This window comes from Xanthomonas sp. D-99 (assembly GCF_017746145.1).
Taxonomy (GTDB): Bacteria; Pseudomonadota; Gammaproteobacteria; order Xanthomonadales; family Xanthomonadaceae; genus Xanthomonas; species Xanthomonas cissicola.
Window position 1 is genome coordinate 1 of the sequence record NZ_JAGHWU010000002.1, and the last position, 56,634, is coordinate 56,634.

Below are 56,634 nucleotides of genomic sequence, written 5' to 3' on the forward strand. Positions count from 1 at the left end.
GAGTTGATCAGACCTTCCCTAGAGCCTGTTATCGACAGGCCCGGGCGCCGCGCCGCCCATGCAGCCTCCATGCGGTAGGCGATGTCGAACACGGCGATGCCGCGCAATCGCCACTTCCATGCGCTCGCTGCGTCTCGCCCCACCGCCCGCGCTCACTTCCACTGCTTGCGCGCCACGCTCAGCCCCACCCAGCCCAGCGCCGCCGCAGCAAGCACCGCGCCACCGATCACCACACCCCTCCAGCCGGCCTGCGCATATGCCGCCGTGCCCAGGGTCGAGCCCACTGCACCGCCGATGAAATAGCAGGTGATGTAGGCCGAGGTGATGCGATTGCGCGCCGCCGGGTTGCGCTGATAGATCACGCTCTGGTTGGCGATATGCACGCCCTGCACCGCGATATCCAGCAGCAGCACGCCGACGATCAGCGGCACGATCGACTGCGGCGCAAACGCCAGCAACCCCCACGATAGCAGCAACATCGCCAACCCGCCCCAGCTCACGCGGTCGCCATGGCCGTGATCGGACCAATGCCCGGAGCGATTGGCGGCCAGTGCGCCGGCCGCACCGATCAGGCCGAACAAGCCGATCACCGCCGTGCCGTAGCCATAACTGGGCCCGGACAACAGAAACGCCAGCGTGGTCCAGAACATGCTGAAGCCGGCAAAGATCAGCCCGCCCAGCACCGCGCGCGAACGCAGCACCGCATCGTCGCGCAGCAGCGTCAGCACCGAGCCCACCAACTGCGGGTACGCCAGTTGCGCATTGCCGGGATGGCGCGGCAGCCCGCGCCACAACAGCCCGGCGGTGAGCAGCAACGCGACCGAGGCGATCCAGTACACCGTATGCCAGCCGCCGACACCGGCGAGCACGCCGGCCGCGGTGCGCGCCAGCAAGATCCCCAGCAGCAACCCGCTCATCACCGTGCCGATCACCCGGCCACGCTCGTGGGGCGCAGCCAGCGTGGCGGCGAACGGCACCAGGATCTGCGCCGCCACCGAGCTGGCGCCGGTCACGATGGTGCCGGCCAGCAACATCGCAAAACTGTGCGAACTGGCGCTCACCAGCAGCCCAAGCGCGCTCAGTACGAACAGGCCCACGATCAGGCCGCGCCGCTCCAGCCGGTCGCCCAGTGGCACCAGCAACAGCAACCCCGCCGCGTAGGCCAATTGCGCCGCGGTGACCACCGCACCGGCACTGCGCACCTGGATGCCGAATGCCTGCGCCAGCGTTTCCAGCAGCGGCTGGGCGTAGTAATTGCTCGCCACCGCCAACCCGGTGGCGGCGGCCATCAGCAGCACCAAGCGACGGGGCAAGGGCGGGTGGGAGCTGGGCTCGGTCTGCATGGCGGCTGCCTGGTCAAGGAATGCGCACAGTGTGGGCAGCCGTCAGGCATCTTTCCAATGTATTGTTTTCACTATCGTCATCTTGTTTCGAGATTGCATGCTGACCTTGCGCCAACTGGAATTTGCCGTGGCCGTGGCCGAAGAAGGCGGCTTCACCGCCGCTGCGCGCCGCTGCAACACCGTGCAATCGGCGCTCAGCCACCAGGTCGCCAAGATCGAAGAGACCTTCGGTGCACGCCTGTTCGAACGCGGCACCCGCCAGGTGCGGCCCACCGCCGCCGGCGAGGTGTTCCTGCACAACGCCCGCCAGACCCTGCGCGCTGCCGAGCGCCTGCACGAGGAAATGGCGCAGGCGCTGGGCACCGTGCGCGGGCGGCTGGCATTGGGGCAGATTTCCTCGCTCACCACCGTGCAACTGCCGGCCTTGCTGCATCAGTTCCGCAGCGCGCATGCGCGGGTGGACGTGCATCTGCGCACCGCCATGAGCGAGGCGTTGCTGGACGATCTGGGCGAAGGCCGGCTGGATGTCGCCCTGGTCGGCGTCGGCCCGCAGGTCGCGGTGCCGGCGCAGCGCCTGCTGCTGCATGAAGAGGCGCTGGCCTTGATCGTGGCGCCCGGCCATCGCTTTGCCGCGCGCAAGCGGGTGGCGCTGGCCGAGCTGGACGACGAACCGATGGCCGGGCTGGTTCCCGGTGCCGGCGTGCGCGGCATCATCGATGCTGCGTTTGCGCAGGGGGGCCTGCGGCAGCGCCAGCAGTACGAAGTCACCCATGCCGATCTGGTGCGCGAACTGGTCGCTGCCAACCTGGGCGTAGGCATCGTCCCGCAGACCATGGCCGGCGCCATGCGGGGCGTGGTCACGGTGGCCTTGAAGGAGCGCTACCGCTTTCTGACCTATGCGGTGTGGCGGCCCGACCCCAGCCCGGCCGCACGCGCCTTCGTGGCCTTGCTGCGCGCCCAGCTCGCGCAACGCAGGCCACCGGCACGTAGAAGCCGCTGAGCGCAACCGCCACCACACCATGGAAGCCTGCTAGGCTGCGCGCGTTCGCAAAGGAAACTGCATGTCCGGTCACAGTCAGTTCGCCCTGCTCAGGCAGCGCCGCTTCTTGCCGTTCTTCGCCGTCCAGGCGCTGGGCGCGTTCAACGACAACGTCTATCGGCAGGCCATCATCGGCCTGTTGTTCTATCTCGGCATCGATGCCGCCCAGCGCACGCTGTATACGAACCTGGCGCCGGCATTGTTCATCCTGCCGTACTTCCTGTTCTCCGCGCTGGCCGGGCAGATCGCCGAGAAGCTGGAAAAGCAGAAGCTCATCGTGATCACCACCACGATGGAGATTGCGATCATGTCGCTGGCCGCCATCGGCTTCATCACCGAGAACATGGTGATCCTGCTGATTGCGCTGTTCTGCACCGGCCTGCAGTCCACGCTGTTCGGCCCAGTGAAATATTCGATCCTGCCATCGGTGCTGAAGCCGGAAGAACTCACCGGCGGCAATGGCCTGGTCGAAATGGGTACCTCCATTTCGATCCTGTGCGGCATGATCTTCGGCGGGCTGATCTTCCAGATCGCCGGCAGTCATGGGCCGGAGGCTGCCGCCACCGCGGTGATTGCGATTGCGGTGACCGGCAACCTGGTGGCGCGGCTGGTACCGCGCGTGGATGCCGGCGCCCCAGAGCTGAAGATCAACTGGAACCCCATTCCCGAATCGCGCGCCATCATGCGCCTGACCCGACGCACGCTGGCTGTGCGCAACTCGGTGCTGGGCGTGTCGTGGTTCTGGTTCATCGGCACCGTGCTGACCGCGCAGCTGCCCACCTATGCCCAACTCAACCTGGGCGGACAGCAGGATCTGTACGTATTCGCGCTGGCGCTGTTTTCGATCGGCACCGGCGCAGGCTCGCTGCTGTGCGAACGGCTGTCCGGCCGCACCGTGGAAATCGGCCTGGTGCCGCTGGGTGCGTTCGGCATCAGCGCCTTCCTGCTGGACCTGTACTTCGCCCGGCCTGGTGCAGCGCCGGTCACCGGCCTGTCGATCGGCCAGTTCGTGCAGCAGCCCGGCAGCGTGCGGCTGATCATCGATCTGGTCGGCATCGGCCTGTTCACCGGCCTGTTCGTGGTGCCGTTGTTTGCGCTGATCCAGAGCCGCACGCCCAAGGCCGAACTGTCGCGCGTGATCGCCGGGCTCAACATCCAAAACTCGTTATTTATCGTGGCCGCGGCGGTGATCGGTATCGCGCTGCAGTTGCCGCACGTGGTGCTGATCGGGGTACGGATTCCGCTGCCGGGCTTGAGCATTCCGCAGGTGTTCCTGGCACTGGCAATCGCCAACACGCTGGTGGCGCTGTGGATCTTCACCCTGGTGCCCGAATTCCTGATGCGCTTTCTCAGCTGGGTGCTGGTGAGCGTGCTGTACCGCCTGCGCGCGCGCGCTATCGACACGCATGTGCCCGACGAGGGCGCCGCCCTGCTGGTGTGCAACCATGTCAGCTACATGGACGCGCTGATCCTGTCGGCGGTGATTCCGCGCCCGGTGCGCTTTGTCATGTACTACAAGATCTTCCGCATCCCGGTGATGCGCTGGATCTTCCGCACCGCCAAGGCCATCCCGATCGCCGGCGCGCGCGAAGACCCCGCATTGATGCAACAGGCCTTCGACCGCATCGATGCCGCATTGGCCGATGGCGAGCTGGTATGCATCTTCCCCGAGGGCGCATTGACCAAGGATGGCGACATCGCACCCTTCAAGTCCGGCGTGGAGAAGATTCTGCAGCGCCGCAACGTGCCGGTCATTCCGATGGCGCTGCGCGGCATGTGGTCGAGCATGTGGAGCCGGCGCGACACGCGCCTGGGCCGCATGCGGGTGCCGCGGCGGATGCGCGCGCAGATCGAAGTGATGGCAGGGGCGGCAGTCGCCGGCGATCAGGCCAGTGCCGCGCTGCTCGAACAACAGGTGCGCACGCTACGGCAGGATCAGCCCTGAGCCCGGCGGGTGCAGGCTTTGCGTCCATGGCGCGCCGCGAGTAGCCTGTGCGCCATTGCACGCTTTGCCGTCGCAGCCGCCAAGCGGACGCGGCCGGCCGTACCGGGGGACGTCGTTGTGCTCAACATCATCGCGCCTGAGGCGTCTGCCGTGATCGGCGGGTGTCGCGCATTGCAGCGGCTGGCTGTGCCGACAGCGATGGGCATGCCGCTGCGTTCGCTCGCTGCGCAGGCGTGGAGCGCAAGGTCGCTGGCGCGAGCAGATATCCGGCAGCGCGCAGCGCCACTCGCCGCTACCGCTACCGACACGCTGCTCGCCGCTCACGCCCGCGCCAAACCTCGCACGAGGACCATCCGGCCATCGTCAGCGCACACCGGGCGCATCACCGCCGCGCATGGCGCCCGATAATCCACCCCACTCACCCATCAGTTCGCTGTTGTTTACCACCCAAGGAGCTTCACCATGAGTGCCATGCCACCGCCGATCCATCCCTCGTCCAGCGCCGCGCCCGGCCCGGTGCCCAATCACCTGATCTGGGCGATCGTGTCCACCGTGCTGGGCTTTTGCCTGTGCTGCCCGGCCCTGATTTCCGGCATCGTGGCGATCGTGTTTTCCAGCAAGGTCAACGGCCTGCTCAACCAGGGCGACATCGACGGCGCACGTCGTGCCTCCAACACCGCCAAGACCTGGTGCATCGTGACCAGCGTGCTGGCCGCGATCGGCCTGCTGATCAACATCGGCATGGTGGCCACCGGCGGCATGCAGGGCTACATGGACTACATGCAGCAGTTGCAGCACATGCAGTAATGGAACTGCGTCCACGCCATTGGCTTGGACTGGGGGCGGCCACCAGCGTGGCCGCCCTTGGCGTGTCGTTGCTGTATCGCTTCGATCCGAATGCGAGCAACAGCCCGTTCCCGCCCTGCGTGTTCCGTGCCGTGACCGGCTGCTACTGCCCCGGCTGCGGCATGACCCGCGCGCTGTATGCGCTGGTGCACTTCGACCTGCCCGGCGCCTTCGCGATGAATCCGGCAGCGGTGCTCGGCCTGTTCGCACTGCCCGGCCTGATCGCCTGGAAAGCCGGCTGGCGCGCACGCTGGTTTGCACCCGTCGTTGCGGCGATGTCCGAACCGAAGTTCTGGTTGTGGGCCTTGCCGGCGTATTGGGTTGCAAGAAATCTGCCGTGGTACCCGTTTACCTTGCTGGCGCCGGGTTAGACCGCGAACAATCGCGAGGGGCCGACGTTCCCATAGGGCCGGGCGCTACACATCTTCTCGCCCGACGTCACGCGCGGCGCTACCGCACCCAGCCCGCAATCACCAACAACGCCAGCACCACCAACCACAGCAGCAGCACGCGCCAGACCAGGCTCATCGCATCGCGTACTTCCGGCAGGCGGCGCCAGACCGGCACCAGGCCCGAATCGGTGTAGTCGTGCGCTTCCTCGCGCAGCTCGGCGCTGACGCTGACACGCGCAACGGCGCCGAGAAAATGCGGTTCCAGCGACCAGCGGTTGCCATGCGCTTCGCGCCAGGCGCGAAACACGGTGTCGAAGTTACCCACCAGCGCCATCGACATCGTCATCAACTGCGCCACCGGCCACTCCAGCACCGCCAGCAGCCAGCGCGCGCCAGCCAGATTGCGGGGCGGCAGCAACACGGCCAGCGGGCTTTCCACCGCCAGGGCGGTGAGCCGATACAGCACCGCGCCGAACGGCCCCAGCAGCAGAAACCACCACAGCACCGAAAACCAACGCCGCAACCCATTGACCACCACCGCTTCCACCAGCGACGGCGCGTCTTCGTGCACGCTGCCGCCGGCGGCCTGCAGGTGCGAAATCGCTTCGCGCCGCGTGTGCGGCTCGTCGGCGTCGATGACCGCTTCCACATCGCGATCCAGATCGCGCGGGCCCCAGGTCCAGGCCAGCACCGCCACGCCGAACAGCAAGTCCAGAAAACCGTGCCAGACATCGTCCAGCAGCCACTGCACCAGCAACACCAGCAGCGCCGGTAGCACGGCCAGCAGTACGCCATAGCGCCCTTGCCACGCACCGCGCCCGGCCGCGTAACCATCCAGCCGGCGCAGCCATTGGCCGAACCAGGCGAAATTGCGCAGCCTGGCCACCTGCGCCGGTACCAGATGGCCCAGCGTGAGCGCGACGACGACGGCAACCAGGGTGGTGAACATGGGCAGGCCTCCTCAGCCGAGTCTAGCCGAGCGGACGCGAGCGCCGCTGCAACACCGCAAGAGCCGGCCAGACTCAGCCATGCGCACGATGCCAATGCTCGATCAACGCACGCGCGATGGAAATGCGCGGCGGCAACCCGATATCGCCCTCGCCGGCCAGCGCGGCGCTGACCTGCACATGGCTGACCCAGCGCGCGTCTTCCAGCTCACCGGTGACCTGTGGCACCTCGGTCGCAGCGGCACGCGCGGTGAACCCCAACATCAGCGCCCCCGGAAACGGCCAAGGCTGCGCGCCGAGGTAGCGGCAGTCCTGCACATGCACGCGGGTTTCTTCGTACACCTCGCGCGCTACGGTCTGCTCCAGCGACTCACCCGGTTCGACGAACCCGGCAATCACCGAATAACGTCCTGGCGCCCAACTGGCCTGACGACCGAGCAGCAAACGCGCGCCATCGCTGACCGCAACGATGATGGCCGGGTCCACGCGTGGGTAATGCTCGGTCTGGCATTGCGTGCAGTGCGCGATGAAGCCGGCGCGCCGGAACGCGATCGCACCGCCGCACACGCCGCAAAAGCGCGTGCGCGATTGCCAGTGCAACATCGCCCGTGCATAGGCGAAGGCGGTAGCGCTCTCGGCAGGCCAGTCGGCAGCGGCCTGGCGCAGATCGATCCGCTGCGGCGCCTGCACCGCGACGATGTCGGCCGGCAGGCAGAACCAGCCCACCGCATCGCGCAGACCCAGGAAGATCGCTGCCTCCGGCCCGTCGCCCAGTTCGGCGCCATCCAGCAACAGCGGCTGGCCATCGGCATCGGCCAGCGCCGCGCCCTTGGCGTCGATCAACAGCACACGGCCTTGTGGCCACAGATGCGCCAGGGCGTCGGGATCGTCACGCAGCACATCGCCGCGATCGAGCGGCGCGTGGGTGAAGGCAAAACCGGAAGATGAAAAAAGAGACTCTGACATCGGCGCAAGCCTGCCGATAATCGGCAGCGCCTGCAACCATCGTACGCCCTCTATCGAGCGCGCCTGCGGGGCGTGTTCAGACGCGGACGGCGCTCGCGCTGGCCACTGGCTCGGGATGCGGTTCACGCCAAGTGGCACGCTGCCCCCGTCACTGGACAGCGCGCGGGTGCGGCCCTGTCAGGACACGCACGTGAGCCAGTGGTCATGGCAGTGCATTGCATCGGTTGCAGTGAAGCCATTGCAGGGGCGGGCTTCGAGACGCCCGCCCCTGCAAACCCTTCGGCAGCGTCAAGCAACGACCGCAGCGTCAGCGCTGCTTGTCCAACAGCTGATGCCGCACTGCCACGATGCACGGTTCGTTCGTCAACAGATGGACGAAGGCCGAGTTGTCGCTGGAGTTGCCGGTGCCGATATCCACCACCGCCACCTGGTTGCTGCCACGCCGGTTGAAGCTGGCGATGGCGGTCTGCGCGTTCTTGAGCGGAATGGTGGCATCGTTGGACGAACCACACAGCAATGTCGGGGTGTGCGGCGTCCACGCCAGCAGATCGTTGCGCGCCAGATCCTGGCGGAACGGGTTGGCGGGATTGCTGGCAAAGTCGCGGTAGAAGCCAGGCTGGAAATACGCCTTGAGTTGATCGATGCCTGGCAAGGTGTCGCCGAGAAACAGATCGGTCAGGCTTTGCTTGCCCGGGAACAAGGGCTCCACTTTGGCCGCCCACGGGTCTTGAAACACCTGCCCGGGCTCCAGATAGATATTCTTATACGTGTGCTGCATCGCGACGATGGCATAGCTGCCCAGAATGATGCCAAAGCTGCTTTCGCCCACCGCGTTGCTGCCGCTCCAGCTGTCCAAAAACGTCTGCTGCAGCGCGTAAGGCCCGGAGATCGGCGCGCTGGCCACCAGCTGGAATTCCTTGGACAGATGCGCTTCTATCTCACGCTGGGTGGCCATCGCCGTGTGGCCGCCCTGCGAATAACCCGACAGCATCACCTTGCCGGACAGCGGCGTGTTCAAGCGCTGCAACACGCTGCGCGCCGCGCGCATCGCATCGATGGTCGCACTTGCCTCGGTCGCGCTGTGCAAATACGGGTGATAACCGTAGTTGGACTTACCAAGGCCCAGATAATCGCTGCTGACCACGACATACCCCTGGCTGGCCAGGCGCGTGACCAGTGGGTCGTTGCCCTTGGCATCGCGGATGTCCTTGGCCTGCTCCTCGGCGCGAACCGTTCCGGTCGGACGCCCCCAGCCGAGCAACGGATACGGCCCGGCACACCGCTTGCCATCCGGAATCAGCAGCACGCCAGATGCGGTTGCATAGGTGAATTCGGCAACACGGACATTGCATTTGGGCTGCTCGGCCTGCGGCTCGGAGGCCAGCATCGCACCAATCGCATCACGGGTGTAGCTGGTCAGGAAATTGCTGGTGAGCAAGGTGCCGCGCGGGCGCGGCCTGCGCGCTGGGTGCAAGCACTGCGCTGGCGATGCCCAACATGGCCGCCAGGCCAAACGCCGAACGGGAGTTGATCTGCAACATGAAGTGATGCTCTCTTGGGGAAGGACGGAAGACGCGCAGCAATCACCCAACGCCGGTGCGATCGAGGTGCGGAAGGAGAGGGAGTGGTCACTGCGCAACGGCTTGGAATGGGCACAAGGCATGGCAGGCGTGTCAGCACCGTGTCGCACATGACCGCGGTGGATCAGCGTGAACGAGCGGCAATGCCTGGAGAAAACGCGCATATCGTGGCGTCAGCGGTAAGCACGCACGCAGTATGGCCATCTGGATCCATGCACCATCGCGCACGCACGAAGCTGGCGCGCGCGCCGCGAAACCTGCGGCGCAGAAAGCGTCGTAGCGCGTTACGCGCGCGTGCAGGTCGCCCGCCTTGCGGGCGCAACCCACGCAATCAGATGCGTGCCTGGCTATCGACAGCAACGCGCTGTATTCCTGTGGTCGTGCTGAAGATCGTTGCAACGTCGCGCGTGGCACAGGCACTTTCAACGCGGCGCGTGGATCGCTGTTTACATGTCACGAGGTGGCGCGCAGCGCTGTCATCGTACTGAAGGATTGCCGCAGAATCGCTCAGCGTGGACGCACTCACACGCCTGCCTGATCAGTCGCCGCCATGCGCGCACTGCGCGGTTCGCGTTGGCAGCCTCATCGTGATGGCGGTCGGCAATCGCCCGACGAACTGCAGCGGCGAAGCAAGCGATGCGCCTTCCTCATCACAGCGCGCACCGCAAGGTAAGCGAGGCATGCAGACCAGTCCCGTCACCTGCAATGCGCCCACCTCATCGCCAGCTGGTCAACATCGAGCGAGACCAGCATGCCACTCTGCCGCGACCGATCCCACGTTCGACAGTCACCTTATTCATCAATGCAGATGCACTGCAGAAGCACGCGCTCTGCGCCGCAATCCGCGCTTACCCAGATGCGTCACACAATCCGCATCTACCCAGATGCAATCAGACGCTGAAGCTGCTCCCGCAACCGCAGGTGGTTTTCGCGTTGGGATTGCGGATCACGAACTGCGCGCCGGTCAGGCTCTCGGTGTAATCCACCTCGGCGCCCATCAGGTATTGCAGGCTCAGCGGATCCACCAGCAGCGTGACGCCATCGGTGGCCACGGCCAGGTCGTCCTCGGCACGGTTCTCGTCGAACTCGAAGCCGTACTGGAAACCGGAACACCCTCCGCCCTGGATGTACACGCGCAATGCCAGGTCGGCATTACCTTCTTCCTGGATCAGCTCGCGCACCTTGGCGGCAGCGGCCACGGAAAAGTTCAGTGGCCGGTCGATGGACTGGTAGTCCGGCGCCGGGGCGGCAGTAGGAAGCGAAACGAGCGTACTCATGGCGCCAGCATGGGGGCCGGAGCGCGCCACTTCAAGCCATGCCGCCGCATCGGCTGCTGCGGCATTCACCGCGCATGCCGCGCTCAGGCGTCGGCGGTTTCGGCCTGCAACGCCGTGACCGGTTCGGCACGGCTGGGTTCCGGGGCCGGCAGCGCCGCGGTTGCGCCGGCCGTGGTGGCATGGATCAGCCGCCCGGTAAGCTGCGCGCCCGCGCTCATTTCCACCACCTGGTAGTGCACGTTGCCCTGCACGCGCGCATTGGCGGCCAGTTCGACCCGCTCGGCCGCATGCACATCGCCGGTCAGCTGGCCGTTGATGATCACCACCGGCGCACGCACTTCGCCTTCGATGCTGCCCTGCTCGGCCACCGTCAGGGTGGCGCTGGCGCCGTCTTCGGCAATCACCTTGCCCAGGATGCGGCCTTCCACATACAGCCCGCCGCTGAACGTCAGGTCGCCGCGGATGACCACCTGCGGCCCGATCAAGGTATCGACCACGGTCTGCGCACCACGGTTGGACTTGTTTCCGAACATGAGCTACTCCCCCGCGCCACTGCCGGCGACTTTCCAATCGAATGTCTGACTGACCGGCGCCCCATCGCCGCTCAGGGAGATTTTGACACGTTGCGGGGTGAAATCCTTCGGCAGGATCACGCTACCGTCCAGCTGCTGGAAATACCGGAACGAGTACGGTTGCCCGGCGGCATCGGGCTTCTGGTGCAATTCGTTCCAGCTCACCGTCACCAGCTTGCCGGCGCGCACGCCTTCCACCGCAAAGCGCAGCTGGCCCTGACTGATGGCCCCGCGGTTGAGGTTCTGGGTCAGCACCACGCTGTAGTTCCACGTGCCGCCGGCTTCGGCGGTGAACTGCACCGAGTGCGCGTTGAGCCCCTTGCGCTGTGCGGTGGAGCCCACCAACCGCTCGTAGAAGGCCACGTCGGCGCGCAGCGCGGCGATCTGCTCGTCGCGCTCGGCCAGCGAGGCCTGCACTTCGGTATTGGCCGCGCGGCTGATCTTGTCGGACATCGCCAGATTGACCTGGCGCTGCTGCAACTGCTCGATCTGCCGACGTTGCTGGACCTGGCTGCGTTGCGCCTGCTGCAGCGCTGCCTCGGCCTTCACCAGCCGCGGGGCGGCCGTGCGGGTGGCCATCCACCACGCCCCGCCCAGCGAAGCCAGCCATACGATGGCAACCAGCAGCCACAACCAGCGGCCACCGGAACGGCCACCGCCGGAGGCACGTTGGACGATCTGCACGCGTGCGGCTGGTCTCATGGGCATCGGGTCCGGACGGGCCGGCGCAATTATGGGCGGCGTAGTGTGCCAGAGCCCAGACAATCGTCGCGCTGGCGCTGGACCGGCGGTTATCCCAAAGTTCTGCGATAGTTCTGCAATTGTTTGCAGGGAACCACGCCATGAGCGAAGCGCATCTGTTCGTGATCGGCATCCTGCTGGCCTGGCTGGCCGGCATCCGGGTCTATCTCACCGTGTTCGGCGTCGGCCTGGCCGGCCTGCTGGGCTGGATCGACTTGCCGTCGGCGCTGCATCCGGCGCAGTCGTGGTGGGTCCTGGGCACCTCCGGCGCGCTGGCAGTGGCCGAATTCTTCGCCGACAAGATTCCGGGCGTGGATTCGGGCTGGGACCTGCTGCAGACGCTGGCCCGCGTGCCAGCCGGCGCCTTCCTCGCAGCGGCGACGCTCTCGCCCGATGGCGACCTGGGCGCAGGCGCCCTGGCGGCCGGTGCCGGCGTGGCGCTGACCAGCCACACGCTCAAGGCCGGCACCCGCGCACTGCTCAACACCTCGCCCGAACCGGCCAGCAACTGGATCGCCTCGCTGGCCGAAGACACCATCGCCACCACCGCCTTGGCACTGGCACTGGCGCACCCCTGGCTGGCACTGGGTCTTGCGGTGGGCTCCAGCCTGATGGCGGGGCTGGTGGTGTGGTGGGTCTGGCGATTGCTGTGGCGGGGCATGCGTCGGCTGGTTGCGCCGATGCGCCCTGCCGCCACGCCAACTGCACGCAGCTCCCCGCTACCGTGAAGTTCATCGCATAATCACAGCGACTGTAGGGAGTATCGATGGCCGCCCGAGATCCGGTTTCTTCCACCACACGTGACGACACCGCCACGCGTAATCGCCCACTTCGCGCCGAGACCCCACCGGCCGACCACTGGCGTCGCTGGGCCGATGAGGTTGCGTCGCCGGCCGACGCCGCTGTGCCGGTGAGCGCGGCGATCATTCCTGCGCCTGCCGCTGCAGCGGCGGCCAGCCCGGCCGTGGCCGTGGTGGTGCCGCGCGCGGTGGCGGCCAGCGGCAGCGCACGTGTTGCCGCAGCATCGGCGCCCACGGTGTCACCCACATCGGCAGCGCCCACCGCGCCGCACGATGGCGAGGACAATGTCGCCGCCGATGCGCCGTACCGCGTCCTCATCGTCGAAGACGACCGCTCGCAGGCCTTGTTTGCGCAGAGCGTGCTGCACGGCGCCGGGATGCATGCGCAGGTCGAGATGACCGCCGCCAGCGTGCCGCAGGCGATCCAGGACTATCACCCGGATCTGATCCTGATGGATCTGCACATGCCCGAGCTGGACGGCATCCGCCTGACCACGCTGATCCGCCAGCAGCCCGGTCAGCAGTTGCTGCCGATCGTGTTCCTGACCGGCGACCCCGACCCGGAGCGCCAGTTCGAAGTGCTCGACAGCGGCGCCGACGACTTCCTCACCAAGCCGATCCGCCCGCGCCATCTGATCGCTGCGGTGTCCAACCGCATCCGCCGCGCACGCCAACAGGCACTGCAGCAAGCCGGCGAACAGGTCAGCGTGCGCAGCAATCCGGAAACCGGCCTGCCCACCCGCGGCCACGTGATGGACCTGCTCGCCGACGCGCTGGAGCGCAAGCAGTCCGGCGGCCTGTTCTTCATCGAGATCGCCAGCGCGCTCGGCCTGCGCGAGCGTTACGGCTATGCCGCCTACGAGCGCCTGATGACCCAGGCCGGGCACCGCCTGGCCAGCGCCGCCCAGCCCTACCCGCTGGCGCGCTTGAACGACAACAGCTTCCTGCTGCTGGCCGTCGACATGCCCGAAGCCAGCCTGGAACAGCAGGCGCTGGAGATCCGCCATCGGCTGTCAGCCAACGCCTTTCCGGTGCGCGAAGAAGAATCCGTGCATGTGCGCTGCGCCATCGGCGTCGCACCGCTGGGCCTGGGCTTCGACGACACCGGCAGCGCGCTGGAAGCGGTCGAACGCACCGCGCTGCAGGCACGCCTGCGCAGCGACGGCGTGCAGACCTATCTGGCGCCCAGCCAGGCCGAACAGCAGGAACAACTGCGGCTGGTCGAAGGCCAACTGGAACTGGCCTATCAGCCGATCGTGGCGGTGGCCGGCGGCGACACCGCGCAGTACCAGGTGCTGCTGCGGCTGCGCCAGGCCGATGGCATCTTGCTCTCGGCAGGCCAGGTCATTCCTGCCGCAGAAGCCGCCGGGCGCATCGCCGATCTGGACCAGCAGGTCATGGACCACGCGCTGGGCCTGCTGCACCTGTACCAGCACGCCAGCCCGCCGCTGCGCCTGTTCGTCTCGCAATCGCCGCGCACGCTGGCCCGCGATGCCTTCGCCGACTGGCTGCTCAAGGCACTAGTCGAACGTGGCGTGGCCGGCCAGTCGCTGATCGTGGATCTGCGCCTGGACGATGCACTGATCCATGCCGTCACCGTGCAGCAGTTCTGCGCCAAGTTGATGCCGGCCGGCGTGCAGTTTTGCCTTAGCCAGTTCGAACCCGGCGACGAAGCCAACGCACTGCTGGGCCAGTTGCCGCTGAGCTTCGTACGCATGGCCAACCGCTTCGCCGATGCGCACGGCAACGCGGCGGTGCGCGACGAACTGCGCGGCGTGATCGACATCGCCCACCAGCGCGGCCTGCTGATCATCGGCCAACGCATCGAAGATCCGCAGGCAGCGGCTGCGATGTGGATGAGCGGTGTGGATTTCATCCAGGGCAACCTGGTGCAGACCGTCGGCAAGGAACTGGACTTCGACTTCACAAGCGCGGTGCTCTGAGTGAGAGAGCGGGCAGCAGGTCTTCGCGCCTGGAGCACCTTGGCAGTGCTGGCCGCGCTGGCAGCCGCACTCGGCGCAGGCCTGCAGTGGTCTTCGCTACAGGGCCCGTGGCGCGCCGTCAGCGCGGTGTCGGCAGTGCTGGCGGTGGTCTGCGGACTGTGTGCCGCGTTTGCCGCTCACCGGGCCGCCCATGCGCAGCACGCGTTGGCGCAGCGCCTTGAGGAAGCCGACCTGGCCCGCGAACGCTTGCAGCAGGAACTGCGGCGCCACGGCGAACTCGAACAGGAACTGCTGCGCGCCAAGCAGGCCGCCGAGGCCGCGACCCTGGCCAAGGGCGAATTCCTGGCCACCATGAGCCACGAGATCCGCACCCCGCTCAACGGCATCATTCCGATGCTGGAGCTGATCTCCAGCGGCCAGCTCAGCCTTGATCAGCGCGACATGCTGCAGACCGCCACCGGCAGCTCGCTGCAACTGCTGCGCATCGTCGACGACATCCTCGATTACTCCAAGCTCGAGGCCAACAAGCTCGAACTGGAAATCACCACCTTCAATCTGCGCGAACTGCTCGACGGCGTCATGCAGTTGCTGCAGCGCACCGCCGAAGGCCGCCAGCTGCGCCTGAGCCTGGATATCGAACCGTCGGTACGGCTGCTGGTGCGCGGCGATCCGATCCGCCTGCGCCAGGTGCTGGGCAATCTGATCGGCAACGCCATCAAGTTCACCGAACGCGGCAGCGTCGACATCCAGCTGCGCCGCCTGGGCGAAACGCGCGCCCAGCATCTGCTGCGTTTCCAGGTACGCGATACCGGGATCGGCATCGCCCCGGACCAGCAGGCACGCCTGTTCCGCTCCTTCGCACAAGCCGACGCCTCCACCACGCGGCTGTACGGCGGCACCGGCTTGGGGCTGGCGATCTGCAAACGCATCATCCACCTGATGGGCGGCCGCATCGGGGTGGAATCCGAACCCGGGCGCGGCTCCACGTTCTGGTTCGAAATCCCGCTGCTCAAGGTCATCGGCGACCTCCAGCAGGCCACCGGCGCCGACGCCGCACGCGTGATGGTGATCAGCTCCGATGCGCGCCTGTCGCAACGCCTCAAGCGCCTGCTCGACAGCTGGGGCGTGTCCCACGTGCTCATGGAAACCACCCAGGAAGCGCTCGAACGCGTGCGCCGGCACAGCGACAGCCAAGGCTTCCGCTGCGTCATCGCCGACCACGACACGCTGCGCTACAGCGCACGCGCAGTGCACCGCGCACTTGCGCGCCCGGAAAATGCCAACAGCGCGCGGCTGATCTGGCTGTACGGCGAAGAACCGGTACCGGGCGAACTGCAGGATCACGCCACCCTGGTGCCACGCCTGAGCCCGGACGAAACCCTGCGCGCCCTGGTGCTGCCGCCCGAACCCAAGCCCGCCCACGCCACCACGCTGGCCTCGGCGATGATCCCCGAGCCGTTGCCGCCGCCGATGGCCAATGCCCGCGAGGTGCGCATCCTGCTGGTCGAAGACAACCCGGTGAACCTGCTGGTCGCGCAGAAGCTGCTGGCGGTGCTTGGCTTCGAGGCCGACACCGCCACCGACGGGGAAGCCGCACTGGCCCGCATGGAATCCACCCGCTACGACATGGTCTTCATGGATTGCCAGATGCCGGTGCTGGATGGCTATGCCGCCACTCGCCGCTGGCGCGCCATGGAAACCGAAAGCGGCGGCCGCCCGGTGCCGATCGTGGCCATGACCGCCAACGCCATGGCCGGCGACCGCGAACGCTGCCTGGCCGCCGGCATGGACGACTATCTGTCCAAGCCGGTCGCACGCGAACAGCTGGACGCCTGCCTGCAACGCTGGCTACCGCGTCAGGCGCTGCTGCCCGGCCCAAGCAACGCCGGCCAGGCGCCCCACGATCCCGAAAGCGCCAGCGCCGCTGCGCAGGCACGCGCCCTGCCGATCCTGGACAACAGCGTGATCGACGAGCTGTACGACGTGGCCGGCGCGGATACCATCACCATTCTGCAGCTGTTCCTGGAAGACGCACCGCTGATCATCGAACAACTGGAAGCGGCCGCCGCCAACCGCGACAGCATGCAGCTGCGCGACCTCGCCCACACCCTCAAGTCCTCCAGCGCCAACGTCGGTGCGCAGGCGGTGTCCAACGCGGCACGGCGGATCGAACTGGCCGCCCGCACCGGCACCATCGAACGCCCCTCGGTCATGGTCGCCCTGGTCATCGCCGAATACGCCCGCGCCCGCCTCGCCCTGCTGGGCCAGGTCGCCCGCCTGCAAGCCGACGCCAGCACGACAAATCAGTAATCACATCAGTGCTGTCGAAGCAGCGGCAGACGCCTGGTGACCGTCACCTGCATCCGTTATCGCGAGGCTCAAATCGCTCTGATGCTCAACGCCTTCGCACACGAAAGGACGCTCAAGCCTCCCTGCTCCCGGAAGGACACCAGAGCCCCTCTCCTGCCGGAGAGGGATTGGGGTGAGGGTATGGCGAAGCCACGCACTCTCACCCGGCAACAGAATCTGTAGAAGCAGGTCATCAGCAAACAATCGCCGAAAACACCGACCAGCAGAAGTGCCGCGCACCCGTAAATTCAGCGCCAAATAAAGACAACCCCGACCAGACGCGCGTTAGTCGTCCAGCTTGGTCAGCAGGTAATTCGGCTCGCCGATGCGCGCCACCAGGTCCAGCTGGGTTTCCAGCCAGTCGATGTGCTCTTCTTCGGACTCCAGGATGTCCACCAGCAACTGGCGGCTCACGTAGTCCTTGACGGTCTCCGCATACGCCACCGCCTCGCGCAGCACGACAACCGCCTCGCGCTCCAGGGTCAGATCGCAGCGGAACATCTCGGTCGGGTTCTCGCCGATGCGCAGCTTGCCCAAGGCCTGGAAATTGGGCAGCCCTTCGAGAAACAGAATGCGGTCGGACAGCTTGTCCGCATGCTTCATCTCGTCGATGGATTCCTTGTACTCATGCTCGGCCAGTTCTTTCAGGCCCCAGTTCTTCAGCATCTTGGCGTGCAGGAAGTACTGGTTGATCGCAGTGAGTTCGTTGTAGAGCACCTTGTTGAGGTACTCGATGACCTTGGTATCGCCCTTCATGCGATGTCTCCGAGAGAGTGAGCCGGCCGCACTCTAGCGCGTTGGCGCGGCGCATGAAGGAACGCGAATCGTGATCAGTTGCGGGACACGCCGTGCGCCGCAGGAGCTGCCAGGCGCTGGCAGCTGCAATGGCGGATCAGGCTGGTAACCGGCTGACGTCCTGTGCCGGTCATTACCGAGCAACCACTTCGCTGCAGCTAGCCCCAGCGGCGCAGGGATGCCACGGGCATTCGCGGCGCGGGACGGCAGATACCTCTGGCATCAGGTACCGCGTGGAAATCTCCAAGGCCATCGTCGGAACCCTCGGCCCCTAAACGTGCTGCCTCAGGCAGCGCTCGCGAGCCCCAGGAGCGGCAACGGCAATGCGCGGGTGGCATGTGCCTGGCTCAACAGGTCGCCCGCCATCTCCAGGCACGAGCCGCAATTGGACCCACATCCGGTGCGCATGGTCAGTTCGGCAAGGCTGGCGCAGCCATTCTCGGCCGCTTCGCGGATCTGGTGGTCGGTGACCCCATTACAGATGCAGACGTACACAGTATCGGTCGGGTGTTGGCGATCCGGAAAGGACCGGCACTGATTGCACCGCAAACGAGAATAGGTGTCAATTCCATCCGTTAATCATTATTAATCCGCATCGCACGAGCCCCGTTGCGCTTGCGTGGCCGCTTGCGTGGGCTGTCGTGCCCTGCCGCGCTGCTGCCCGGCAACCACGCCTCCAGCGCATGCTCGGGCATCGCACCGACTGCCGCCGGACCGGCCAGGCTCTGCGCAAGCGGCGCCAGATGACGCAGCGCGCGGGCATAGACGCCGCGCTTGAACATCACCACGTGCTCGACCGGATACCAGAAGTCCACCCAGCGCCAGTGGTCGAACTCCGGGGTGTCGGTATGGTCGAGCTTGAGATGGGATTCGTCGCCGGTGAACTGCAGCAGGAACCAGACCTGCTTCTGCCCGATACACACCTGCCGCTCATTGCGGCGCACCGCCCGGCTGGGAAGCCGATAGCGTAGCCATCCAGGCGTGGCGCCGAGCAATTCCACATGCTCAGGCAACAACCCGGTTTCTTCGCGCAACTCGCGGTACATGGCTTCAACGGGCGTCTCATCGGTGTTCATGCCACCTTGCGGGAACTGCCAGCCGTCCCTGCGCACACGTCGCGCCCAGAACACCTGACCGTCCTGCCGCATCAGCACAATGCCGACGTTTGGCCGGAAACCGTCCGGATCGATCACGATGCGGACTCCTGAAAATCTACTGCCACCGACTCTGCCACGGCGACGCCCGGCTCACAAGCTGAAAACGAAATGCTTGACAACAGCACGGCGCATCGTGAGAATTGCCGGCTCCCTAGGCTATGTAGCTCAGCCGGTTAGAGCACAGCACTCATAATGCTGGGGTCGGTGGTTCGAGTCCACCCATAGCCACCAAGGTATTCACGCCCTCACGGGCATGCAATAATCTTGGACCAACACGTTTATTGCCCCGTCGCCAAGCGGTAAGGCACCTGACTCTGACTCAGGCATTCGGTGGTTCGAATCCATCCGGGGCAGCCAAACACAAAAGGTCCGATCGAAAGATCGGGCCTTTTTTGTTGCCCGGCGTCCGGCGGCGACGTCGCGCACCTGCGTTCAGGCTGATTGCGTTCAGTCTCCAAGACGATTTTCGCTACGCGCTCGCAGGGCCACACACCGGAATTCCAAAACGACAAAAGCCCGGCATGGCCGGGCTTTTGAAGCAGGCATCCCGGCGAACCAGGACGCGCCAAACGCGATGGATCAGCGCTTGGAGAACTGGGTGGCGCGACGGGCCTTGTGCAGACCGACCTTCTTACGCTCGACTTCGCGAGCGTCGCGGGTCATGAAGCCAGCCTTGCGCAGCTCGGACTTCAGGGTTTCGTCGTACTCGACCAACGCACGGGCGATGCCCAGACGGATCGCACCGGCCTGGCCGGTGGTGCCGCCGCCGGAGGCGGTGACCATGATGTCGAAGCTTTCGGTGTTCTTGGTCAGTTCCAGCGGCTGGCGCACGATCATGCGCGCAGTCTCACGACCAAAGAATTCGTCCAGCGGACGGTCGTTGACGGTGATGTTGCCGGTGCCCTTGCGCAGGAACACGCGAGCGGTGGAGGACTTGCGGCGGCCAGTGCCGTAGTTTTGCGTGATAGCCATGATTAGATATCCAGAACTTGCGGCTGCTGGGCGGCGTGCGGATGCTCGGCACCCGAATAGACCTTGAGCTTGCGGTACATGGTGCGGCCCAGTGGGCCCTTCGGCAGCATGCCCTTGACGGCGATTTCGATCACGCGCTCCGGGTGGCGCTGCAGCGCCTGCTCCAGGCTCTCGGTCTTCAGGTTACCGATGTAGCCGGTGAAGCGGTGATACTTCTTGTCCTTCAGCTTGTTGCCCGTGACGACGATCTTCTCGGCGTTGATCACCACGAGGTAATCGCCAGTATCGACGTGAGGGGTGTAAACCGGCTTGTGCTTGCCGCGCAGGCGGCGGGCCAGTTCGGTGGACAGACGGCCGAGCGTCTTGCCGGCGGCGTCAACGAGATACCAGTCGCGCTGAACGGTCTCGGACTTGGCGGTGAACGTAGTCATGAGAAAACTCTTGAGTGGTCGGGCGGATTGCAGCGGCCGATGACCACTGGAACTTTGCCACGCGTTGTGAAGGCGAAACAGAAGAGGCGGGATTGTACGGGACGCTCGGCGGCGACGCAAGTTGCAGCGACACCTGCGCCATGGCGGTTGGCAGCACGGCGGAGCGGGGCCAGAATCGCCGTATGACCCAGATCTCCCCCACCCGCCTGCACAGCCCGCTCGACCGGCTGCTGGTCGAAGCCCAGCGCGCGCTGGACACCGTCTTCGGTAATCCGCCGGCCGAACGCCCCAATCCCGCCGCCGACACACCCGACGTCGTCCTGGACCCGGAGCAGCGTCGCCATGCCGCCGGCCTGATGCGCATCAACCATGTTGGCGAGGTGTGCGCGCAAGGCCTGTATTTCGGCCAGGCCGCGGTCGCCCGCGACGCGCACACCCAGCACCACCTGCTGGAAGCTGCCCAGGAAGAGACAGACCACCTGGCCTGGTGCGCCGACCGCCTGCACGAGCTGGACAGCCGCCCCAGCCTGTTCAACCCCGTGTGGTACGCCGGCAGCTACGCGCTCGGCGCGCTGGCCGGGCTGCGCGGCGACGACTGGAGCCTGGGATTCGTGGTCGAGACCGAACGTCAGGTCGAAGCCCACCTGGATGAGCACCTGGAAACCCTGCCCCAGAGCGACCAACGCAGCCGCGCCATCCTGCGTGTGATGAAGATCGACGAGGCCCGCCACGCCGATCAGGCCGAGCAGGCCGGCGCCCGCCCGCTCCCGGCTCCGATCCCCAGCGCAATGGCCCTGGCCTCCAAGCTGATGAAGACGGTTGCCTACCGCCTCTAGCCGGGAATCGGAAATCGGAAATCGGGGACCGGCGACCGGCGACCGGCGACCGGCGACCAAAATCTAGCCTGCACCCGAGTACACCCGACACAGCGATCAACTGCTTCCCCGGTACGCCACTGAAGCGCCCCCCCCTTTGTTGAGGGGGCGTGCCAAAGGCGTGGCGATAGGCAGACTCCGAGTCGGAGTCCGGGGTTTGCGCCGCAAACGCTGGGGGACTGACTACCCGACCAGCTTCAGCCCGATCACGCCAGCCACGATCAGACCGATGCACGCCAAGCGCGACCAAGAGGCGCTATCGCCGAAGAGCGCGATACCGGCAATGGTCACGCCCAGGGCGCCGATGCCGGTCCAGATCGCATAGCCGGTGCCAACCGGAATGGTCTTCAGCGCCTGCGTCAGAAACCACAGGCTGGTGCCAGCAAGGCCGATGGTCAGCACGGTCGGCCACAGGCGAGTGAAGCCGTCGCTGTATTTCAGTCCCATGGCAAAGCCGATCTCGAACAGGCCGGCCAGCAACAGATGGATCCAGGGCATTGCAGTACTCCTCACAGAAAAAAACAGACAAAAAAAAAGCGGCCCAGTGTTTGCACACTGGGCCGCCGTCGGCTGTGGAACGCGAGGTCGTCGCGTGGCGGGCCGTCCCGCCTTGTGGCGTTTGCGCACTTGCAAGCAAGCACGCAACAGGAGGCTCCTGCGCTTATTCGCTCAGGTTGCGTCCGTGAAACAGTTCTTCGATTTCGCGCTTGAGCAGGGTTTCGATCTTCATGCGCTCCTTGAACGAGAGGTTCTTGGCGCGCTCTTCGAACAGGTACTGATCCAGGTCGAAGTCCTTCAGGTGCATCTTCGTGTGGAAGATATTTTCCTGGTAGACGTTGACGTCGAACATCTCGTAGCGCGACTTCACGTTCTTGGCGAGAAATTGCTGGATCGAGTTGATCTTGTGATCGATGTAATGCTTCTTGCCCTTCACATCGCGCGTGAAGCCGCGCACGCGGTAATCCATGATCACGATGTCTGATTCCAGACTCTCGATCAGGTAGTTGAGCGCCTTCAACGGCGAAATCACGCCGCAGGTCGCGACGTCGATGTCGGCGCGGAACGTGGCGATGCCTTCCTGCGGATGCGTTTCCGGATATGTATGGACAGTGATATGACTCTTATCCATATGAGCAACCACGGCATCGGAAATCAACTCCTTGCCGGCCTGCTTCTTGTCGATCACCGGCTCTTCGGAGATCAGGATCGTCACCGATGCCCCCTGCGGATCGTAGTCCTGACGTGCGATATTGAGGATGTTGGCGCCAATGATCTCGGCCACATCGGTCAGGATCTGCGTCAGACGATCGGCGTCGTATTGCTCATCGATATACTCGATGTAGCGCTGACGCTCCTCTTCGGTACGCGCATAACAGACGTCGTAGATGTTGAAGCTCAACGCCTTGGTGAGGTTGTTGAACCCCTGTAGCCTCAGACGAGGCAACGGCTTGACCACGTCGGTCTGTCCTTATGGAAAGCGGGAAAGGAGTCAATTATGAGCCAAAGATCCCAGCAACGAAATGCCGATGTTAAGAGTGGTTTACCTTGCATGACTCATGCCGTTAAGCTTCAGGAATCACACGCGGAACTACCATGAGCCCAGGAAATACGACGGTTGTCACTACGACGGTACGTAACGCTACCCCTTCCCTGGCGCTGGACGCGGGCACCATCGAGCGTTTCCTGGCGCACAGCCACCGACGGCGCTATCCAACCCGGACCGATGTGTTCCGGCCAGGAGACCCGGCCGGCACCCTCTACTACGTGATCAGCGGCTCGGTCAGCATCATCGCCGAGGAAGATGACGACCGTGAGTTGGTGCTGGGCTACTTCGGTAGCGGGGAATTCGTCGGTGAAATGGGGCTATTCATCGAATCCGACACCCGCGAGGTGATCCTGCGTACCCGCACCCAGTGCGAGTTGGCCGAGATCAGCTACGAGCGGCTGCAGCAGCTGTTCCAGACCAGCCTGTCGCCTGATGCGCCGAAGATTCTGTATGCGATCGGTGTTCAGCTTTCAAAACGGCTGCTCGATACCACAAGGAAAGCCAGCCGCCTGGCCTTCCTCGACGTGACCGACCGCATCGTGCGCACGCTGCACGACCTGGCCAAAGAGCCCGAAGCGATGAGCCATCCGCAGGGCACCCAGCTGCGTGTTTCGCGCCAGGAGCTGGCACGCCTGGTCGGGTGCTCACGCGAAATGGCTGGCCGCGTGCTCAAGAAGTTGCAGGCCGACGGCCTGCTGCACGCACGCGGCAAGACCGTCGTGCTGTACGGCACCCGCTGACGGCGCTGTGCAGCCAGTGCCTTGTGCACTGGCTGCATGCCGGGTTGGGCACCGATTGATTCGATTGCGACGGTGCCGACATCGTCACTTTCATGACCCCTGCAGCGGCACTTTTGCGCGATACCTCTTATAAGAGCGTCTTCGAGCCGTCGAACCGCACGATCTGCATCGCGACTGCGTCACGATCCTGAAAATTGGTTGCGCTACAGGTCGCATCGGTTTGCCTGCGCACATCGACGCCCAGATTCGAAATCGCAAGCTGGACTGCGCACTGGTTTCGCTCCGCGCGAAACGACCTGTCTGCCCGGATGGTGCGCTCGCCTACAGCGCCTTGCCGCCGCGGTCGCGGCAACCCCAGTTGAGGATGGGCGTGCCTGTCGGCAGTACCTGGCGGAACAGCGCTTCGCGATTGGCCTTGGGATTGACCACCACCGGTGCGCGCGCGGCCTTCAAAAGCGGCAGATCTGCGGTGCTGTCCGAGTAGGCGATGGCGATATCGGCGTAGCCGCGCTCGCGCAGCATGCGCATCTTTTCTTCGTTATGGCAGTGACGTCGCGCGGTGACGGCGCCCAGGCGCGGGCCGACCAGGCTGCCGATCACCGGCACGTCCTGATGGGCCACGAAACCCAGAATGGCGCGCGCCAACTCCGGCGGTGCGCCGGTGGCGACCACCACACGGTCGCCGGCAGCGCGGTGCTGGGTGAAGACCTGCAAGGCATGCGGGAGCAGGCGCTGGCGGATCTGCGCTTCATGCTTGAGCACGTATGCGTCGATGAAACGGTTGAACTCGCGTGCGCGGTGCAGGCCGAACGTGGCGATCCACACATAGCCGGATACGCCGCGCCGCCGGGTTGGCAGCATCGCCACCATTGGGCCGAGAATGGGCGAGGCCAACAGCGCAACCAGCAAGCGCAACGGGTTGCGCTTGATCAGCCAGGCAAACAGATGACTGCCGGAATCGCCGTCGTACAAGGTGTGGTCGAAGTCGAACACCACCAGCGGTGCGTCTTCGCGCGGTACGGGATACGACTCAGTCATGCGCGAAGAATAGCTGACGCAGCGACTCGCCGGGTTCGGCCGCGCGCATGAAGGTCTCGCCGACCAGAAACGCGTTCACATCGTGACTGCGCATCAGGTGCACATCGGCCTGGGTGACGATGCCACTCTCGGTGACCAGCACGCGATCGCGCGGCACCGCGGCACGCATGTCCAACGTGGTCTGCAGCGTCACTTCGAAGGTACGCAGGTTGCGGTTGTTGATGCCGATCAATGGCACCGGCACCTGCACCGCACGCTCGAGCTCGTCGATATCGTGCACTTCCACCAGCACGTCCAGGCCCAGCTGCATGGCCAGGCCCGATAGATCGGCCAGTTGGGCGTCTTCCAGCGCGGAGACGATCAGCAGGATGCAGTCGGCGCCGAGCACGCGGGCTTCGTAGACCTGATACGGGTCGACGGTGAAATCCTTGCGCAGCACCGGCAGCGTGCAGGCATCGCGCGCCTGGCGCAGATAGGCATCCGATCCCTGGAAAAAATCCACATCGGTGAGCACCGACAGGCAGGTGGCGCCACCGAATTCGTAGCTGACCGCGATATCGGCCGGCTGGAAATCCGGCCGGATGACACCCTTGGACGGGCTGGCCTTCTTCACTTCGGCAATGACGGCCGGGTCGCCGGCGGCGATGCTGGCCTGCATGGCAGCTGCAAATCCGCGCGTGAGCGGCAGGTCGGCGCTGCGCGCGATCAGCTCGGCCAGCGGCACGCGCGCACTGCGCTCGGCGACTTCGTCGGCCTTGCGGGCAAGAATGGTGTTGAGGATGTCGCTCATCGTATCGGGTCCTGGCGGGCGGGCATTATCGGTCAAGACGGCCGCACCGGCGTGCGGCTGCGCGCCAGCACGCAGCATGCCAGCGCGACTGTGAGGATGCTGGCGGGTGATGGCCGTTGCGTGGCGGTTGCCGGCATGGCTCAGGATTGCACGGCGAGCTGGCGGGTGTAGGCGACATAGGCGTCCACCCGCGCGCGCGCGGAGCCGTCGGCGATGACCGCGCGTGCGCGCAGCACGCCGTCGGCAATACTGTGGGCAACGCCGGCCACGTACAACGCAGCACCGGCGTTGAGCGCCACGATATCCAGCGCGGGGCCGGGCACGTTGTCCAAGACCTGCAGCAGCATCGCGCGCGATTGCGCAGCGTCGGCCACCTTGAGGTTACGGCTGGCCGACATGGCAATGCCGAAATCTTCCGGGTGCACTTCGTATTCGCGCACCTGGCCATCGCGTAATTCGCCAACCAGCGTGCCGGCGCCCAGCGAGAGCTCGTCCATGCCGTCACGCCCCCACACCACCAATGCGCGTTCGGCGCCGAGCTCGTGCAAGACGCGCGCCTGGATACCGACAAGGTCGGGGTGGAACACGCCCATCAGGATGTTCGGCGAGCCGGCCGGATTGGTCAGCGGCCCGAGGATGTTGAAGATAGTGCGCACGCCCATTTCGCGCCGCACCGGCGCCACCACCTTCATGGCCGGGTGATGCACTGGCGCATACATGAAGCCGATGCCGGTATGCGCCAATGCGCTGGCAACCTGCTCGGGCTGCAGCTCGATCACCGCACCCAATGCTTCCAGTGCGTCGGCACTGCCGGATTTGGACGAGACGCTGCGATTGCCATGCTTGGCGACCTTGGCACCGCCGGCAGCGGCGACGAACATGGCGCAGGTGGAGATGTTGAAGGTATGCGAACCGTCGCCGCCGGTACCGACAATGTCGACCATGTGCCTGCGATCACTCACCTCCACGCGGCGCGAGAACTCGCGCATCACCGTGGCCGCACCGGCGATTTCGCCGATGGTCTCCTTCTTGACCCGCAACCCGGTGAGGATGGCCGCGACCATCATGTCGGAGACCTCGCCGCGCATGATCTGCCGCATCAACTCGACCATTTCGTCGTGGAAGATTTCGCGGTGTTCGATGGTGCGTTGCAGGGCTTCTTGCGGCGTGATGGGCATGGAAACAACCGTGGCAGAACGTGATGGATGGAGACGCAGGCGGCTTGCGACGCGCGCGATCAGTGCAGGAAAGCGCAAGCGCCAGGCGACGCGCCTGCCGTTGCAGCGGCGACGATCATTGGCCTGGACGTGTCATGCGAAAACGCGCCTGCGGCTGCACTTCGTAGTAATCGGCCGGCCCGCCTGCGCGCAGAATCGTCTGCACTGCACCCGGGTCATAGATGCCCTCGTGCAGCGCCGACCTGGCCAGGTGCACGCCGACCACTTCGCCCAGCACCAACCAGGTCTGGATGGCGTGACCGGCAGCGGTTTGCAGCGGCAGCAGCTGGCTGAGCCGGCATTCGAAACTGACTGGACTGGCAGCGACCCGTGGTGCAGCGATCAGGCGCGATGGCGCCACCTGCAGGCCTGCCAGATCGAATTCATCGACCTCCGCAGGCACCATCGCCGCGCTGGCGTTCATTGCTTCTGCCAACGGCCGGGTAGCCAGATTCCAGGTGAATTCGCCGGTGGCTTCGATATTACGCAGGCTGTCCTTGCGACCGATGCTGGCAAAGCCGACGATCGGCGGAACGTAGTTGAACGCATTGAAAAAGCTGTACGGCGCCAGATTGGCAATGCCCTCGGCGCTGCGCGAGCCGATCCAGCCGATGGGACGCGGGCCGACAATGGCGTTGAACGGATCGTGCGGCAGCCCGTGACCCTGCGTCGGCTCGTAGAAATGGATGCTGTCGTCGGGTGTGCTCATCGTGATCCGGATGCTGTGGAAGGTGGCGCGGTGTTCAAACACGGTGCGCGGCACGGCGCGCGTCGGGCGACATTGCGATTTCGCATGTCGTTGCACCGATGCCGCAGTGCGCTACGTCACGGTGGCAAAGACGCATCGCAATCAACGCTGCAAAAAGTTTTTCAGCAAGGCATGTCCGTGCTGGGTCAGGATCGATTCGGGATGGAACTGCACGCCTTCGACCGGAAACTGGCGATGGCGCAGGCCCATGATCTCTTCCATCGAACCATCCGGATTTTCGGTCCAGGCGGTGACTTCCAGTGCGTCCGGCAAGGTGGTCTTGTCCACAACAAGCGAGTGATAGCGCGTGGCCTCGTAGCTGTCCGGCAGTCCGGCAAACACGCCCTTGCCTTCATGGCGAATCGGCGAAGTCTTGCCGTGCATGATGTTGCCGGCACGGATCACATCGCCACCGTAGACCTGGCCGATGCTTTGATGGCCCAGGCACACGCCCAGGATTGGTGTGGTCTGACCCAGCTGCTCGATCAATTGCAGCGAAATCCCGGCCTCGTTGGGCGTGCAGGGACCGGGCGAGATGACGATGCGCTCGGGCTTGAGCGCGGCGACCTGGTCGACGCTCATGGCGTCGTTGCGCACCACCGTGACCTCGGCGCCCAGCGCCTGCAGGTACTGCACGAGGTTGTAGGTAAAGCTGTCGTAGTTGTCGAGCATCAGCAGCATGGCAAAGGACTCATTGCGCGATCAGGAAGACCGCATAGATGTTTTCGGTAAGGGTGATGCTGCTGGCTTCGAGTGACTCGACCACTGCACTTCGATCAGCAACAGGCGCTGGCGGCGCCGGCGATCCGGAGACATTGACGACCTGCATCGGCCAACTGCCTGCCTGAATGCCGTAGGCGAAGTTCGGAGCGACCTCGGAAATCGTGTAAAGCCCCTGAATCCTGACGTCATACGCCTTGGCAAGTTCGGCGGCCGATTTGCGCGATTGGTCAGCGGCGTCGCGCTTGAGTTGCGCACGTATCTCGGCCTCCTTGCTGTAGGACGTCTTGATACCCGATAGCTGAATCTCGCTGCTCGTTTTCATTTCACCGAGAAACTGCCGTGCATCTTCCAGCGACTGGAATGCCGCACCGATTCCACGCTTGACTTCAGTGCCTTCAAACTTTTGCCTGCCATCCGGCACATAGGAATAGAACGGTTGTATCTGCAGCGACGAAGCTTCGATACTGTCCTTGAGGGCATGATGCGTCTTCAAGGCGGCGAGGATCTGTTCGGCAGCCGTCTGGATGCGCTGCGTGCAAGTTCTGGCTGCATGTCCACTGCGCGAAAGTTGATCGTTACGAAAAAGCGGTCGGGCATGACCGTTCTTTCCGCCTGCCCCTTCACCAGCAAATGCGGCTGCGATGGCAGGCTGTTGACCTGCGCCACAGCAAGCAGCGGCAATGCGCATAACGCCACCAGCATCCAACGCGTCAGTTGCTTCATGTGTCCTCTCCTTGGGTGAATGGCGTGCATGCTCAGTACACGCTGCGATGCAGTGTTGCGAAATCCGCACACAGGCGATCCACCGCCTCGGGCGTGGTCGCCCACGAGGTCACGAAGCGGATCACCTGACTGCCATCGGTGCGCACTTCCCAGCGCTCGAAGTCGTAGCGTTGTGCCAGCTGCGTAGCGTGTTGCGCGCTGACGGCGATGAACTGTTGATTGGTCGGCGAATCGCTGGTGAACTGCGCGCCAGCGGCCAGCAGTCCCGCGCGCAGGTGTTGCGCCATGGCGTTGGCGTGCGCGGCCAGTTCGAAGAACAGGCCGTCTTCGAATAACGCTGCGAATTGCGAACCGAGCACCATACCCTTGGCCAGCAATGCGCCACGCTGTTTGATCAGGTAACGCAGATCGGCCTGCAATGCGGGATTGACGATGATCAGCGCTTCGCCGAGCAGCGCGCCGTTCTTGGTGCCACCGATGTAGAACGCATCGGCGAGCGCGGCAATGGTGGGCAGATCCAGATCGTTGCCATCGGCGGTCAGCGCCGCCCCCAGGCGCGCGCCATCCAGGTACAGCAGCAGATCGTTTGCGCGGCAGAAGCCAGACAATTCTTCGAGTTCGGCGCGAGTATAGATCGTGCCGCTTTCGGTGCTGTTGGAAATGTAGACCAGGTGCGGCTGCACCATGTGTTCGTTGCTGTGCACCGCAAGCACCGGCGCGATCAATGCAGGCGTCAGCTTGTCGTGCAGCGCCGGCACGGTGAGCACCTTGTGCCCGGTCGCTTCGATGGCGCCGGTTTCGTGCGTGGCGATATGCGCCGCGTCCACGGCGATGACTGCCTGATGCGGGCGCAGGAACGCGCTGATCGCAATCAGATTGGTCTGCGTGCCGCCGACCAGCAGATGCACGTCGGCCTGCGGCTGCGCGACTGCATTGCGGATCAACGCAACCGCACGCGCGGTGTGCCGATCGGTGCCGTAGCCGGCGTGCTGCTCGGCGCTGGCCTGCGCCAAGGCCTGCAGCAGACGCGGATGCGCGCCTTCGCTGTAGTCGTTGCGAAAGCTGATGCGGGTCGCGCTACCCTGCCCGTCCATCACAGGCCCTTGGCCGCCTGGGCCACCGCGCGAAACAGCGCGCGCCCCTTGTTCATGGTTTCCTGCCATTCCAGGTCGGGATCGGAGTCGTAGACCACGCCGCCGCCGGCCTGCACATACAGATGGCCGTCCTGGATGACGGCCGTGCGGATGGCGATGGCGGTATCCGCATCGCCATGCCAGCCGATGTAGCCGACCGCACCGGAATACACATTGCGTTTGACCGGCTCCAGTTCGCGGATGATTTCCAGCGCGCGGATCTTCGGCGCGCCGCTGACGGTGCCGGCCGGGAAGGTGGCGCGCAGCACGTCGCTGTAATTCAGGCCGGCCTTCAAGGTGCCGGTCACTTCGCTGACGATGTGCATGACATGGCTATAGCGTTCGATCACGAACTGCTCGCCCACCTTGACCGTGCCCGGTTCGGCCACGCGCCCGACATCGTTGCGGCCCAGATCGATCAGCATCACGTGCTCGGCGCGCTCCTTCGGATCGGCCAGCAATTCTTCTTCCAGCGCCTTGTCCAGTTCGGGCGTTGCGCCGCGTGGGCGGGTGCCGGCGATCGGGCGCACAGTGACCACGCCATCGCGCAGGCGCGCCAGAATTTCCGGCGACGAACCCACCACCTGGGTACCGCCGACATCGAGAAAATACATGTACGGCGACGGGTTCAACGCACGCAGCGCGCGATACACATCCACCGGGCGCGCGCGGAACGGCACGCGCAGGCGCTGCGACGGCACCACCTGGAAGATATCGCCGGCGCGCACGTATTCCTGCGCCTTGCGCACCACGGCGTGGTACTGCTCGCGGGTGAACGAGGAATGGAAGTCCGCTTCGTCGATGGCGTCGGAAATCTGCGCCTGCGGATACCCGGCGCCGCCCTGGCGCAGGCGATGCGCCAGCTCGTCCAGGCGCCGGTTGGCGCGCACATAGGCCTGCGGCTGGCGCGGGTCGGCATGCACGATCAGGTACAGACGGCCCTTGAGATTGTCGAACACCGCCAGCTCTTCGGAGAGCATCAGCAGGATGTCGGGCGTGCCGAGTTCGTCGGGCTTGTCGCCGCTGCCCAGGCGCGGCTCGATGTACTGGATGCATTCGAAACCGAACCAGCCGACCAGCCCGCCGGTGAAACCGGGCAGCCCATCCAGCTGTGGCACCGAATGTTCGGCGCGCAGCGCATCGACTTCGGCCAGCGGATCGGCGACCTGCCGGGTGTCGACGACTTCACCGTGTTCGCTGACCTCCAGCGTGTGGCCCCGAAAGCTGTACACGCGCCGCGCCGGCAGGCCGATGATGGAGTAGCGCCCGAAGCGCTCCCCGCCTTCGACCGATTCGAACAGATAGGTGTAGGCGCCGTCGGCGAGCTTCAGATAGACCGACAGCGGCGTGTCCAGGTCGGACAGCACTTCGCGGACAACGGGGATACGGGTGTGACCTTCAGCGGCCTGGCGCTGGAACTGCTCTGCAGTGATCAAGACGACTTTCCTTCCGGGACTCTGTGGCGGGGCGGACGACGGCAACGGGCCACCATCGCCACCAGCGGCGAGCGGAAGAGAAGGAGCGTGGAGTCGTCAGGCGGGACACGCGAGTACTGTAGCGCAAGTGTCGGCCGAGGGCAGCAGGCCGCGGCCAACGCGCTTCGGAATGCGAAGCACGGAAGGGGGTTGGCGGACGTAGCCTTGCGCACCGGCTGATATCTGGCACGAATAACCTGCGGTTGGCGACAGGCGTCGGGTGTTGCGCGCTGCACGGGTTGATTTCCCGTGCGGCCTGGGTCGTGGCAGCGGCACCAGTGTCGGCGCAGGGACCCTCACCCCAACCCCTCTCCCGGCGGGAGAGGGGCTTAGGGCCGCGTGCTTGTCATTGCTCCGTTTCTGCCGCCCTACTTCGTCTGAGCTGCAGCCAACCCGTTGCGCCAATCGTCGCTCCGTTTCAGCCGCAGCGCTGCTCCGCTTTAGCCGGAGCGTTGCGCCGATCGTTGCTCCGCTGAGCCGCAGCGCCCCCTTTAGCCGTCGTTGAGCCGGCGCCGCTTGGGTTGGCATGCGATTGTCCGGGGCTACCGGACTCGTTCATGGTGGAGGCATGGCACTGCATGGGCTCGCGCGCATGCATCAACCGGACGACCGCACATCAGCGCGGGCCGATCACGCTCTTCCGATTCCCGATTCCCGATTCCCGATTCCCGATTCCCCGCACTCACCCACCGACCAACGGACAGTCGGCAGGCAAATGCATCCGCAGCCGCGCCGGGACGCATTCGATGCGGAAGTGCCGCGAGGTTTCCGGTTCGCCGTCCAGGTTCAAGGTCAGCGGTTGCTGGGACACGATTTCCAGCCACGGCACGCGGGCGCGCACGGCCACGCGTTCGAGCGCGGCCTGTTTGCCGCCGGTGACCAGGGTGCCCAGGGTGGCAGCCACCTCGCCGTCGAGGTCCGGGACGATGGTGACATCGAGCAGGCCGTCGTCGATCAGGGCCTCCGGGCACAGCGCCTGGCCGCCACCGGCCTGGCGCCCGTTCCCCAGCCCGAGTGCGATGAATTCGCCTTCCCAGCTGAACTCCGGGCCGCTGAAACGGGCGCTGATCGGGTCGATGCGGCCCAGCCGCGACATGCCGGTGATGAGATAGGCCAGACCACCGAGCATTTTCTTCAGGCCTTCGTCGGTTTCCACCGTGACCTGGGTACCGAAGCCGCCGCTGGCCACATTGGCGCACCAGTGCGGGCCATGGTCGGCGTCGATCCGCAGCAGGTCGACCGGCTGCGCGACGCGCTCGGCGATCAGGTTCAACGCTTCCAGCGGGACGATCGGGACGTTGGCGGCGGTGGCAAAATCGTTGGCAGTGCCCAGCGGCACCAAGCCCAGCGACGGCAGCGTGGCCGCATCGCCTTCGTGGTGCGCCAGCGCGGCGGCCACTTCGCTCAGGGTGCCGTCGCCACCAGCGGCCACCACCGTGTGCACGCCATCGGCCACCGCCTCGCCCACGTAGCGCTCGGCATCGCCGTCTTCCCAGGTGACCCGCACATCGAGCTGGATGCCGCGCTCGCGCAGCGTTCCCACTGCCTCACGCAGGTCCAGATTATCGGTGGACTTGCCGTTGAGGATCAGACGCCAGTGGGACGGGGCCATGCGCGCTGCCGATGCCGTGAGGGGAATGTCCGCAGGCTAGCAGCGGGCCAATGGGCAGATCGTGAATGGGCGCCGCCGGCACACTGTCATTGCGGTGTCATCGATAACCAGGAGAGTAGAAGGCCATAGCAGGGACGACGGGCGGAGGCAGGATCAGCCTCCAGTTTTCTTGAAGGCCGCTTCCTCGGGAGCGGCCTTCCTTTTACGGGATGCTGACCTCCCGACGCAGCCGGCTCAGCCGCCCGCCGCAAACGCGGCCAGCCGCTCGCCGTCGAGCCGGTACACGGTCCAGCCCTCCATCGGGTGCGCACCGACTGCCTTGTAGAAGTCGATGGCCGGCTGGTTCCAGTCCAGCACCGACCATTCGAACCGCCCGCAACCACGCTGCACGGCCAGCTGCGCCAAGTGCCGCAACAGCGCAAGGCCCGCGCCGTTGCCGCGCGCTTCCGGCCGCACGAACAGGTCTTCCAGATACAAGCCGTTACGGCCCAGCCAAGTGGAGTAGTTGAAGAAATACACCGCAAATCCAAGCGCTTGGCCGTCGCGCTCGCAGATCAACGCATGCGCGGTGGCCCCTTCGCCGAACAGACTGGCGCGCAACTCCTCCTGGCTGGCCTTGACCGCATCCGGCTCGCGCTCGTACACCGCCAGCGCGGTGATGAGTTCATGCAGCAGCGGCACATCCGCAGGCGTGGCGCTGCGGATCTGCGGCGCAGGCCGGCTCATCGCACGGCATCCACCGCCGCGCGCATCTGCGCAATCACCTGCGCATAGTCGGGCGCATTGAAAATGGCCGAGCCGGCGACGAAGGTGTCGGCGCCGGCGGCGGCAATCGCACCGATGTTGTCGGCCTTGACCCCGCCATCGATCTCCAGCCGGATCGGCTTGCCCGTCGCGTCGATCTTGCGGCGGATCGCGCGCAGCTTGTCCAGCGCAGACGGGATGAAGGCCTGCCCGCCGAAGCCCGGGTTGACCGACATCACCAAGACCAAGTCCAGCTCCGGCAGCACCCAATCCAGGATGTCCACCGGCGTGGCCGGGTTGAGCACCAGCCCGGCCTGGCAGCCATGCGACTTGATCAGCTGGATCGTGCGGTGCACGTGGCGGCTGGCTTCGGGGTGGAAGCTGATGGTGGTGGCACCGGCGTCGGCGAAATCCGGCACGATACGGTCCACCGGCTCGACCATCAGATGCACGTCGATCGGCGCGGTGATGCCGTGCTTGCGCAGCGCCTGGCACACCATCGGGCCGATGGTGAGGTTGGGCACATAGTGGTTGTCCATCACGTCGAAGTGCACCCAATCGGCACCAGCCTTGAGCACGTTATTCACTTCCTCGCCCAGACGGGCGAAATCGGCGGACAGGATGGACGGGGCGATCGCCGTCGGTTGCATGGGCAGCTCGGAAAAAAATGCAGGAGCGCCATTGTCGCAACCGTGGCCCGGCGAGGAAAGCCGAACGCCGCTGGGCGCTTGGGGCGCACGCCGCGGGCAGGCCGCCGCTACCACCGCAGGCTAGGGCCGGCAGCTCGCAGTCATTGCGCGATCGCGCACCTGCCGCGGCGCCGGCGGCTCTACCGCTGTGCAATGCCGCCCCCAACGTCAGCCCACGTGCATCCGGAGCGAACGCGAGCGCGTACGTACCTGACCGGCGCGCCGCGCCAGATGCAAGGAGATCGCATGAAACCCACCCCGCTCGCTTCCGCCACTCTAGCCCTTCTCGTCCTGGCGCCCTCGGCCTGGGCGCAATCCGGCCCCGCTGACTGGTCCGGTTTTTCCATCGGTGCCAACGTCGGTGGTGCCGATCCGGCCGGCGTCTCCGGTGGCCGCTTCGGCTTCGATACCAATCTGGATGGCCGCGACGGCGACCAGGTCAGCACCGCGACCGGTGCCGATGCGTTTTCGCCCGGTTTCTGCGGTGGCGCAGCGGCGGGGCGCACCCCGGCCAGCGGCTGCAGCAAGGACAAGGGCGGTGCCGAATACGGCGCACGGCTGGGCTACGACTGGCAGGCCGGCAACTGGGTCTATGGCGTGCTCGCCGAATACACCCGCAACGATGTCCGCGACAGCGTCAGCGCCTTCAGCACGACGCCCGCGTTTTACACCTTCACCCGCCAGCTCAACCGCACCGCGGCGTTGCGCGGCCGCATCGGCTACGCCTTCGGCACCCAGGGCGATTACCTGGCCTACATCACCGCCAGTCTGGCGCGTGGCGAATTCGACCACCGCTTTGCCAGCAGCAATACCGCCAACAGCTTCACCGGCAGTGGCGGCGACAGTGCCGATGGCTACCAGGCCGGCATCGGCCTGCAGCGGCGCTTGAGCGACAAGGTCTCGGTCGGCGTGGAATACCTGTTCACCCGCCTGCAGGACGACGACACCCGCGTGCGCGTCGGGCCCGGCTCCGCACCACCCACCAACCCCTTCCTGCGCGTCAATCCGGCCGGTACCGATCTGCGCCGTACCGATACCGATCTTTCGACCAATGCGCTACGCCTGACCGTGACCTACAGGTTCTGAGAGCCGGATATCTGCGTCAGCACAGCGCCTGATCGTCATGATCAGGCGTTTTTTTGTGGGCCGATGCCAGTTCCGATTGAGGAGCAGCATGCGGCGCGTGCCCTCGGCAATTCTCTGCGCAGCGGCTTTGGGTTCCGCACGCAGCCTTCGCTCAGCGCTTGCGCAGCCGTTGAATCCGGTCGTAGGCGGCGTTGATCTGGCTGGCCTTCTTTTCGGCCTGGCGGCGAGCTTCCGGGTCGGCGTTGGCGACCTTGTCCGGGTGGTAGCGCGACATCAGCCGGCGATAGGCCAGGTCGATCTCGGCGGCGGTGGCGTCCGGCTCCAGGCCCAGCGCTTCGTACGGATTTTCCGCGCGCCGTCTGAACCAGCCGGCGTCGACCGCGTGGCCGATCGCCAGCCCGATCATCAGCCCCACCACCGGCGCCCCGCGAAACAGCAAGGCGCCGGCCAATGCGCCGAGCAGTTTTCCGTACCAGGACATGGGGGCGATCGGGGGCGGGAGGCGGGCTGGCGATCTTACCCGAACGCCCGCCCGGCCTGGCTGACGTCTCCTGCACAGGCCCTACCGCGCGGGCTCCAATAAATTCTGCGGGAGGCGGCGAAGCGCCGTACACTACGCGGCCCGCTGCCTACCCGCGGGCCCGCCGGGTCCCGGGGACAGCGTCATAGCGACGTCCTTAGGAGTGCCTGTGTCGACCACGCTGTTGCAATCCGATCTGCCCGGCCTGCCGTTGCGTCACCGTGGCAAGGTCCGCGATGTCTTCGATATTCCCCGCGACCGCCTGCCCGCCGATGCGCCCCCGGGCGATTATCTGTTGATGGTGGCCACCGACCGCCTGTCCGCGTTCGACGTGGTGCTGCCCGACCCGATTCCTGGCAAGGGCGAGATGCTGTGCCAGGTGTCCAACTTCTGGTTCCACAAGACCGAACACCTGATGCCCAACCACCTGGTGGACATCCGCGTGGAGCAGGTGTTGCCCGAGGGCGTAGATCCGGCCTTGTACGCCAAGCGCGCCGTGGTCACGCGCAAGCTCAAGCCGGTGCCGGTGGAAGCCATCGCACGCGGCTATGTGATCGGCAGCGGCTGGAAGGATTATCAGCGCACCGGCAAGATCAGCGGGATCGAATTGCCCGACGGCCTGCGTCAGGCCGAGAAACTGCCCGAGCCGATATTCACTCCTTCGACCAAGGCAGCGGTTGGCGACCACGACGAAAACATCGACTTCGATGCAATGGTCAAGACGGTCGGCGCCGAGCTGGCCGAACGCGTGCGCGATGCCACCTTGCGCATCTATCGTTTCGCAGCCGATTTTGCTGCCGAACGCGGCATTTTGCTGGCCGATACCAAGTTCGAATTCGGCACCGATGCCGATGGCCGCCTGTACATCATGGACGAGATGCTGACCCCGGATTCTTCGCGTTATTGGCCGGCCGACCAATACGAACCGGGCAACAGCCCGCCGAGCTACGACAAACAGTTCGTGCGCGATTATCTGGAAACCCTGGACTGGGGCAAGACCGCGCCCGGCCCGCGCCTGCCGGCCGAAGTCATCGATCGCACGCGTGCGAAATATGCCGAAGCGCTGCAGCGGCTGGCGGATATTTCGGTGGATTGACTGCGCGCCCGGTTGAAAGGGGCGAGGCGGCGCAGTACGCAGACGCCGCTATGACTCGAAGCGCCGACATTCTCGGCGCGTGGATTTCTCGACTACCAACTGAAGGCCAGGTTGGTGATCAAGCGTGAAGCTTCATGACGGCTATCGCACACACTCGGCCGCAAGTATCCCACCGCGCTCATTGCGACGGTGTGTTCTCTTGCCCAGTCAGGTCTTAATGACCCGGTTGAGCCACTTGTCTCGCGTGCTGCCTGCCTTGCGCAGCGCAATCATTCCCGGTCTAGCGCTCGCAATGAGCGCCTGCACTGCCGGCGAATCTGCACCCCACGCCGTTCCCTCATCAGCACCGGTAGCACCTGCGAAAAACGACGCGCCCACAGCAGCATCCAACCGTGCATTCGCCCGTCGCCGGAACGGTGACCTTTGCCGGCGGAAGCTACGGCACTGTCAAGATTCGCGATGCACAAGGCAATTCGCACGAAATCCTGCATCTGGATGGCGTCAAGGTCAAAGAAGGGCAAACGCTGTCGGCAGGCGATGCCATCGGCACGATGGGGGGACGTGGACCCAATGGCGCAAGCCAATATGCGCAGCATGTGCATTACCAGTTGCGCGATGCCAACGGCAAATTGACCAGCCCCGAGAACTTCTGGAATCAGGGTCACCAACACCAAGCGGTTGCGCAGCACGCCCAGGAAGCACCGGCAAGCGGCGCAGGTGCCCTGCGGCATGGCGACGACAGTCAGGATGTGGGTAAGCTGCAGCAGAACCTCAACCGTCTGGGCGTGCGCGATGCGCAGGGCAACCGACTGGCCGAGGATGGCCGGTTCGGCGACAACACGCGTGAGGCGGTGATGGCGTTCCAGAAGCAGCGTGGGCTGCAGCAGGACGGCGTTGTTGGCCGCGACACGCGGGCAGCGCTGTCTGCGCAACCGGTGCAGATCCGCGAGGCGCAGGTTGCTGCGCCGAAAGGGCCTTCTCTCAACGATGCATCGCTTCCTGACCACGCGCTACATAACGCAATCCGCGGCAAGCTGCCGAGCATGATCTCCAACGAGACCGCGGCACATGTCACGCTGCAGGCGAAGCAGAATGGGATCGACAGTGCGGACAAGTTGCAGAACGTGACAGTGCAGGACGGCAAGGCGTTCGTCATGGGTACCACGCCGGGCTTCCGTGCGGCGGTGGACCTGAACCAACCTGCCCCGACACTCGATCAAATCAGCGCACAGTTGCTGGCTGTTCAGTCGCAGCAGCAACAGGCCCAGCAAGAACAGCAGAAGGTTGCGATGGGCGGTCGCTGATCTTTCAGCAATAGATCAAAAGACGCCGGCCAGGCCATTGGCCGGCGTTTTTGTTTCCACATGCGCTGTGGCCGGAACGGCATCATTGCGCCATCTGATCGTCTTTCAACGGCAAGCGCGTGCGGCGATGTGCACCGCCGCTCCTCCCAAACGCGCTGGCGCAGCGGTGCGGCGCAACGCCGTCTAAAATCGATGCATTGCGCGCATGCTTGGCCGCAGCGGCCAATAACACCATGCATCCGCTGCGCCTCTGCGATGCGCGCCACAGCGGAAAGTGGCCGGGCGCACAGAACGCAACACATCCGTAATTTTTACTACTGTCCAGTTCGTGACTGTGCAAGCGTAGCTGCCGGCACCCGAGGTGCCATCGGCGACCGGCTGTCGGGGGGCTGTCGGTCTTTGCATTGCACGTTTTCTGGAGAGAGTCGTCATGCAATTCCATGTCCTGGGCGCGGCAATCTGCTGCGCGCTCTCGTTTTCTGCTGCCGCGAACGCTGCGGATGTGTCGGCAAATGCCGTTGTGTCGCGCGCGCAATCGTTATTGGGGAACAACGCATCGGCATTGGCCAATCGCGCGCCGGCCGACGCCTTCATCGCACGCGACAGCATCGTCGATGCCGACGGCACCGAACATGTGCGTTTCGATCGCACCTATCAGGGACTGCCGGTGATCGGCGGCGACGTGGTCGTGCACTCGCGTCGCGGTGTGATGCGTGAATTGAGCCAGACCATGGACACTACGGTGCGTCCGAGTCTGGTGCCGGGCATTGATGCGGCAACCGCATTACGTGTGGCCGGTTCGCATTTCGATGTGGCGCAGGATGCCGCGCCGCATGCGAGCCTGGCGCTGTATGCACGTCAAGGCGCGCCGCGGCTGGTGTACGAGGTGATTTACAGCGGCGTCAAACCCGACCAGACACCGACCGAGATGCATTACATCGTCGATGCGGTCACCCAGCGCATCCTCGAATCCTGGGATACCGTGCATACCGCCTGTAGCGGCGGCACCAGCGCCGCTGGCACAGGACGTTCGTTGTATGCGGGCAACGTGACGGTGAACACCACGCGCTGCAGCAGCACCAGCTATGAAATGACCGATCTCAGTCGCGGCAGCGGTGCGACCTACAACATGCGCAACAGCACCTCCGGCAATGGCACGCTGGTCACCGATGCCGATAATGCCTGGGGTAGCGGCACCACCGGCGATACGGTCACCGCAGCGGTCGATGCGCATTACGGGGTGGCGTTGACCTGGGACTATTACCGCACCACGCATTCGCGCACAGGCATTGCAAACGACGGCGCCGGTGCACGAAGCCGGGTGCATTACGGTAGCCGCTACAACAACGCCTTCTGGCAGGATAGCTGTTTCTGCATGACCTTCGGCGATGGCGACGGCAGCACGTTCACGCCGCTGGTGTCGGTGGATGTGGCCGGCCACGAGATGACCCACGGTGTGACCAGCCGGACCGCCGCTCTGACCTACTCGGGCGAATCGGGCGGCTTGAATGAGGCCACGTCCGACATAATGGGCACCATGGTGGAATACTCCGCTGCCAACAGTGCCGAGCCCGGCAATTATCTGATCGGCGAGAAGATCATTCCCAACAACAGCACCGGCACATTGGCGTTGCGCTACATGTTCAAGCCAAGCCTGGATGGCAAATCGCCCGATTGCTACAGCAGCAGCCTGGGTTCGCTCAATGTGCACTACAGCTCGGGTGTGGCCAATCATTTCTACTATCTGCTGGCCGAAGGGGCGGTGGTGCCGAGCGGGTTCGGCTCGGGCACCAGCTACAATCTGAGCACGACCAGTCTGGTCTGCAGCGGCTCCACCGCGCTCACCGCGATCGGCCGCGCCGCGGCCAGCCGTATCTGGTATCGCGCACTGACGGTGTACATGACCTCGTCCACCAACTACGCGGCGGCCCGTCGGGCCACGCTGAGCGCGGCCACCGATCTGTACGGCAGCACGTCCACGCAATACCGCGCGGTAGCGGCGGCGTGGAGCGCGGTCTCGGTGAACTGACCGGCGCGTCCCTCGTCATGCCACCGAGGCGTGGCGGGGGCACATCTGCCACGGCGCCATCCGCGCGCGTATGCTTGGGTCATTCCTGGGAGGGAACATGACCCAAAGCACTACGACCGCGCGACCGATCGAGCGCTATTTCGCCAGCTATTCCGACGATCACCAAAACGCGACCAATCAGCAGATCCACGTGCTGGCGGTGCCTGCAATCCTGTGGTCAGTGGTGGCGCTGTTGTGGTGCGTCCCGGTCGGCGGCAGCTGGTTCAGCAGCGGCGTGTGGGCCGCGCTGTCGATGTTTGCGGCGTGGTCGTACTACAACCGGCTGTCGCGTCCGCTGGGGCTGGGCATGCTGGGAATCTTTTTCTTCTTCGGCTGTCTGTGCCGGTTGATCGAAGGCCGCATCGGGCTTGGCGGCCTGTTCACCAGCGCGCTGACGGTGTTCGTGCTGGCGTGGATTGCGCAGTTCGTCGGCCACAAGATCGAGGGCCGCAAACCGAGCTTTCTGACCGATCTGACCTATCTGCTGATCGGGCCGATCTGGGTGCTGGCCAAGGCATATCGCCAGCTGGGCTGGCGCTACTGAGGGCCGCCGGCAGACCCGCCAGGCATCACTCGCCGATCCCGAGCTCTTCCGGCAATGGGCGAAACGCACGCGGTGCGTAGCCGAAATCGCGGCGCGCCGGCTCCAGATCGAACACCAGGTCCTCGCGCATGCGCTGTAGCGCGGCGGCATTCAAGCCCCGTAGGCGGCCCAGGCGTTGCGCGGCGGTGAGTGCAAGACCGAACAGGTTCGGCGGCACCTGGTACAGACGTGCAGCCCGTGGCAGCGCTTCCAGCACGCGCTCCACCATCTGCGTGTACGCCAGCACTTCGCCGCCGCCCACCGCATAACTGCGCTGCTGGGTGGCCGGCTGGCCAACCACCGCCAGGGCCGCGCTGGCCAGATCGTCCACATGCACTGGCTGGCGCAGGCCAGTCGCGTTGGCCGGCAGTACGAACGCACCGGTGCGCTGCGCCAGCCCGGCGATCTGGGTCAGCGTTTTGTCGCGTCCGGCGCCATAGACCAGGGTCGGGCGCAGCACGGTGGCACTGGCCCCACGCGCGAGCGCGGCGGAAAACAGCGCCTGTTCGGCATTGGCCAGACGCTGGGCCACGTCGCGCTCGGCCGCATCGATGGAGTGTTCCTTGACCTCAACGCTGGTGGAACCGAACGCGACGATGCGCGGCGCTGCAACCGCGTTCTCGGCATACCAGCGTGCGAAGTGGTCGAGCGGACCGCAGCTGAAGATCACCTCGAACGCCTCGCCGGCAGCTGCCGGTACGGTCAGATCGCCCTGCCGCCAGACCAGCCCGGAACGCGCTGCGCGCGGCTGCCGCGACCATGCCGTCACCTGCCAGCCGCGGCGCAACAACCGGATCAGCATACGTTCGCCGATCTGCCCGCTGCCACCGAAGACCAGGGCGCGTGGCGCAGATGCAGCGGTGGACGGAGCGGGATTGGCGGCAGTCACGGGCAGCTACGCAGGCATGAATACCTGCAGCATACCGAGTGCGGCGCGGCGATGTGCAGTCAGTCCGGCCCTGCTTTCGGGCTGCACGCCGCGGCGGCGTTGACGCGGGCGTCAGTCAACGGTTTGTTAAGCTCTCTGGCCTGCTCGCGAATCTTGTGTTCCCTGCATGCCTTTTTCGTTGGAAATTCTGCTGGCGCTGCCATTTGTCATGGCCGCTGCCGCTGCGCTGCGCTGGCGCGCGTCCCGTTCGATCACTGCGTGGTTGGCTGCGGCCGCGCCGTTGGGCGGGTTGCTGGTGCTGGCGCTGTTGACGCCAGCGGTGCTGCGCGGCGAGGTGATTGCCAGCGAACACGCGTGGCTGCCGCAGATCGGCCTGATGTTTTCGCTGCGGCTCGATGGCCTGGCCTGGATGTTCGCGCTGCTGGTGCTGGGCATCGGTGCGCTGGTGGTGCTGTACGCGCATTACTATTTGAGCGTACGCGACAGCGCGTCGCGCTTTTTCGCTTATTTATTGCTGTTCATGGGTGCGATGCTCGGCATGGTGCTGTCCGGCAACCTGCTGTTGCTGATGGTGTTCTGGGAACTCACCAGTATCAGCTCGTTCCTGTTGATCGGGTTCTGGTCGCACCGCAAGGACGCGCGCGAAGGCGCACGCATGGCATTCGTGCTGACTGCCGGCGGCGGCTTGGCGTTATTGGGCGGCGTGTTGATGATCGGCCGCATCGTCGGCAGTTTTCAGCTGGAGGCGGTGTTGGCCGCCGGCGGCGTGATCCGCGCCAGCCCGCTGTATCCGTATGCGCTGGGCTTGGTGTTGCTGGGCATCTTCACCAAGAGCGCGCAGTTCCCGTTCCACTTCTGGTTGCCGCACGCAATGGCGGCGCCCACGCCGGTGTCGGCGTATCTGCATTCGGCCACGATGGTGAAGGCCGGCGTATTTTTGCTGGCGCGCTTGCATCCGGCGCTGGCCGGCACGGATCTGTTTTTCTATACGGTGACCAGCATCGGCGCGATCACGGTGTTGTTGGGCGCCTGGCACGCCATCTTTCAGCACGATCTCAAGGGCGTGCTGGCGTACTCGACCATTTCGCACCTGGGACTGATCACGATGCTGTTCGGTCTGTCCACGCCGATGGCGGTGGTGGCCGGCGTGTTCCACCTCATCAACCACGCGGTATTCAAAGCGTCGTTATTCATGGCCGCGGGCATCATCGACCATGAGACCGGCACGCGCGACATGCGCAAGCTGGGCAATCTGCGCCGGTTGATGCCGGTGACCAGCGCACTGGCCATCATCGCCTCGCTGGCCATGGCCGGTATTCCGCTGCTCAACGGCTTCTTGTCGAAGGAAATGTTCTTCGCCGTTGCCCTAGATACCGAAGCGCCGCAACTGATGCGCATCCTGGCCAGCACGGCTGCGTTGCTGGCCGGCCTGCTGGGCGTGGCGTACAGCCTGCGCTTCGTGCACGACACCTTCTGCGGCGATGGTCCGCGCGAGCTGGACACCACGCCGCACGAGCCACCGCGCTGGATGCGGATTCCGGTGGAGGTGCTGGTGCTAATCTGTGTGGCGGTGGGCATCGTGCCAGCGTGGACAGTGGCGCCTGTACTGCGCGCCGGTGCCACCGCGATCCTGGGCGACGGGCTGCCCGACTACAGCCTGGCGCTGTGGCATGGGGTCAATTTGCCGTTGGCGATGAGCGTTGCCGGCATCGTCGGCGGTGCGTTGTTGTACATCGCGCTGCGTCGCGCGCTGAATCTGTACGCAATCCAGAACCGTTCGCCGGGCAAGGCGCTGTTCCAGTGGAATTTGCGTGCGCTGTTCGCTGCCACCGCACGCATGACCGATGCGGTCACCAACGGCAACCTGCAGCGCATGTTGATGCTGCTGGTGCTAAGCGCCGTCGTGGTGGCGCTGGTGCCATTCCTGCAAGGCGGTACATTGCCGCAATGGCCTGCACCCGTGCCGATGCCGGCGCTGGGTTGGATGGTGTGGTTGCTGATGATCGCATGCGCCCTGGGCAGCCTGTTCCTGTACAGGCAGCGCCTGCTGGCGGTGCTGGTGCTCGGTGGCACCGGACTGGCGGTCAGCCTGACGTTCGTGTTCTTGTCGGCGCCGGATCTGGCACTGACGCAGTTGCTGGTGGAAATGGTCACGCTGGTGCTGATGCTGCTGGCGATGAACTATCTGCCGGAGCGCTCGTTGCCCGAACGTGCGCGGCTGCGCAAGATTCGCGATGCGGCAATCGCCATCGTTGGCGGCGCGGGTCTGGCGGCATTGGCGTATACCTTGATGACGCAACCCAGCCATTCGGTCGCCGGCGAACTGCTGCAGCGCGCCCTGCCCGAAGCGTATGGGCGCAATGTGGTCAACGTGATCCTGGTGGATTTTCGCGGCTTCGATACCTTTGGCGAGATCACCGTTTTCGCCATTGCCGGGCTGGTGGTGCACGCCTTGTTGCGCCGCGCGCGCATGGCACCGGAGCGCACCATGCCGGGGCCGCCGATCAAGTTGCCGGTGCCGGCCGATCTGGCGCAGATCATGTTCCCGCTCACGCTCACGGTGTCGCTGTTCCTGTTCCTGCGCGGGCACAACGCGCCGGGCGGTGGCTTCATTGCCGGGCTGGTGCTGGCGGTACCATTGTTGATGCAGTACGTGATTCAGGGTGCGGCCTCGGTGGAGTCGCGCTTTGGTTTCGACTACATCCGCCTGATCGGCATCGGCTTGTTGTGCGCGCTGGTCAGCGGCGCAGGCTCGCTGGTCTTCGGGCTGCCGTTCCTGAGCAGCGGACATCTGGAAATTCCGCTGCCGCTGTTGGGCGAGCTGGAACTGGCCAGTGCGCTGGGCTTCGATACCGGCGTGTACCTGGTGGTGTTCGGTGCGGCGATGTTGATGCTGTCGATGATGGGCACGATCAAACCCTCGCGTACGCGCAGTTCGCAGCGCGGCGAGATCGACCCCACCCAACGTTCGACACGCACCGCGGAGCAGCATTGATGGAATTGGCAGTGGCAAGCGCGATCGGCGTCCTCACCGCATTGGCGATCTATCTGCTGCTGCGCGCGCGCAGCTTCGATGTGATCCTGGGCATGACCTTCCTGTCGTACGCGACCAACCTGCTGATCTTTGCCGGTGGGCGCTTGCGCAGCGGCCAGGCGCCGGTTTTGCGCGACGGCGTGCCGGCCGAGCTGATGCATCACAGCGATCCGCTCCCGCAGGCCTTGGTGCTGACCGCCATCGTGATTGCGTTTGCGATGACCGCGGTGAGCCTGGTGCTGGCGATCCGCAGCCGTAGCGACAATGGCAGCGACCATGTCGATGCGCACGAAGATGCCGCGACCGGCACGGATACGCGGCAGGCCCGGCGATGAACCATCTGCTGATCCTGCCCATCCTGATCCCGATGCTGGGCGCATCGGCCTCGTTATTTGTCGAACACCGCCGCTATGGGCCACGCGTGCAGCGCAGCGTGGCCTGGGTCAGCATGGCCTTGTTGGCCACGGCGGTCATCGCCTTGTTCGCACGCGCTGCCGACGGCGAGATCCTGGTCTATCTGCTCGGCGACTGGCCGGCGCGCATCGGCATCGTGCTGATAGGCGACCGCTTGTCGGCGTGGATGCTGTTGACGACCTTGATCCTGGGTTCGGCGTGCCTGCTGCATGCATGCGCAGGCTGGGACCGGCGCGCACCGCATTTTCATGCGTTGTTCCAGTTCCAGCTGATGGGCTTGAACGGTGCGTTCCTGACCGGCGACATCTTCAACCTGTTCGTGTTCTTCGAGGTGATGCTCATCGCCTCCTACGGCCTGCTGCTCAGCGGTGGACGCGGATTGCAGATGCGGGTGGGCCTGCATTACGTGGTGTTCAACGTCTGTGCGTCGACGTTGTTCCTGATTGCGCTGGGCCTGCTGTTCGGTGTGTTCGGCACGCTCAACATGGCCGAGCTGGCGCAGCGCATTGCCGATCTGCAGGCGCAGGATGTGCCGCTGGCCAAGGCCGCGCTGGGCCTGTTGCTGCTGGTGTTCTGCAGCAAGGCCGCGTTGCTGCCGCTGTATCTGTGGCTGCCGGAAACCTATTCGCGCGCACCGGCGGCGGTGGCCGCATTGTTCGCCATCATGACCAAGGTGGGGTTGTATGCAACGCTGCGGGTGTCCTCGTTGTGGTTTGGCGCCGGTGCCGGCGCGCTGCACGGCTTCGGTCGCCATGCGCTGTTGTGGCTGGGCATCGCGACGCTGCTGATGGCCGCGTTCGGGGTGATGGCTGCATCGCGGCTGCGGGTGATGGTGTCGTACCTGGTGATGTTTTCGGCGGCGACCTTGTTCATCGCGTTCTCGCTGGATGATGCCGGCGCACTGGGCGCAGGGCTGTATTACCTGCCGCACAGCAGCTTTGTGGCCGCTGCGTTGTTCATGGTCTCTGACCTGATCCGTCGCCGCCGCGGCAGTGCCAGCGACCGCAAGGAAGTGGTGGCGCCACTGCCGGGGCGGGCCGTTCCAGGCACGATGTTCATGATTGCCGCGGTGGCGGTGGCCGGGTTGCCGCCGCTATCCGGCTTTCTGGCCAAGGCGGCGTTGCTGCAGCACGTGCCCCAGGGCCTGGTCGGGCCGGTGTGGGGCGCGGTGCTCGGCAGTAGCCTGCTGGTCGTGATCGGCCTCACCCGCGCCGGTGTGCGGCTGTTCTGGCGGGTGCCGGCCGCGGCGGAAAATGCACCGGAACTGCAGCCGCCGCGACGTGGCCGCATGCGTCCGGTGGAGACCGCCGCCACGGTGCTGTTGCTAAGCGGGCTGGTTGCGATGACCGGCGCCGCAGGTCCCTTGATGCATTACACCGATACGGCCGCCGCGCAGTTGCGCGACCCCGGCGCGTATGTGGACCAGATACGCGCCACCACGCCGCAGCGGAGGCAGCCATGAACACGCGTCTGCCACTGCGTCGCCGCGTGTTCCCATCGCCGCCGCTGAGCGTGACGGTCTTCGTCTTCTGGCTGCTGCTCAGCGATAGCTTCGGCCCGCAGCAATGGGTCTTGGGCATGCTGCTGGGCGTGGTGGTGCCGATCTTCGCGGCGCGACTGGACCGCGAGTTCGCGCAGATCGGCTCGTTGCGCTCGGTGCCGCGCATGCTGCTGGTGGCCGCGGGCGACATCGTGCGCTCCAACATCAAGGTGGCTGCGCAGGTGCTCGGGCCAGAATCGCGTATCCATCCCGGTTTCATCTGGGTGCCGCTGGATATCGCCAACATTCACGGCATCGCCGCGCTGACCAGCATGATCACGCTGACGCCGGGGACCGTCTCGGCCGCGCTGTCGGACGACCGCAAATATCTGCTGGTGCACGTGCTGCATCTGGACGATCCGGAGGCCTTGATTGCCGAGATCAAGACCCGCTACGAAAAGCCCCTGATGGAGATCTTTCCATGACCGGCCACATGTTCATCGAATCGACCATCGTGATCTGCATGCATGCGGTGGGCCTGGCCATTCTGATGGCCTTGTGGCGACTGCTGCGCGGGCCGACCGTGCCAGACCGCATCCTGGCGCTGGATACGCTCTCGGTCACCGCCATCGCCGAATTGATGCTGCTGGGCATGTATCTGGATTCACCGATCTATTTCGAGGCTGCCCTGGTCATTGCGATGCTGGGCTTCGGCAGCACCGTGGTGCTGAGCAAATACGTGCTGCGGCGGAGCATCGTCGAATGATCGCCTTCACCGAATACCTGCTCAGCGCCTTGCTGCTGGCGGGCACGTTCTTCATCCTGATCGGCGCCTTTGGCCTGGTGAAGCTGTCGGATTTTTTCAAGCGCCTGCATGCACCGACCAAGGCCAGCACGCTGGGCGTGGGCTGCGTGCTGCTGGCCTCGGTGGGCTACCACCTGTTTCTGGGTGTGGACCCGCAACCGCGCGAATTGCTGATCACCGTGTTCCTGTTCATCACCGCACCGATCAGCGCGCACTTGATGGCCAAGGCGGCGCTGTCGCTGATGATGGAAAACCGCCCGGAAGTGCCGAATCATGGCGACGCGCAGCAGGAAGGCTTGCCGCAGGTCAAAGGCGATGTTGGCGAGAACGAAGACACCGAGAAGCAGCATCCGGGACCGGCGTCTGAGAGCGGCTGAGGCGTTGTTGCTCGGCGTGGATTGTTTGCGATCAGCCCCCGTTTGTTGCTCAGGACCTTCTCAACGGCGCAACCGGCTAAGCCGGTAGCCAGCACATGGGGCATCGACTCACGAGCGCTCACTTCGTGCGTTCGCCAACCGCATATCGGCATGCAAGTGCAGTGTGGCGGGACTCAACAACCACGCGCAGCGCTGTGCCACCGTTGCGAAGAGCAATGTTGCGACCGCCCACCATCGCTAACCGGCGCGCCCCATGGACCGATCAGGTGACGTCCATGCTGGTGCACGTTGCCGCAGCGTGCGCCCGAGCCATCGCGCGGCCGATTGAGGTGGAAGCGAGCTGTCGTATCGCAGCGGGAATTTCCCGCCCTCCCCGAGCGCAGGATACAAACGCCTGCGCAGGACGGCGCCACCATTGCACCTCGCATTTCAGCCGCAGCCTTCGACGTAATCCACCTGCGGCGGTCTGCCTACGCGCCAGCTGGCGACCTTGCCGTCTGCATCGGTCTCCAACACCAGCGCGGTCTGCGTGGCTGCGCCGGGCAGACGCAGCGTCAGCGCGCCTGGGATGTACTTATGCGGCTGCTCGGTCAGGCCGTCGGGGTACAACGCACGCAGCTGCGCCAGGTTCATGCCGACCTTGCCGCCGCCCGGCGCCGTCTCCTTCGGTTCGCTGGTCTGGAAGCGCACTAATTGCCCGCCTTCGAACATGAAGCCGAAGCGACGCGCATCGCTGGCCCACTGTGGGCGCAGCAGGTAACAGCCATCGTCGGTTGCCGCTTCGCCTCGCAAATCCCCACCCCAGGCAGCCCGCGCCTGGCTGGCATCCATCCCGAAGCGCAGATCGCCATAGCCATCCATGCGCGCAAGCGCAGCGGGGTCCGGCTGTGTGTGCGGTGGAAATGTGCCAGCTGGCGCCGTAGCCGGTGGGACAGTGGCGGCCGGTTGGTCGTCGGCGGCCGCAACCGGTGCGTGGTCTGCGCTGGCGTGCGCGGGCGATTGGTCGGCGCGGTTGCAGCCGGTCAGTACGAGCAATGCGCTCATCAGGCCCAACAATCTGGATGTCATCTGTGCATTCCCTAGACGTGCGCTACAGCGTACACAGCCGCCATCGCGACCATGTGGAGAGCGGGGCGACATGCCGTCGCAGTCATGTCATCGGCGCTTCATTGGCGGGCGTCACGCTGTTGGCTTCGCAGGACCGCCGCCATGATCCCACGCAAGACCGAGCTCGCCCTGACCACGCTGCAATCGCACCGCAGCCCGCTGACGCTGCTGCAACGGCGCGCGTTGATCCTGGCCGACGGCCAGCGCGATCTGGCGACGCTCGCCATGCTGCTGGGCGGCGACGGCACTGCCTTGCTGCACAGCCTGTGCGCGATGGGGTATCTGGATCTTGGTGCCGCTGCGGGCGGCGCTGCGAGCCAGGTGCGCAGCACGGCAGCCACCGCCGCGCTGCCCGATGTGGACCAAGCAGGGATGCCCCGGCCGGACGCAGGGCCCACCGAAGAGGAGCTGCAGCGCCTGCGCCGCCGAGCAGCGACCAATGCACGCCTGTACCTGCTCGATATCCTGCAGTTGCAACGCAATGCGCTCGCCGCTGCGCTGCATCGGCAGCTGCACGCCGCGCGCGACGAAGATCAGATCAGCACGACCATCGCCGAGGCGTTGCAGGCGCTGCCGCAGATCACGTCGGCGAGCTATGCCGAACGCGTCCGCACACGGATCGGCGAGCTGCTGCCGCAGACATTGCAAGCCGCGTGATCTGGCAGTCTCGGCCAGCGCGCGCCGACTGGCTCTTGCCGAGTCGCTCAACACGCAGCGAGGGCTGGAGCTGATCGGCGCATCACCGCAACGACAGCAGCCCGCGCACCGGCAGCACCGCTCGCAATCACAGCGCCGACGCGCAGACAGCGCAGCTGCAGCACCGCAGCTGCGGTGTGGCTTGAGCGCAGCTGACAACCCTGCTGCTCGGCCGCCAGGCACAGGCGGCTGGTACTCGGGACCGGTCTCTAGCCGCCATCCACGCCACGCACTCTGTACCTGAGCAACGTCCGCACCACCCGACAATCGCTTACGAGATTTTGGTTGCGCGCTACTTCGCGTCTTCCGTCGTGGACGGTTGAAATGCAGCGCGCAGTCCGGACCAGCACTGTTGGTAATCGGCTTGCCGATGGGTGGCATTCAATGCCTGCTGCGTAGGGCGCAACACCGCACGCGTTTCGAACATGAAGGCCATGGTGTCGGCGATCACGTCCGGGCGCGTGAGATCTGCCTGTGAAGCCTTGTCGAAAGTGGCCGCATCCGGGCCGTGCCCGCTCATGCAGTTATGCAACGAGGCGCCACCGGGCGCGAAGCCTTCGGCCTTGGCATCGTAGACGCCATGCACCAGGCCCATGAATTCGCTGGCGACGTTGCGATGGAACCACGGCGGGCGGAAGGTGTGCTGTGCCACCAGCCAACGCGGCGGGAAAATCGCAAAATCCATGTTCGCAGTCCCGTGCGTGTCGCTGGGCGAGGTCAGCACGGTGAAGATGCTGGGATCGGGATGATCGAAACTGATCGAGCCGATGGTGTTGAAGCGACGCAGGTCATAACGGTAGGGCGCGTAATTGCCGTGCCAGGCGACGACATCCAGCGGCGAGTGACCGATGTCGGCACGCCATAGATGGCCCTGGAATTTGGCCACCAGTTCGAACGTGCCTTCGCGTCGTTCGAAGGCGGCGTGCGGCGTTTCGAAATCGCGCGGATTGGCCAGGCCATTGGCGCCGATCGGCCCCAGATCGGGCAGGCGCAGCAGCCCGCCAAAGTTTTCGCACACATAGCCGCACGCGGTGTCGTCCAGCAACTCGACGCGAAAGCGCATGCCGCGTGGAATCACACCAATCTGCTGCGGTTCCAGCGCCAGCACGCCCAGCTCGGTATGCACGCGCAGCCGGCCCTGCTGCGGCACCAGCAGCAGCTCGCCGTCGGCGTCGTAGAAGAAGCGATCCTGCATGGAGGCGTTGGCCGCATACACATGCACGCCAACGCCGGACATCGCTTCGGGCCCGCCATTGCCGGCCATGGTGTAGAGGCCGTCGACAAAATCGGTGGGCACCGACGGCAGTGGCAATGGGCTCCAGCGCAACTGATCCGGCGGCACCGGGCCCGCGCCGAAATCGTTGTGGAAGTGCGACTGCTCGAGCAGCGAGAAGCTGCCATGCACCGCGGCAGGGCGAATGCGATACAGCCAGCTGCGCCGATTCTCGCCGCGTGGCGCGGTGAACGCAGTGCCGGAAAACTGCTCGGCGTACAGGCCATGCGCCACGCGCTGCGGTGAGTTCTGCCCGACCGGTAGACTGCCGGCCACCGCCTCGGTTGCGAACTCATTGCCGAAGCCGGTCATGTAGGAAGTCTGGTCATGCATGGGCGTGGGCTCTTCGGTTGTGGCACCACCGTGACGGAAGGTGCGATATAGAGAAGCGCAATGTTCAAGTCCCTCTCCCACCGGGAGAGGGGCTTTGACTGCATGAGTTCATCTTGGCATGCGGTGTCAGACAACTCGGTCCCGATGATGTGGCGCTTGGACGTATTGCCTTCAGCAAATCCCGAATCCCGAATCACCAATTCCCGCCCTCAAAGCACCCCACGCTTCATCTGATCGCGCTCGATGCTTTCGAACAGCGCCTGGAAATTGCCTTCGCCAAAGCCTTCGTTTCCCTTGCGCTGGATGATCTCGAAGAAGATCGGGCCGATGCAGTTGGTGGTGAAGATCTGCAGCAGCTTGCGCTGTTTGGTATCGGGGTCTGCGTCGATCAGGATCTTGTTGCGGCGCAGGCGTTCGACATCTTCGCCATGCGCGGGGATGCGCAGGTCCACTACATCGAAATACGTGTCCGGCGTATCCAGGAAACTCATGCCGGCGGCGCGCATCTTTTCCACGCTGGTGTAGATGTCGTCGGTAAAACAGGCGATGTGCTGGATACCTTCGCCCTGGTACGCATCAAGATACTCGTTGATCTGGCTCTTGGGGTCGGAGGATTCGTTGAGCGGGATGCGCACGATGCCGTCCGGCGCGGTCATCGCCTTGGACACCAGGCCGGTCTTGGCGCCCTTGATGTCGAAATAGCGGATCTCGCGGAAGTTGAACAGGCGCTCGTAATAGTCCGACCAGCGCTGCATGTTGCCGAAATACAGGTTGTGGGTCAGGTGGTCGATGAAGGTCAGTCCGAAGCCGGCCGGGTGCTGGTCGGCACCGTCGATCGGCTCGAAATCGGCGTCGTAGATGCTGCCGGCCCCGCCGTAACGGTCCACCAGGTACAGCATGCAATCGCCGATCCCCTTGACCACCGGCGCCGGGACCGCGCGGGTGTCGGGCTTGTTCTGCACGGCTTCGCCGCCGTTGCCCAGCACCGTCTGCAGCACGGTCTCGGACGGGGTGCGGAAGCGGATGGCAAAGCCGCAGGCGCAGGGGCCGTGCGCGGCGGCGAAATCGGCAGCGAACGAATCGGGATCTTCGTTGAGCAGGAAGTTGACCCCGCCCTGGCGATAGACGGTAATGGGGCGGCTGCGGTGACGCAGCACCGCGCTGAAGCCCATCTTGCGGAAATAATCGTGCAGTTGCTCGCCCTGGCCGGCCGGTGCGGCAAATTCGACGAATTCGAAGCCGTCGATGCCCATCGGATTGTCGAAGGTGGTGACCTGCATGCCCGGATCCGGGCGGGCTGCAGTGGTGTTCGGTTGTGCGCTCATCTTCGTTTCTCCACGCTTGGGGGCCGCAGGGCTATGCGGAGTAGCAGAAGACCCGCGAGAATGCGCAGGCCACCCTCGGTTTGTAGTTGCAAATGAAACCAAAATCAAGACACAGTGCAACATGAGCGATCTCGACAGCCCCCACCCGCCGCAACATCCCGTGCTGCTCAACCTCGAGCAGTTCCTGCCGTATCGCCTGAGCGTGCTGTCCAACCGTATCAGCGGCAACATTGCCAAGGTATACGGTGATCGTTACGGCATGGCGATTCCCGAGTGGCGGGTGATCACGATCCTGGCGCTATACCCGGGTTCGTCGGCCAGTGAGGTCTCCGACCGCACGGCGATGGACAAGGTCGCGGTCAGCCGCGCCGTGGCGCGCCTGCTGGAGCGCGGCTTCATCCGCCGCGAGACCCACGGCGACGATCGCCGCCGCTCGATGCTGGCGTTGTCGCCGGCCGGGCGACAGGTCTACGAGACCGTTGCGCCGCTGGTCAACGAGATGGAACAACGGTTGATGTCGGTGTTCAGCGCCGAAGAACAGCAGGTCCTGGAAAAGCTGATCGACCGGCTGGCCAAGGACGGGCTGCCGCGCATGGCCAGCAAGGACTGAGCAGCGCACGCTGGGAGCGAACGCGTGGTGCCTTGGTGCTGCGCAGGATCTGATCCAGTTGCAATGCGGCAGGACGTTACGCGCCGGTGTGCGCTGCCGTCGCCAGCAAGACCTCAATACGTCAGGCCAAGGCAGCGCTCGTCAAAGAGAAGACTGGCCGCGTGCGCGCCAGGCGATCACCATCGGCACGGTGCAAAACAAAAACCCCCGCAGCAGTGCGGGGGTTTTTGCTTGACGCGTTCGCGCAGCATCAGGCCTGCGGTGGCGCCCACTGCTTGAGGAAGTCGAACAGCTTCTTGCGGTCGAAGCCCTCGCCCTTGCGCAACTCCGGGCCGGACTGCGTGGTCAGCAGCTTGCCGTCGCTATCCAGTACCAGCAGCGACGGGGCGTCGTTGAGCTGGGCGAACGCCGACAGGAAGGCAGCGTTCTCGTTGGCCGCATCGCGGTTGACCTTGACCACCACGAAGTGCGCGTCGCGGAAGCTGCGCAGCTCGGCATCGCCGCCCATCAACTCGTCCAGCGCCTTGCAGGGCTCACAGGCGGCATTGCCGACGTTGAGCACGATACGCTTGCCGCCGCGCTTGGCCTCGACCTTGGCCGTCTCCAGATCGGCCGCCGGATCGCGCGAGGGGTCGTATTGCGCGTTGAGCGCGGCAGCCGCAGCGATGTCGGCCGCGGTCGGCGTATTGCCCGAGGACACCGGCTGACTGGGATCGGCGCTGGGCGGCTTCTGCATCGAGGTATCCAACGGCTTCGGCGCGTCCTGCGGGCTGCTGGTCTGCCCGCAGGCGCTCAACAGACCGGTCAGCAGCAGGCCACAGACAAGGGGCTTGATCGGCATCGCTGTTCTCCTCACTTCACACCATGCATCAATTTATTGATCAGCGGCGCGATCAGGAACAGCAACGCGCCGGCGCCCACCAGCGCCCAGAACCCGAACGTATACCCACCCAGCGCCGAGGACACGCTCATGCCTTCGTTTCCGCTGACATGGCCGGCGAAAATGCCCGACAGGTTGTTGCCGATGCCGGTGGACAAAAACCAGCCACCCATGCCGAAACCGACCAGGCGTACCGGGGCCAGCTTGGTCACCATCGACAGGCCGATCGGCGACAGGCACAGTTCGCCGACCGACTGGATGACGTAGACCATGAACAAGGTCCAGAACGGGATCTTGCCGGCGTCGTTGACCAAGCTGGACAGCGCAAACATCAGCAGCAGGAAGGCCAGGCCGTTGAACAGCAGGCCCAGGCCGAACTTGCGCGGAATCGAGGGATTGAAGCGGCCGGACTTGACCCAGATCCAGGCGATGACCGGTGCCAGCGCAATGATGGCGATGGAGTTCACCGACTGGAACCACGCGGTGGGGAAGGTCCAGCTGCCGAAGTTGCGGTTGACGATATTGTCGGCCAGGAAGGTGAACGAGCTGCCGGCCTGTTCGAAGAACATCCAGAACAACACGTTGAAGGCGAAGATGATCAGCATCGCGATCACCTTGTCGCGCTGCACCTTGCCTTCGCGGATGCCTTCCACCAGCAGCATCACCGACAGGCCGATGAACAGCACCGTCAGCACGATCTGCAACACATCCGCACCGACCGCGAGCAGGAAGTACACGCCCGGAATCGCCAGCAGGCAGCCCACCAGCACCATCAGCACACGGCCCATGCCCTGCGCGTTCGGCGCCGGGGCGCCGATGCCCTTGAGCTGGACGCGGCCGAACCAGAACCACACCAGGCTGATCAGCATGCCCACGCCGGAGGCCATGAACACCATCTTGTAGGACGGCATGACTTCAGTGCCGAACACCTTTTCGGCCAGCAACTGGGTCAACACCGGCGAGATCATCGCGCCCAGGTTGATGCCCATGTAGAAGATGGTGAAGCCGCTGTCGCGGCGCGGATCGGCCACCGAATACAGCTTGCCGACCATGGTGGAAATGTTCGGTTTGAACAAGCCGTTGCCGACCACCACGGTGGCCAGGCCGATCTCGAACATGGTGGGGTCGGGAATGGCGATCAGGAACAGGCCGGTCGCCATGACCGCGGCCCCGACCAGGATCGAGCGCTGGTAACCGAGCACGCGGTCGGCCACGTAACCGCCGAAGATCGCCGCCGCATACACCAGCGCCAGGTAGGCGCCATAGGTCCGCCCTGCCGGCGCCTGGCCGGTGGCATCGCCATTGAAGAACTGCGCCACGATGTACAGCACCAGCGCCCAGCGAATGCCGTAGAACGCGAAGCGTTCCCAGAATTCGGTCATGAACAGCAACCACAACGGCCGCGGGTGGCCGAGCAACGTGAGGAACTCGGGGGGCGCCGGTGGCTGGGGCGGTGTGGAGGCGGATGTCGGCGCGGTCGCGTCAACGCTCATAGAGGTCCCTTGCGTATTCAGTGATGGCTGGGTGCACCGAGGCGAGCCCGGGCGACGCGCGAGGATCACTTAGACGTCATGTACGCGTCAAATTCGCCGGAGTCAGCTGCCTGATGACCGTGGGTGGAGTTGGCGGGATTTGACCGCGTGCTGGGGCACCCACGGACCGGCACGAGATCGCTCCAGCCCTCTTCCGAAAGGAGAAGCGCTTGAGTGCGCTTGTCTTGCCCTCGCGCACTCTTCGTCTTGCTCAGCCCTGCGCGGCATCCAGCGCGCCTTGCGGGGGGCGGCCGTCCACGCCCACCGAGGTGCGCACGTCGAACAGTTCCGGGAAAAACGTCAGTGCCAGCGCCTGCTGCAGGAAGCCGACGCCGCTGGAGCCGCCGGTGCCGCGCTTGAAGCCGATCACCCGCATCACCGTGCGCATGTGGCGGAAGCGCCACAGCTGGAACTGGGTTTCCACATCCACCAGGTCCTCGCACAGCGCGTACTCGCGCCAGTAACGGTCGGTGTTTTCGTAGATGCGCTCGAAGACCGGCCGCAGGTTGTCGTCGGCCACGTGTGCGGCGGTCCAGTCGCGGGCCTGGTAGTGCGCCGGAATTGCGTGTTCGAAGCGCGCCAGATAGCGCAGGAACTCCTCGTACAGGCTGGGTGCTTCCAGCGCCTCGCGCAGCCGCGCCTGGCCGTGCGGGTCGTAGGCGAACACCTGCAGCATCTGCGGGTTCTTGTTGCCGAGCAGGAACTCGATGTAGCGGTATTGCAGCGACTGGAAGCCCGACGAAGGCCCCAGCACATCGCGAAACCCCATGTATTCGCTCGGGGTGAGCGTTTCCAGCACCGACCACTGCTCGGTCAGTTGCCGCAGTACCTGCTTGCTGCGCGCCAGCACCTTGCGGCATTGCCAGACCTCGTCGCGCTGCAGGTGCGCGATGGCCGCGCGCAACTCGTGCGCCAGCAGCTTCAGCCACAGCTCGGAGGTCTGATGCTGGATGATGAACAGCATTTCATCGTGATGCGCCGGCTCGGACAGCGGCTGCTGCGCAGACAGCAGTTGGTCCAGCCGCAGATAGCCACCGTAGGTCAGCCGCCCCTCCAGGTCGGTGTGGATGCCAG

General features: G+C 65.1%; 52 protein-coding genes, 2 tRNA genes and 4 pseudogenes (1 of these 58 only partly in view). 25 read left to right on the forward strand and 33 right to left on the reverse strand.

Annotation, left to right across the window (positions count from 1 at the left end; translation table 11 throughout):
• Positions 1–152 precede the first annotated feature (152 nt).
• Entirely contained in the window at positions 153–1,343 is a 1,191-nt protein-coding gene (locus tag J7360_RS00540) for an MFS transporter (RefSeq protein WP_057658709.1), read from the reverse strand.
• A 97-nt stretch (positions 1,344–1,440) separates the two neighbouring features.
• Between J7360_RS00540 and J7360_RS00545 the strand changes: the two genes are divergently transcribed.
• The 4 genes from J7360_RS00545 to J7360_RS00560 all read left to right on the forward strand — a co-directional run bounded on the left by J7360_RS00545 (position 1,441) and on the right by J7360_RS00560 (position 5,544).
• Positions 1,441–2,343: a LysR family transcriptional regulator gene (locus tag J7360_RS00545; protein ID WP_042676153.1), complete on the forward strand. Its 903-nt coding sequence runs from the start codon at positions 1,441–1,443 to the stop codon at positions 2,341–2,343.
• Positions 2,344–2,404: 61 nt separating this feature from the next.
• Complete coding sequence (locus J7360_RS00550) at positions 2,405–4,327, forward strand: MFS transporter (RefSeq protein WP_057658711.1); 1,923 nt, start codon at positions 2,405–2,407, stop codon at positions 4,325–4,327.
• A gap of 462 nt (positions 4,328–4,789) precedes the next feature.
• A complete protein-coding gene (locus J7360_RS00555) occupies positions 4,790–5,134 on the forward strand; it encodes a CD225/dispanin family protein (RefSeq protein WP_005920117.1) in 345 nt (114 codons plus the stop codon).
• Positions 5,134–5,544: a DUF2752 domain-containing protein gene (locus J7360_RS00560; RefSeq protein WP_022558107.1), complete on the forward strand. Its 411-nt coding sequence runs from the start codon at positions 5,134–5,136 to the stop codon at positions 5,542–5,544. The genes J7360_RS00555 and J7360_RS00560 overlap by 1 nt, the downstream gene beginning before the upstream one ends.
• A 79-nt stretch (positions 5,545–5,623) precedes the next feature.
• On the opposite strand, the gene J7360_RS00565 is transcribed toward J7360_RS00560, so the two are convergent.
• The 6 genes and pseudogenes from J7360_RS00565 to J7360_RS00590 all read right to left on the reverse strand — a co-directional run bounded on the left by J7360_RS00565 (position 5,624) and on the right by J7360_RS00590 (position 11,609).
• On the reverse strand, positions 5,624–6,514 hold the full coding sequence (locus tag J7360_RS00565; protein ID WP_057658712.1) for a cobalamin biosynthesis protein: 891 nt from the start codon (positions 6,512–6,514) through the stop codon (positions 5,624–5,626).
• A 73-nt stretch (positions 6,515–6,587) separates the two neighbouring features.
• A complete protein-coding gene (gene nudC, locus J7360_RS00570) occupies positions 6,588–7,478 on the reverse strand; it encodes an NAD(+) diphosphatase (protein WP_057658717.1) in 891 nt (296 codons plus the stop codon).
• Positions 7,479–7,785: 307 nt separating this feature from the next.
• A pseudogene (locus tag J7360_RS00575) lies at positions 7,786–9,019 on the reverse strand (lipase family protein).
• Positions 9,020–9,948: 929 nt separating this feature from the next.
• Positions 9,949–10,335, reverse strand: a complete 387-nt coding sequence (erpA, locus tag J7360_RS00580; RefSeq protein WP_002808218.1) for an iron-sulfur cluster insertion protein ErpA — start codon at positions 10,333–10,335, stop codon at positions 9,949–9,951.
• Positions 10,336–10,418: 83 nt separating this feature from the next.
• A complete protein-coding gene (locus J7360_RS00585) occupies positions 10,419–10,868 on the reverse strand; it encodes a polymer-forming cytoskeletal protein (RefSeq protein WP_005914186.1) in 450 nt (149 codons plus the stop codon).
• 3 nt (positions 10,869–10,871) lie between these two features.
• Positions 10,872–11,609 (reverse strand): DUF6776 family protein, encoded by a 738-nt coding sequence (locus J7360_RS00590; RefSeq protein WP_089094572.1) that lies wholly within the window; start codon positions 11,607–11,609, stop codon positions 10,872–10,874.
• 140 nt (positions 11,610–11,749) lie between these two features.
• Here J7360_RS00590 and J7360_RS00595 point away from each other — a divergent pair, with 140 nt between their 5' ends.
• From J7360_RS00595 to J7360_RS00605, 3 genes are read left to right on the forward strand one after another with little or no spacing between them, the layout of a single operon-like run.
• Entirely contained in the window at positions 11,750–12,376 is a 627-nt protein-coding gene (locus J7360_RS00595; RefSeq protein ID WP_057658719.1) for a DUF4126 domain-containing protein, read from the forward strand.
• Between the two features lie 38 nt (positions 12,377–12,414).
• A complete protein-coding gene (locus J7360_RS00600) occupies positions 12,415–14,391 on the forward strand; it encodes an EAL domain-containing response regulator (RefSeq protein ID WP_057658721.1) in 1,977 nt (658 codons plus the stop codon).
• A 39-nt stretch (positions 14,392–14,430) separates the two neighbouring features.
• The gene (locus tag J7360_RS00605) at positions 14,431–16,701 is read left to right on the forward strand and encodes an ATP-binding protein (protein WP_209033039.1); all 2,271 of its coding nucleotides are present in this window, start codon (positions 14,431–14,433) and stop codon (positions 16,699–16,701) included.
• 324 nt (positions 16,702–17,025) lie between these two features.
• Here J7360_RS00605 and bfr read toward each other — a convergent pair whose 3' ends face one another.
• The 3 genes from bfr to J7360_RS00620 all read right to left on the reverse strand — a co-directional run bounded on the left by bfr (position 17,026) and on the right by J7360_RS00620 (position 18,728).
• Positions 17,026–17,496, reverse strand: a complete 471-nt coding sequence (gene bfr / locus J7360_RS00610) for a bacterioferritin (RefSeq protein ID WP_003483093.1) — start codon at positions 17,494–17,496, stop codon at positions 17,026–17,028.
• A gap of 324 nt (positions 17,497–17,820) precedes the next feature.
• Positions 17,821–18,030, reverse strand: a complete 210-nt coding sequence (locus J7360_RS00615; protein ID WP_029818492.1) for a (2Fe-2S)-binding protein — start codon at positions 18,028–18,030, stop codon at positions 17,821–17,823.
• Between the two features lie 80 nt (positions 18,031–18,110).
• The gene (locus J7360_RS00620) at positions 18,111–18,728 is read right to left on the reverse strand and encodes an RNA pyrophosphohydrolase (RefSeq protein WP_057658725.1); all 618 of its coding nucleotides are present in this window, start codon (positions 18,726–18,728) and stop codon (positions 18,111–18,113) included.
• A gap of 118 nt (positions 18,729–18,846) precedes the next feature.
• Here J7360_RS00620 and J7360_RS00625 point away from each other — a divergent pair.
• A tRNA-Met gene (locus J7360_RS00625) sits at positions 18,847–18,923 on the forward strand.
• Between the two features lie 51 nt (positions 18,924–18,974).
• A tRNA-Gln gene (locus tag J7360_RS00630) sits at positions 18,975–19,049 on the forward strand.
• A 222-nt stretch (positions 19,050–19,271) separates the two neighbouring features.
• Here the strand turns inward: J7360_RS00630 and rpsI are convergent.
• Both rpsI and rplM read right to left on the reverse strand, forming a co-directional pair.
• Positions 19,272–19,664, reverse strand: a complete 393-nt coding sequence (gene rpsI / locus J7360_RS00635; protein ID WP_003483085.1) for a 30S ribosomal protein S9 — start codon at positions 19,662–19,664, stop codon at positions 19,272–19,274.
• 2 nt (positions 19,665–19,666) lie between these two features.
• Complete coding sequence (gene rplM / locus J7360_RS00640; RefSeq protein ID WP_003483082.1) at positions 19,667–20,095, reverse strand: 50S ribosomal protein L13; 429 nt, start codon at positions 20,093–20,095, stop codon at positions 19,667–19,669.
• A 182-nt stretch (positions 20,096–20,277) separates the two neighbouring features.
• Between rplM and coq7 the strand changes: the two genes are divergently transcribed.
• On the forward strand, positions 20,278–20,931 hold the full coding sequence (gene coq7, locus J7360_RS00645) for a 2-polyprenyl-3-methyl-6-methoxy-1,4-benzoquinone monooxygenase (protein WP_022558100.1): 654 nt from the start codon (positions 20,278–20,280) through the stop codon (positions 20,929–20,931).
• Between the two features lie 222 nt (positions 20,932–21,153).
• On the opposite strand, the gene J7360_RS00650 is transcribed toward coq7, so the two are convergent.
• Both J7360_RS00650 and speD read right to left on the reverse strand, forming a co-directional pair.
• Positions 21,154–21,468 (reverse strand): multidrug efflux SMR transporter, encoded by a 315-nt coding sequence (locus J7360_RS00650; protein ID WP_057658727.1) that lies wholly within the window; start codon positions 21,466–21,468, stop codon positions 21,154–21,156.
• A gap of 163 nt (positions 21,469–21,631) precedes the next feature.
• On the reverse strand, positions 21,632–22,426 hold the full coding sequence (speD, locus tag J7360_RS00655; RefSeq protein ID WP_007967854.1) for an adenosylmethionine decarboxylase: 795 nt from the start codon (positions 22,424–22,426) through the stop codon (positions 21,632–21,634).
• Between the two features lie 137 nt (positions 22,427–22,563).
• Here speD and crp point away from each other — a divergent pair, with 137 nt between their 5' ends.
• A complete protein-coding gene (gene crp / locus J7360_RS00660) occupies positions 22,564–23,256 on the forward strand; it encodes a cAMP-activated global transcriptional regulator CRP (protein WP_005914205.1) in 693 nt (230 codons plus the stop codon).
• Positions 23,257–23,577: 321 nt separating this feature from the next.
• Here the strand turns inward: crp and J7360_RS00665 are convergent, their stop codons facing one another.
• From J7360_RS00665 to rpe, 11 genes and pseudogenes are all read right to left on the reverse strand, one after another.
• Positions 23,578–24,294, reverse strand: coding sequence for a haloacid dehalogenase-like hydrolase (locus tag J7360_RS00665; protein ID WP_003483057.1), 717 nt, complete (start codon positions 24,292–24,294; stop codon positions 23,578–23,580).
• A complete protein-coding gene (trpC, locus tag J7360_RS00670) occupies positions 24,287–25,084 on the reverse strand; it encodes an indole-3-glycerol phosphate synthase TrpC (protein WP_057658899.1) in 798 nt (265 codons plus the stop codon). Before trpC ends, J7360_RS00665 begins: the two co-directional genes overlap by 8 nt.
• Before the next feature lie 140 nt (positions 25,085–25,224).
• Entirely contained in the window at positions 25,225–26,262 is a 1,038-nt protein-coding gene (gene trpD, locus J7360_RS00675) for an anthranilate phosphoribosyltransferase (protein ID WP_057658730.1), read from the reverse strand.
• A 115-nt stretch (positions 26,263–26,377) separates the two neighbouring features.
• Positions 26,378–27,010 (reverse strand): flavin reductase family protein, encoded by a 633-nt coding sequence (locus J7360_RS00680; RefSeq protein WP_057658901.1) that lies wholly within the window; start codon positions 27,008–27,010, stop codon positions 26,378–26,380.
• A gap of 141 nt (positions 27,011–27,151) precedes the next feature.
• A complete protein-coding gene (locus J7360_RS00685) occupies positions 27,152–27,730 on the reverse strand; it encodes an aminodeoxychorismate/anthranilate synthase component II (protein WP_057658733.1) in 579 nt (192 codons plus the stop codon).
• Between the two features lie 10 nt (positions 27,731–27,740).
• Positions 27,741–28,495, reverse strand: a pseudogene (locus tag J7360_RS00690) (SIMPL domain-containing protein).
• A 32-nt stretch (positions 28,496–28,527) separates the two neighbouring features.
• The gene (locus J7360_RS00695; RefSeq protein ID WP_057658736.1) at positions 28,528–29,589 is read right to left on the reverse strand and encodes a beta-eliminating lyase-related protein; all 1,062 of its coding nucleotides are present in this window, start codon (positions 29,587–29,589) and stop codon (positions 28,528–28,530) included.
• The gene (gene trpE, locus J7360_RS00700; protein ID WP_057658738.1) at positions 29,589–31,064 is read right to left on the reverse strand and encodes an anthranilate synthase component I; all 1,476 of its coding nucleotides are present in this window, start codon (positions 31,062–31,064) and stop codon (positions 29,589–29,591) included. Before trpE ends, J7360_RS00695 begins: the two co-directional genes overlap by 1 nt.
• A 721-nt stretch (positions 31,065–31,785) precedes the next feature.
• On the reverse strand, positions 31,786–32,715 hold the full coding sequence (yegS, locus tag J7360_RS00705) for a lipid kinase YegS (RefSeq protein WP_017157934.1): 930 nt from the start codon (positions 32,713–32,715) through the stop codon (positions 31,786–31,788).
• 234 nt (positions 32,716–32,949) lie between these two features.
• Positions 32,950–33,441, reverse strand: coding sequence for a GNAT family N-acetyltransferase (locus J7360_RS00710; protein ID WP_057658741.1), 492 nt, complete (start codon positions 33,439–33,441; stop codon positions 32,950–32,952).
• Positions 33,438–34,109 (reverse strand): ribulose-phosphate 3-epimerase, encoded by a 672-nt coding sequence (rpe, locus tag J7360_RS00715; protein ID WP_011346163.1) that lies wholly within the window; start codon positions 34,107–34,109, stop codon positions 33,438–33,440. The genes J7360_RS00710 and rpe overlap by 4 nt, the downstream gene beginning before the upstream one ends.
• Before the next feature lie 285 nt (positions 34,110–34,394).
• Here rpe and J7360_RS00720 point away from each other — a divergent pair, with 285 nt between their 5' ends.
• Positions 34,395–35,234 (forward strand): outer membrane beta-barrel protein, encoded by an 840-nt coding sequence (locus tag J7360_RS00720; protein WP_209033041.1) that lies wholly within the window; start codon positions 34,395–34,397, stop codon positions 35,232–35,234.
• A 151-nt stretch (positions 35,235–35,385) separates the two neighbouring features.
• On the opposite strand, the gene J7360_RS00725 is transcribed toward J7360_RS00720, so the two are convergent.
• A complete protein-coding gene (locus J7360_RS00725) occupies positions 35,386–35,715 on the reverse strand; it encodes a DnaJ domain-containing protein (protein WP_057658746.1) in 330 nt (109 codons plus the stop codon).
• A gap of 208 nt (positions 35,716–35,923) precedes the next feature.
• On the opposite strand from J7360_RS00725, the gene J7360_RS00730 reads away from it, so the two are divergent.
• From J7360_RS00730 to J7360_RS00745, 4 genes and pseudogenes are all read left to right on the forward strand, one after another.
• Positions 35,924–36,850, forward strand: a complete 927-nt coding sequence (locus J7360_RS00730; protein WP_057658749.1) for a phosphoribosylaminoimidazolesuccinocarboxamide synthase — start codon at positions 35,924–35,926, stop codon at positions 36,848–36,850.
• Positions 36,851–37,230: 380 nt separating this feature from the next.
• A pseudogene (locus tag J7360_RS00735) lies at positions 37,231–38,154 on the forward strand (peptidoglycan-binding protein); the annotation flags it as partial.
• A 430-nt stretch (positions 38,155–38,584) separates the two neighbouring features.
• Positions 38,585–40,183, forward strand: a complete 1,599-nt coding sequence (locus J7360_RS00740; RefSeq protein ID WP_057658752.1) for a M4 family metallopeptidase — start codon at positions 38,585–38,587, stop codon at positions 40,181–40,183.
• A gap of 97 nt (positions 40,184–40,280) precedes the next feature.
• Positions 40,281–40,766 (forward strand): Mpo1-like protein, encoded by a 486-nt coding sequence (locus J7360_RS00745; RefSeq protein ID WP_057658754.1) that lies wholly within the window; start codon positions 40,281–40,283, stop codon positions 40,764–40,766.
• Positions 40,767–40,791: 25 nt separating this feature from the next.
• Here the strand turns inward: J7360_RS00745 and J7360_RS00750 are convergent, their stop codons facing one another.
• A complete protein-coding gene (locus J7360_RS00750) occupies positions 40,792–41,694 on the reverse strand; it encodes an NAD-dependent epimerase/dehydratase family protein (RefSeq protein ID WP_209033043.1) in 903 nt (300 codons plus the stop codon).
• Between the two features lie 166 nt (positions 41,695–41,860).
• Here J7360_RS00750 and J7360_RS00755 point away from each other — a divergent pair, with 166 nt between their 5' ends.
• The 6 genes from J7360_RS00755 to J7360_RS00780 are packed head-to-tail and all read left to right on the forward strand — an operon-like array spanning position 41,861 to position 47,804.
• Positions 41,861–44,689: a monovalent cation/H+ antiporter subunit A gene (locus J7360_RS00755; protein WP_057658758.1), complete on the forward strand. Its 2,829-nt coding sequence runs from the start codon at positions 41,861–41,863 to the stop codon at positions 44,687–44,689.
• Positions 44,689–45,063, forward strand: a complete 375-nt coding sequence (locus J7360_RS00760) for a Na+/H+ antiporter subunit C (RefSeq protein WP_007967830.1) — start codon at positions 44,689–44,691, stop codon at positions 45,061–45,063. Before J7360_RS00755 ends, J7360_RS00760 begins: the two co-directional genes overlap by 1 nt.
• Positions 45,060–46,604, forward strand: a complete 1,545-nt coding sequence (locus J7360_RS00765) for a monovalent cation/H+ antiporter subunit D (RefSeq protein WP_057658760.1) — start codon at positions 45,060–45,062, stop codon at positions 46,602–46,604. Before J7360_RS00760 ends, J7360_RS00765 begins: the two co-directional genes overlap by 4 nt.
• Positions 46,601–47,107 (forward strand): Na+/H+ antiporter subunit E, encoded by a 507-nt coding sequence (locus J7360_RS00770; RefSeq protein ID WP_007967828.1) that lies wholly within the window; start codon positions 46,601–46,603, stop codon positions 47,105–47,107. The genes J7360_RS00765 and J7360_RS00770 overlap by 4 nt, the downstream gene beginning before the upstream one ends.
• The gene (locus J7360_RS00775; protein ID WP_003486364.1) at positions 47,104–47,388 is read left to right on the forward strand and encodes a K+/H+ antiporter subunit F; all 285 of its coding nucleotides are present in this window, start codon (positions 47,104–47,106) and stop codon (positions 47,386–47,388) included. The genes J7360_RS00770 and J7360_RS00775 overlap by 4 nt, the downstream gene beginning before the upstream one ends.
• Complete coding sequence (locus tag J7360_RS00780; RefSeq protein ID WP_007974881.1) at positions 47,385–47,804, forward strand: Na+/H+ antiporter subunit G; 420 nt, start codon at positions 47,385–47,387, stop codon at positions 47,802–47,804. The genes J7360_RS00775 and J7360_RS00780 overlap by 4 nt, the downstream gene beginning before the upstream one ends.
• A gap of 429 nt (positions 47,805–48,233) precedes the next feature.
• Here J7360_RS00780 and J7360_RS00785 read toward each other — a convergent pair whose 3' ends face one another.
• Positions 48,234–48,848, reverse strand: a complete 615-nt coding sequence (locus tag J7360_RS00785) for a hypothetical protein (RefSeq protein ID WP_057658903.1) — start codon at positions 48,846–48,848, stop codon at positions 48,234–48,236.
• A gap of 165 nt (positions 48,849–49,013) precedes the next feature.
• On the opposite strand from J7360_RS00785, the gene J7360_RS00790 reads away from it, so the two are divergent.
• Together J7360_RS00790 and J7360_RS21235 are read left to right on the forward strand one after the other, a co-directional pair.
• The gene (locus J7360_RS00790) at positions 49,014–49,568 is read left to right on the forward strand and encodes a hypothetical protein (protein WP_042676150.1); all 555 of its coding nucleotides are present in this window, start codon (positions 49,014–49,016) and stop codon (positions 49,566–49,568) included.
• Between the two features lies 1 nt (position 49,569).
• Positions 49,570–49,753: pseudogene (locus tag J7360_RS21235) on the forward strand (hypothetical protein).
• Positions 49,754–49,899: 146 nt separating this feature from the next.
• Here the strand turns inward: J7360_RS21235 and hmgA are convergent.
• Together hmgA and hppD are read right to left on the reverse strand one after the other, a co-directional pair.
• Positions 49,900–51,213 carry a homogentisate 1,2-dioxygenase gene (gene hmgA, locus J7360_RS00795; RefSeq protein WP_057658761.1) on the reverse strand — a complete coding sequence of 438 codons (1,314 nt, stop codon included), beginning with the start codon at positions 51,211–51,213 and terminating at the stop codon, positions 49,900–49,902.
• A 209-nt stretch (positions 51,214–51,422) separates the two neighbouring features.
• On the reverse strand, positions 51,423–52,538 hold the full coding sequence (gene hppD, locus J7360_RS00800; protein WP_209033045.1) for a 4-hydroxyphenylpyruvate dioxygenase: 1,116 nt from the start codon (positions 52,536–52,538) through the stop codon (positions 51,423–51,425).
• A 121-nt stretch (positions 52,539–52,659) separates the two neighbouring features.
• Between hppD and J7360_RS00805 the strand changes: the two genes are divergently transcribed.
• Entirely contained in the window at positions 52,660–53,148 is a 489-nt protein-coding gene (locus tag J7360_RS00805) for a MarR family transcriptional regulator (protein ID WP_057658765.1), read from the forward strand.
• A 250-nt stretch (positions 53,149–53,398) separates the two neighbouring features.
• On the opposite strand, the gene J7360_RS00810 is transcribed toward J7360_RS00805, so the two are convergent.
• The 3 genes from J7360_RS00810 to J7360_RS00820 all read right to left on the reverse strand — a co-directional run.
• On the reverse strand, positions 53,399–53,989 hold the full coding sequence (locus J7360_RS00810; RefSeq protein ID WP_003486379.1) for a thioredoxin family protein: 591 nt from the start codon (positions 53,987–53,989) through the stop codon (positions 53,399–53,401).
• 11 nt (positions 53,990–54,000) lie between these two features.
• Positions 54,001–55,521 (reverse strand): oligopeptide:H+ symporter, encoded by a 1,521-nt coding sequence (locus J7360_RS00815; RefSeq protein ID WP_057658767.1) that lies wholly within the window; start codon positions 55,519–55,521, stop codon positions 54,001–54,003.
• 250 nt (positions 55,522–55,771) lie between these two features.
• Positions 55,772–56,634: the 3' portion of a tryptophan 2,3-dioxygenase family protein gene (locus tag J7360_RS00820; RefSeq protein ID WP_209033047.1), read on the reverse strand. It continues 34 nt past the right edge of the window; only the last 863 of its 897 coding nucleotides appear in the window; its start codon lies beyond the right edge, outside the window — the gene reads right to left on this strand; its stop codon occupies positions 55,772–55,774.

Bases quoted from the DNA above. Each gene is read 5' to 3' on its own strand.
- J7360_RS00725 (WP_057658746.1), bottom strand. From the start codon at position 35,715: ATGTCCTGGTACGGAAAACTGCTCGGCGCATTGGCCGGCGCCTTGCTG.
- J7360_RS00595 (WP_057658719.1), top strand. From the start codon at position 11,750: ATGAGCGAAGCGCATCTGTTCGTGATCGGCATCCTGCTGGCCTGGCTG.
- J7360_RS00540 (WP_057658709.1), bottom strand. From the start codon at position 1,343: ATGCAGACCGAGCCCAGCTCCCACCCGCCCTTGCCCCGTCGCTTGGTG.
- J7360_RS00765 (WP_057658760.1), top strand. From the start codon at position 45,060: ATGAACCATCTGCTGATCCTGCCCATCCTGATCCCGATGCTGGGCGCA.
- J7360_RS00745 (WP_057658754.1), top strand. From the start codon at position 40,281: ATGACCCAAAGCACTACGACCGCGCGACCGATCGAGCGCTATTTCGCC.
- J7360_RS00600 (WP_057658721.1), top strand. From the start codon at position 12,415: ATGGCCGCCCGAGATCCGGTTTCTTCCACCACACGTGACGACACCGCC.
- hppD (WP_209033045.1), bottom strand. From the start codon at position 52,538: ATGAGCGCACAACCGAACACCACTGCAGCCCGCCCGGATCCGGGCATG.
- J7360_RS00560 (WP_022558107.1), top strand. From the start codon at position 5,134: ATGGAACTGCGTCCACGCCATTGGCTTGGACTGGGGGCGGCCACCAGC.
- J7360_RS00555 (WP_005920117.1), top strand. From the start codon at position 4,790: ATGAGTGCCATGCCACCGCCGATCCATCCCTCGTCCAGCGCCGCGCCC.
- J7360_RS00665 (WP_003483057.1), bottom strand. From the start codon at position 24,294: ATGACTGAGTCGTATCCCGTACCGCGCGAAGACGCACCGCTGGTGGTG.
- J7360_RS00585 (WP_005914186.1), bottom strand. From the start codon at position 10,868: ATGTTCGGAAACAAGTCCAACCGTGGTGCGCAGACCGTGGTCGATACC.
- J7360_RS00775 (WP_003486364.1), top strand. From the start codon at position 47,104: ATGACCGGCCACATGTTCATCGAATCGACCATCGTGATCTGCATGCAT.
- erpA (WP_002808218.1), bottom strand. From the start codon at position 10,335: ATGAGTACGCTCGTTTCGCTTCCTACTGCCGCCCCGGCGCCGGACTAC.
- J7360_RS00805 (WP_057658765.1), top strand. From the start codon at position 52,660: ATGAGCGATCTCGACAGCCCCCACCCGCCGCAACATCCCGTGCTGCTC.
- J7360_RS00695 (WP_057658736.1), bottom strand. From the start codon at position 29,589: ATGGACGGGCAGGGTAGCGCGACCCGCATCAGCTTTCGCAACGACTAC.
- yegS (WP_017157934.1), bottom strand. From the start codon at position 32,715: ATGGCCCCGTCCCACTGGCGTCTGATCCTCAACGGCAAGTCCACCGAT.
- hmgA (WP_057658761.1), bottom strand. From the start codon at position 51,213: ATGCATGACCAGACTTCCTACATGACCGGCTTCGGCAATGAGTTCGCA.
- J7360_RS00810 (WP_003486379.1), bottom strand. From the start codon at position 53,989: ATGCCGATCAAGCCCCTTGTCTGTGGCCTGCTGCTGACCGGTCTGTTG.
- rplM (WP_003483082.1), bottom strand. From the start codon at position 20,095: ATGACTACGTTCACCGCCAAGTCCGAGACCGTTCAGCGCGACTGGTAT.
- J7360_RS00680 (WP_057658901.1), bottom strand. From the start codon at position 27,010: ATGAGCACACCCGACGACAGCATCCATTTCTACGAGCCGACGCAGGGT.
- J7360_RS00565 (WP_057658712.1), bottom strand. From the start codon at position 6,514: ATGTTCACCACCCTGGTTGCCGTCGTCGTCGCGCTCACGCTGGGCCAT.
- rpe (WP_011346163.1), bottom strand. From the start codon at position 34,109: ATGCAACCGACGGCGATCGCCCCGTCCATCCTGTCCGCCGATTTCGCC.
- J7360_RS00770 (WP_007967828.1), top strand. From the start codon at position 46,601: ATGAACACGCGTCTGCCACTGCGTCGCCGCGTGTTCCCATCGCCGCCG.
- J7360_RS00545 (WP_042676153.1), top strand. From the start codon at position 1,441: ATGCTGACCTTGCGCCAACTGGAATTTGCCGTGGCCGTGGCCGAAGAA.
- J7360_RS00790 (WP_042676150.1), top strand. From the start codon at position 49,014: ATGATCCCACGCAAGACCGAGCTCGCCCTGACCACGCTGCAATCGCAC.
- J7360_RS00760 (WP_007967830.1), top strand. From the start codon at position 44,689: ATGGAATTGGCAGTGGCAAGCGCGATCGGCGTCCTCACCGCATTGGCG.
- J7360_RS00720 (WP_209033041.1), top strand. From the start codon at position 34,395: ATGAAACCCACCCCGCTCGCTTCCGCCACTCTAGCCCTTCTCGTCCTG.
- rpsI (WP_003483085.1), bottom strand. From the start codon at position 19,664: ATGGCTATCACGCAAAACTACGGCACTGGCCGCCGCAAGTCCTCCACC.
- J7360_RS00650 (WP_057658727.1), bottom strand. From the start codon at position 21,468: ATGCCCTGGATCCATCTGTTGCTGGCCGGCCTGTTCGAGATCGGCTTT.
- J7360_RS00740 (WP_057658752.1), top strand. From the start codon at position 38,585: ATGCAATTCCATGTCCTGGGCGCGGCAATCTGCTGCGCGCTCTCGTTT.
- trpD (WP_057658730.1), bottom strand. From the start codon at position 26,262: ATGCCCATCACGCCGCAAGAAGCCCTGCAACGCACCATCGAACACCGC.
- crp (WP_005914205.1), top strand. From the start codon at position 22,564: ATGAGCCCAGGAAATACGACGGTTGTCACTACGACGGTACGTAACGCT.
- J7360_RS00550 (WP_057658711.1), top strand. From the start codon at position 2,405: ATGTCCGGTCACAGTCAGTTCGCCCTGCTCAGGCAGCGCCGCTTCTTG.
- J7360_RS00755 (WP_057658758.1), top strand. From the start codon at position 41,861: ATGCCTTTTTCGTTGGAAATTCTGCTGGCGCTGCCATTTGTCATGGCC.
- J7360_RS00590 (WP_089094572.1), bottom strand. From the start codon at position 11,609: ATGAGACCAGCCGCACGCGTGCAGATCGTCCAACGTGCCTCCGGCGGT.
- bfr (WP_003483093.1), bottom strand. From the start codon at position 17,496: ATGAAGGGCGATACCAAGGTCATCGAGTACCTCAACAAGGTGCTCTAC.
- coq7 (WP_022558100.1), top strand. From the start codon at position 20,278: ATGACCCAGATCTCCCCCACCCGCCTGCACAGCCCGCTCGACCGGCTG.
- J7360_RS00785 (WP_057658903.1), bottom strand. From the start codon at position 48,848: ATGAGCGCATTGCTCGTACTGACCGGCTGCAACCGCGCCGACCAATCG.
- J7360_RS00710 (WP_057658741.1), bottom strand. From the start codon at position 33,441: ATGAGCCGGCCTGCGCCGCAGATCCGCAGCGCCACGCCTGCGGATGTG.
- nudC (WP_057658717.1), bottom strand. From the start codon at position 7,478: ATGTCAGAGTCTCTTTTTTCATCTTCCGGTTTTGCCTTCACCCACGCG.
- trpC (WP_057658899.1), bottom strand. From the start codon at position 25,084: ATGAGCGACATCCTCAACACCATTCTTGCCCGCAAGGCCGACGAAGTC.
- J7360_RS00685 (WP_057658733.1), bottom strand. From the start codon at position 27,730: ATGCTGCTGATGCTCGACAACTACGACAGCTTTACCTACAACCTCGTG.
- J7360_RS00815 (WP_057658767.1), bottom strand. From the start codon at position 55,521: ATGAGCGTTGACGCGACCGCGCCGACATCCGCCTCCACACCGCCCCAG.
- J7360_RS00780 (WP_007974881.1), top strand. From the start codon at position 47,385: ATGATCGCCTTCACCGAATACCTGCTCAGCGCCTTGCTGCTGGCGGGC.